Annotated in this window: 45 protein-coding genes and 1 pseudogene (2 of these 46 only partly in view); 22 read left to right on the plus strand and 24 right to left on the minus strand. The window is 53.1% G+C overall.

The features are described from left to right. Positions 1-86: the 5' portion of a catalase/peroxidase HPI gene (gene katG, locus LC093_RS07310; RefSeq protein WP_226663680.1), read on the minus strand. Its footprint begins 2,131 nt before the window's first position; 86 of the gene's 2,217 nt are visible here — the first part of the coding sequence; the start codon lies at positions 84-86; the stop codon falls past the left edge of the window. Positions 87-263: 177 nt separating this feature from the next. After that, positions 264-1,409, minus strand: a complete 1,146-nt coding sequence (locus tag LC093_RS07315; protein ID WP_226663682.1) for a sialidase family protein — start codon at positions 1,407-1,409, stop codon at positions 264-266. Positions 1,410-1,607: 198 nt separating this feature from the next. Here LC093_RS07315 and LC093_RS07320 point away from each other — a divergent pair, with 198 nt between their 5' ends. Next, on the plus strand, positions 1,608-2,117 hold the full coding sequence (locus LC093_RS07320; protein WP_226663684.1) for an NYN domain-containing protein: 510 nt from the start codon (positions 1,608-1,610) through the stop codon (positions 2,115-2,117). A gap of 72 nt (positions 2,118-2,189) precedes the next feature. Here LC093_RS07320 and LC093_RS07325 read toward each other — a convergent pair whose 3' ends face one another. Continuing rightward, entirely contained in the window at positions 2,190-2,741 is a 552-nt protein-coding gene (locus LC093_RS07325; protein ID WP_226663686.1) for a DsrE family protein, read from the minus strand. Positions 2,742-3,210: 469 nt separating this feature from the next. Here LC093_RS07325 and LC093_RS07330 point away from each other — a divergent pair, with 469 nt between their 5' ends. After that, on the plus strand, positions 3,211-5,838 hold the full coding sequence (locus LC093_RS07330; protein WP_226663688.1) for an autotransporter outer membrane beta-barrel domain-containing protein: 2,628 nt from the start codon (positions 3,211-3,213) through the stop codon (positions 5,836-5,838). An 81-nt stretch (positions 5,839-5,919) separates the two neighbouring features. Here LC093_RS07330 and LC093_RS07335 read toward each other — a convergent pair whose 3' ends face one another. Then, positions 5,920-6,840 carry an SMP-30/gluconolactonase/LRE family protein gene (locus LC093_RS07335; RefSeq protein WP_226663689.1) on the minus strand — a complete coding sequence of 307 codons (921 nt, stop codon included), beginning with the start codon at positions 6,838-6,840 and terminating at the stop codon, positions 5,920-5,922. Positions 6,841-7,220: 380 nt separating this feature from the next. On the opposite strand from LC093_RS07335, the gene LC093_RS07340 reads away from it, so the two are divergent. From LC093_RS07340 to LC093_RS07350, 3 genes are all read left to right on the plus strand, one after another. After that, the gene (locus LC093_RS07340) at positions 7,221-8,033 is read left to right on the plus strand and encodes an MOSC domain-containing protein (RefSeq protein ID WP_226663697.1); all 813 of its coding nucleotides are present in this window, start codon (positions 7,221-7,223) and stop codon (positions 8,031-8,033) included. 27 nt (positions 8,034-8,060) lie between these two features. Next, positions 8,061-9,029, plus strand: a complete 969-nt coding sequence (locus LC093_RS07345) for a questin oxidase family protein (RefSeq protein WP_226663699.1) — start codon at positions 8,061-8,063, stop codon at positions 9,027-9,029. A 61-nt stretch (positions 9,030-9,090) separates the two neighbouring features. Continuing rightward, positions 9,091-9,639, plus strand: coding sequence for a thioredoxin family protein (locus LC093_RS07350; RefSeq protein WP_226663701.1), 549 nt, complete (start codon positions 9,091-9,093; stop codon positions 9,637-9,639). Positions 9,640-9,722: 83 nt separating this feature from the next. Here LC093_RS07350 and LC093_RS07355 read toward each other — a convergent pair whose 3' ends face one another. Then, on the minus strand, positions 9,723-10,430 hold the full coding sequence (locus tag LC093_RS07355) for a glutamine amidotransferase-related protein (protein WP_226663703.1): 708 nt from the start codon (positions 10,428-10,430) through the stop codon (positions 9,723-9,725). A 173-nt stretch (positions 10,431-10,603) separates the two neighbouring features. Here LC093_RS07355 and LC093_RS07360 point away from each other — a divergent pair, with 173 nt between their 5' ends. Both LC093_RS07360 and LC093_RS07365 read left to right on the plus strand, forming a co-directional pair. Further along, a complete protein-coding gene (locus tag LC093_RS07360) occupies positions 10,604-11,353 on the plus strand; it encodes an OmpW/AlkL family protein (protein ID WP_226663705.1) in 750 nt (249 codons plus the stop codon). Positions 11,354-11,601: 248 nt separating this feature from the next. Continuing rightward, on the plus strand, positions 11,602-13,200 hold the full coding sequence (locus LC093_RS07365; protein ID WP_226663708.1) for an AbgT family transporter: 1,599 nt from the start codon (positions 11,602-11,604) through the stop codon (positions 13,198-13,200). Between the two features lie 121 nt (positions 13,201-13,321). Here the strand turns inward: LC093_RS07365 and LC093_RS07370 are convergent, their stop codons facing one another. The 7 genes from LC093_RS07370 to LC093_RS07400 form a co-directional block, all read right to left on the minus strand. After that, positions 13,322-14,059 carry a thioesterase II family protein gene (locus LC093_RS07370; RefSeq protein ID WP_226663710.1) on the minus strand — a complete coding sequence of 246 codons (738 nt, stop codon included), beginning with the start codon at positions 14,057-14,059 and terminating at the stop codon, positions 13,322-13,324. A 137-nt stretch (positions 14,060-14,196) separates the two neighbouring features. Further along, positions 14,197-15,795 (minus strand): hypothetical protein, encoded by a 1,599-nt coding sequence (locus tag LC093_RS07375; protein WP_226663712.1) that lies wholly within the window; start codon positions 15,793-15,795, stop codon positions 14,197-14,199. 17 nt (positions 15,796-15,812) lie between these two features. Beyond that, positions 15,813-17,474, minus strand: coding sequence for a hypothetical protein (locus LC093_RS07380; protein WP_226663714.1), 1,662 nt, complete (start codon positions 17,472-17,474; stop codon positions 15,813-15,815). A gap of 16 nt (positions 17,475-17,490) precedes the next feature. Beyond that, positions 17,491-18,738 carry an MFS transporter gene (locus LC093_RS07385; protein ID WP_226663728.1) on the minus strand — a complete coding sequence of 416 codons (1,248 nt, stop codon included), beginning with the start codon at positions 18,736-18,738 and terminating at the stop codon, positions 17,491-17,493. 4 nt (positions 18,739-18,742) lie between these two features. Continuing rightward, on the minus strand, positions 18,743-19,636 hold the full coding sequence (locus LC093_RS07390; protein WP_226663731.1) for a polysaccharide deacetylase family protein: 894 nt from the start codon (positions 19,634-19,636) through the stop codon (positions 18,743-18,745). A 2-nt stretch (positions 19,637-19,638) separates the two neighbouring features. Then, positions 19,639-27,234 carry a type I polyketide synthase gene (locus LC093_RS07395; RefSeq protein ID WP_226663733.1) on the minus strand — a complete coding sequence of 2,532 codons (7,596 nt, stop codon included), beginning with the start codon at positions 27,232-27,234 and terminating at the stop codon, positions 19,639-19,641. Positions 27,235-27,256: 22 nt separating this feature from the next. Further along, positions 27,257-28,147: a glycosyltransferase gene (locus tag LC093_RS07400; RefSeq protein ID WP_226663736.1), complete on the minus strand. Its 891-nt coding sequence runs from the start codon at positions 28,145-28,147 to the stop codon at positions 27,257-27,259. Between the two features lie 215 nt (positions 28,148-28,362). On the opposite strand from LC093_RS07400, the gene LC093_RS07405 reads away from it, so the two are divergent. Beyond that, positions 28,363-29,589: a saccharopine dehydrogenase family protein gene (locus tag LC093_RS07405; protein ID WP_226663737.1), complete on the plus strand. Its 1,227-nt coding sequence runs from the start codon at positions 28,363-28,365 to the stop codon at positions 29,587-29,589. Between the two features lie 149 nt (positions 29,590-29,738). On the opposite strand, the gene LC093_RS07410 is transcribed toward LC093_RS07405, so the two are convergent. Then, positions 29,739-30,026 (minus strand): tetratricopeptide repeat protein, encoded by a 288-nt coding sequence (locus LC093_RS07410; protein WP_413231491.1) that lies wholly within the window; start codon positions 30,024-30,026, stop codon positions 29,739-29,741. Positions 30,027-30,162: 136 nt separating this feature from the next. Here LC093_RS07410 and LC093_RS07415 point away from each other — a divergent pair, with 136 nt between their 5' ends. Both LC093_RS07415 and LC093_RS07420 read left to right on the plus strand, forming a co-directional pair. Beyond that, the gene (locus LC093_RS07415; RefSeq protein WP_226663739.1) at positions 30,163-31,464 is read left to right on the plus strand and encodes a M20 family metallopeptidase; all 1,302 of its coding nucleotides are present in this window, start codon (positions 30,163-30,165) and stop codon (positions 31,462-31,464) included. 196 nt (positions 31,465-31,660) lie between these two features. After that, positions 31,661-31,858, plus strand: a complete 198-nt coding sequence (locus LC093_RS07420) for an AbgT family transporter (protein ID WP_264192921.1) — start codon at positions 31,661-31,663, stop codon at positions 31,856-31,858. A gap of 85 nt (positions 31,859-31,943) precedes the next feature. On the opposite strand, the gene LC093_RS07425 is transcribed toward LC093_RS07420, so the two are convergent. The 3 genes from LC093_RS07425 to LC093_RS07435 all read right to left on the minus strand — a co-directional run bounded on the left by LC093_RS07425 (position 31,944) and on the right by LC093_RS07435 (position 34,048). After that, positions 31,944-32,405 carry a hypothetical protein gene (locus LC093_RS07425; protein ID WP_226663741.1) on the minus strand — a complete coding sequence of 154 codons (462 nt, stop codon included), beginning with the start codon at positions 32,403-32,405 and terminating at the stop codon, positions 31,944-31,946. Positions 32,406-32,567: 162 nt separating this feature from the next. Next, positions 32,568-33,032, minus strand: coding sequence for a hypothetical protein (locus tag LC093_RS07430; RefSeq protein WP_226663742.1), 465 nt, complete (start codon positions 33,030-33,032; stop codon positions 32,568-32,570). Then, a complete protein-coding gene (locus tag LC093_RS07435) occupies positions 33,029-34,048 on the minus strand; it encodes an RHS repeat-associated core domain-containing protein (RefSeq protein ID WP_319004909.1) in 1,020 nt (339 codons plus the stop codon). Before LC093_RS07435 ends, LC093_RS07430 begins: the two co-directional genes overlap by 4 nt. Before the next feature lie 162 nt (positions 34,049-34,210). Here LC093_RS07435 and LC093_RS07440 point away from each other — a divergent pair. Continuing rightward, a pseudogene (locus LC093_RS07440) lies at positions 34,211-34,602 on the plus strand (AbgT family transporter). 118 nt (positions 34,603-34,720) lie between these two features. On the opposite strand, the gene LC093_RS07445 reads toward LC093_RS07440, so the two are convergent. From LC093_RS07445 to LC093_RS07455, 3 genes are read right to left on the minus strand one after another with little or no spacing between them, the layout of a single operon-like run. Continuing rightward, on the minus strand, positions 34,721-35,362 hold the full coding sequence (locus LC093_RS07445) for a hypothetical protein (protein ID WP_226663744.1): 642 nt from the start codon (positions 35,360-35,362) through the stop codon (positions 34,721-34,723). 17 nt (positions 35,363-35,379) lie between these two features. Beyond that, positions 35,380-36,324, minus strand: coding sequence for a hypothetical protein (locus LC093_RS07450; RefSeq protein ID WP_226663746.1), 945 nt, complete (start codon positions 36,322-36,324; stop codon positions 35,380-35,382). Continuing rightward, a complete protein-coding gene (locus tag LC093_RS07455; protein ID WP_226663748.1) occupies positions 36,282-36,536 on the minus strand; it encodes a hypothetical protein in 255 nt (84 codons plus the stop codon). Before LC093_RS07455 ends, LC093_RS07450 begins: the two co-directional genes overlap by 43 nt. A 259-nt stretch (positions 36,537-36,795) precedes the next feature. Between LC093_RS07455 and LC093_RS07460 the strand changes: the two genes are divergently transcribed. Together LC093_RS07460 and LC093_RS07465 are read left to right on the plus strand one after the other, a co-directional pair. Beyond that, complete coding sequence (locus LC093_RS07460; RefSeq protein WP_226663749.1) at positions 36,796-37,842, plus strand: NADP-dependent oxidoreductase; 1,047 nt, start codon at positions 36,796-36,798, stop codon at positions 37,840-37,842. A 49-nt stretch (positions 37,843-37,891) separates the two neighbouring features. Next, positions 37,892-38,572, plus strand: a complete 681-nt coding sequence (locus LC093_RS07465; RefSeq protein ID WP_226663751.1) for a type 1 glutamine amidotransferase domain-containing protein — start codon at positions 37,892-37,894, stop codon at positions 38,570-38,572. A 118-nt stretch (positions 38,573-38,690) separates the two neighbouring features. Here LC093_RS07465 and LC093_RS07470 read toward each other — a convergent pair whose 3' ends face one another. Both LC093_RS07470 and LC093_RS07475 read right to left on the minus strand, forming a co-directional pair. Beyond that, positions 38,691-40,274 (minus strand): hypothetical protein, encoded by a 1,584-nt coding sequence (locus LC093_RS07470; protein WP_226663752.1) that lies wholly within the window; start codon positions 40,272-40,274, stop codon positions 38,691-38,693. A gap of 343 nt (positions 40,275-40,617) precedes the next feature. Next, on the minus strand, positions 40,618-42,078 hold the full coding sequence (locus tag LC093_RS07475) for a DEAD/DEAH box helicase (RefSeq protein ID WP_226663755.1): 1,461 nt from the start codon (positions 42,076-42,078) through the stop codon (positions 40,618-40,620). Between the two features lie 550 nt (positions 42,079-42,628). On the opposite strand from LC093_RS07475, the gene LC093_RS07480 reads away from it, so the two are divergent. Further along, positions 42,629-43,177, plus strand: coding sequence for a GNAT family N-acetyltransferase (locus LC093_RS07480; protein WP_226663756.1), 549 nt, complete (start codon positions 42,629-42,631; stop codon positions 43,175-43,177). A 232-nt stretch (positions 43,178-43,409) separates the two neighbouring features. Then, on the plus strand, positions 43,410-44,324 hold the full coding sequence (locus LC093_RS07485; protein WP_226663758.1) for a bile acid:sodium symporter family protein: 915 nt from the start codon (positions 43,410-43,412) through the stop codon (positions 44,322-44,324). A 28-nt stretch (positions 44,325-44,352) separates the two neighbouring features. On the opposite strand, the gene LC093_RS07490 is transcribed toward LC093_RS07485, so the two are convergent. After that, the gene (locus LC093_RS07490) at positions 44,353-45,042 is read right to left on the minus strand and encodes a Crp/Fnr family transcriptional regulator (RefSeq protein WP_226663760.1); all 690 of its coding nucleotides are present in this window, start codon (positions 45,040-45,042) and stop codon (positions 44,353-44,355) included. Between the two features lie 127 nt (positions 45,043-45,169). Between LC093_RS07490 and LC093_RS07495 the strand changes: the two genes are divergently transcribed. Next, positions 45,170-45,943, plus strand: a complete 774-nt coding sequence (locus LC093_RS07495; protein ID WP_226663762.1) for a class II aldolase/adducin family protein — start codon at positions 45,170-45,172, stop codon at positions 45,941-45,943. Between the two features lie 40 nt (positions 45,944-45,983). Further along, on the plus strand, positions 45,984-46,595 hold the full coding sequence (locus LC093_RS07500) for an HD domain-containing protein (protein ID WP_226663764.1): 612 nt from the start codon (positions 45,984-45,986) through the stop codon (positions 46,593-46,595). Positions 46,596-46,753: 158 nt separating this feature from the next. On the opposite strand, the gene LC093_RS07505 is transcribed toward LC093_RS07500, so the two are convergent. Both LC093_RS07505 and LC093_RS07510 read right to left on the minus strand, forming a co-directional pair. Continuing rightward, positions 46,754-49,333 carry a TonB-dependent receptor gene (locus LC093_RS07505; RefSeq protein ID WP_226663766.1) on the minus strand — a complete coding sequence of 860 codons (2,580 nt, stop codon included), beginning with the start codon at positions 49,331-49,333 and terminating at the stop codon, positions 46,754-46,756. Positions 49,334-49,650: 317 nt separating this feature from the next. Beyond that, the gene (locus LC093_RS07510) at positions 49,651-50,883 is read right to left on the minus strand and encodes an ROK family transcriptional regulator (protein WP_226663769.1); all 1,233 of its coding nucleotides are present in this window, start codon (positions 50,881-50,883) and stop codon (positions 49,651-49,653) included. Positions 50,884-51,119: 236 nt separating this feature from the next. Here LC093_RS07510 and LC093_RS07515 point away from each other — a divergent pair, with 236 nt between their 5' ends. The 5 genes from LC093_RS07515 to LC093_RS07535 form a co-directional block, all read left to right on the plus strand. After that, positions 51,120-52,208 (plus strand): substrate-binding domain-containing protein, encoded by a 1,089-nt coding sequence (locus LC093_RS07515; RefSeq protein ID WP_226663771.1) that lies wholly within the window; start codon positions 51,120-51,122, stop codon positions 52,206-52,208. 99 nt (positions 52,209-52,307) lie between these two features. Then, the gene (locus LC093_RS07520) at positions 52,308-53,276 is read left to right on the plus strand and encodes an ABC transporter permease (RefSeq protein WP_226663773.1); all 969 of its coding nucleotides are present in this window, start codon (positions 52,308-52,310) and stop codon (positions 53,274-53,276) included. Continuing rightward, positions 53,273-54,049 (plus strand): ATP-binding cassette domain-containing protein, encoded by a 777-nt coding sequence (locus LC093_RS07525; protein ID WP_226663775.1) that lies wholly within the window; start codon positions 53,273-53,275, stop codon positions 54,047-54,049. The genes LC093_RS07520 and LC093_RS07525 overlap by 4 nt, the downstream gene beginning before the upstream one ends. Before the next feature lie 26 nt (positions 54,050-54,075). Then, positions 54,076-55,737 carry a glycoside hydrolase family 3 protein gene (locus tag LC093_RS07530; protein WP_226663776.1) on the plus strand — a complete coding sequence of 554 codons (1,662 nt, stop codon included), beginning with the start codon at positions 54,076-54,078 and terminating at the stop codon, positions 55,735-55,737. 385 nt (positions 55,738-56,122) lie between these two features. Next, positions 56,123-57,671, plus strand: the 5' portion of a protein-coding gene (locus LC093_RS07535) for a carbohydrate-binding protein (RefSeq protein WP_226663778.1). It continues 635 nt past the right edge of the window; 1,549 of the gene's 2,184 nt are visible here — the first part of the coding sequence; its start codon is at positions 56,123-56,125; its stop codon lies off the right edge, out of view.

Raw genomic sequence — 57,671 nt, forward strand, 5'->3', positions numbered from 1 at the left:
ATGGCTTCGTTCGCCGGAGCGGCGTTTACATTGACGGAGATGGCTGTCGCCAGCGCCACCGCCAAAGGGAGGGCTTTCTTGAGCATGGGATTGTGTTCCTTATGGTCTCATCAATCGGACAAGAGAATCCTATAGGGTCACGCAATCACGTTGAAATTAGACGTTATTATCAGCCTTATTAATATCTACTATCTGATAGAAAAGTTCTATAGCCTGGCAGTATCAGCCTTATAGCGAGCGGCAATCCGTTGGATAGAAAACAATCAATTTACGTTCAGACTGGCGAGGGGTACACGAGTGACGACGATGTCTTCCTTGTTTTCCCCATAGGCCACATACAGATGGCCTCTCCACACCAGGGACTTCGGGTAGCTGAACCCCCTTCTTTTATACAATCCCTCGTACCGCGGCCCCACACTGTGCCTGCCGCCGGCGCGCAGCAGGAAAGCGCGATCGAAAGTCAGTCCATCCTGACTGAGTGTGATGGCAAGCGGTTCCCGCGATTTGGAACCACTGGGGTTGTTGACGATATAGGCAGTGCCGTCCGGTAAATTACCTGCGCTCTGCTTGGCGCGGGAATCCGGCAAATTGGTTTCCTCCGCAGGGGACCAGGATGCACCGCAATCTTTACTCTCCGAAGCCAGCACCCGAAAGCTGCTCTGTTGATCCCGGAACACCATCACCAGGGTACCGTCCTCACGCTGGTAACTGCTCGGCTCCAGCTCCCGGCTGACATGGTTCTTAACCGATAAATTTTCAAACTGCCCCAGTTGCCAACCTTTTAACCCGGCTGGGTCACCGGTAAAAACCGGGGTTACCTGCAAGCCCGGCTGGCGGTGCAGAGCCGTCACCAGACGGCCACAATACTCGTGGAAATCCTGCTCAATAACCCCGTCTAAAGGCTCTCCGGACGCAAAGCGCGGGCGCACCGGCTCACCCCAGGTTTCGCCGTCATCGCTGGAAATAACTTCGGCATAGCCGCCGCGGGGCTCCAGCTTACGTGGCCATACATTAATGAATGCATGTAATTTTTTACCCTGCGCCCACCAGCCACCGCTGGTTACGACGGCATTGTCACGCGCCGCAGCCAGCACCTTGGGCGCACTCCAGTTCAGACCATCACGACTGGTGGCATACAGTACACGGGTTTCCGTAGCATCTTCATCCCTGACAGAGCTCTGCCACTGCACCAGGAGAGTACCATCGTAGGCGAACAGCACGGCTCCGTGGTTGTATTGGCTCTCTCCCTGCTGTCCTCGATACACGGTGGCACTCCCGGTACCTTTTGCCACAACCAGCCCCAGAGTTTCCGGTTTACCCGTGTCGAATACTCCGGGAGCCACATGAAATGGCTGGGCACCGGCTGCAACCGAATAACATATCAGCAATGTGGAAAATATTTTTTTCATGTAAAAACCAAAAACAACCGAAGCAGAAAATAGCCGTAAAAATAGGAACACTAAACAGGCGAATACTACCTGACCTTAATCCCTCAACCTAACCAGAAGCCTGAAAATATATAAGCTACCGGAACCAGGACCTTTGGATGCTATAGTAGCCAGGTGCTCTATTCCGCCGCCCCGCCCGTAGCCAAGGTTCACACTCGAATGCCAGTAACTTTCACCTCCGCCAAAGCCACCTCGGCCAAAGTCGCGATTTTTGTCGATGTCCAGAATGTGTATTACACATCGAGGCAAGCGTTCAATCGCAACTTTGACTACAACGTATTCTGGGCCCAGGCCACCAAAGGCAGAGAAGTCTCCAAGGCCATTGCCTATGCAATCGACCGTGGCGACAGAAAGCAGCAGGAATTCCAGAACATTCTCAGAGCCATCGGTTTCGAGGTTAAACTGAAGCCATACATCCAGCGCTCCGACGGTTCTGCCAAAGGAGACTGGGATGTTGGGATCACCATAGATGCCCTGGAAAACAGTGAAGACGCCGACACCATCATTCTGGTGTCCGGCGATGGTGATTTCGACCTGTTGGTGGAAAAACTGAAAATAGGTAAGGGCAAAAACGTGGAGGTTTATGGGGTTGCCGCGCTGACCGCGGACTCACTAGTTAACGCAGCCAGCAAGTTTATTCCGATTGAAAATGAACTACTGCTGCGCTAAACGTAAAAAATAGGGTAATTGGCAGACCGAAATCGCTTATTTCTAAGCTTTACTGATATCAGCCCGGCCATTTTAGAACGGGTTCAATGTGTATCCCTGCTGCTGCAACAGCGCATGTGCCGTCATTGCGGAAAGTGCCATTTCAACACCCGGCAATAATTGCACGGGCTCAATACCACTAAACCCTGCCGACTGACCACACAGGATTACCCGGACATTGTGCTTCTGTAATTGCGCCAGCAGCGGAGCGTTGGGATTCTGCTGACCGTATTTTTCCTCGAAGTGCGTATTGTTGAGTAAGTCAAAGCCCGCCTTGCCGTGCACGACCAACGCCAACTCCACCTGCTTCGCAGGAACCCCCGCCCGGGCCTGCATGTTCAGAAAACGCGCCAGGCTTTCGAACCGGCGATTGGCTTTATCCGGCTCACCCTGCTCAGCCACGTCAAAAACCACCCTGAAGTGTTCTTTACCGCTCAGGGGGGTGGTCTGTTCGACAGGCATCACCGGACCGAAGCCTTCAATCACTGGCCCGCTCTCCGAAATTTTGTCTGCAGTATCCTGCGCACTATGCACTACGCCAGGCAGAAGCAGAAAAGCCATCAGCATCCAATTATTTGTTTTCATTCTACGTTCTCACCGTTATTTACTGCAGACGCCAATAAAACCGCTCGATAGTCCGCGATCAATAGGAGGCTATCACGCCACAAGTGGATATTGCCACACACCCCCATTCACAGATTGCACGGCCGTGAACATCTGACATCGCCCACCACTACCGTCGCCTGGTTTTACTTTTTTGACACCTGATCTTTAAGCTTGTCACGCTGCTCAACTTAATCCTCGCGAGACTTGCCTAGACTGTCCGGGTCAACTTTTGGTAACCGCTAGCGCCACTTCTCCCACATCCCATAAGGGCAGCCCGGCGCTAATGACAATGGATAAACGAGAGCGTGCAATGGATTGCAGAAATAAAATAAGCCGCGGCAGCGTAATCAGGCGATTAGCATCAGTGTGTATTGCACTCACTGCCAGTTTTCAAGCGCCAATTTCCTACGCTGATTGCCAGCCAGACCCACCTGCTTCCGGTGATACGGTGACCTGCAATGGTGCCGTGGACGGCGGTTTCAGTACCGGCAATCTTGGCGAGATTACGGTCGATGTTCAGCAAAACACCAGTTTCAATGGCGGATTTTCCATCTCTGACTCCGGTACCGTCAGCGTCGACAACAAGGGCAATATGCAAAGCGCGACGCTGCAAGACAACACCACCGTCGATTTCACCAATTCAGGCAATATCAACAGTGGTATTTCCTTTATCGGCGACGGCGACCACACCGTGACCAACCTGTTGGGCGGCAACATTGACGCCAACCTATCGTTCACCGGCGATGGTAACAACGCACTGGTTAACGAAAGCAACCTCAATCCCGGCGTTGTCGTATCCGGCAACGGCACTATGGATATTCTCAACCAGACCGGCGCTTTTATTAACCAGCGGATCCAGGTTACCGGCTCTACCGATACCACGGTGGACAACTACGGTACGATTCAGGGCACTTTCACCCTGGATACCGGCAACGACCAGGTCACCAACCGTGCCGGTGCAACCATCAACGCGCAGGTGATGCAAGGTGGCGGTAATGACAATTTCCTGATGGGAGGCGGAACCGTTAACGGCTCAATCAATCAGGAAAGCGGGCTGGACAGCGCAACCATTCTCGATGGGCAAATTTCCGGCTTCCTGAACGCGGGTAGCGGAGCCGACGACCTGCTGTGGAGCGGCGGACTGGTCGGCGGCATCAATATGCAGGAAGACGACGATACCGCGACGTTCGTCGGCCTTACCGATACCGAGTTGCGCACCATTGAAATTAACGGTGGCCTTGGTGATGACTTCCTGTTGTGGGATGGCGTAACCGGCAGTCGCCCCGACCGCATCATCAACTGGGAGGATTTCAGCCTTACCAACGGGTCAGTGCTCAATATGGGGGGGGATCTGGTACTGGGCGATAGCGAAACCATCATTGGAACGCTGCGGATCGACAGCACCAGCCAGATCAATGCAACCAATGGCCAGTATGTGATTCAGCCGGAGGGCGGCGCGGGTGTAGTTGCTGTAATTAATTCGGGCACCATCAATATGATGGACGGAGTATCCACAACTGACACTCTAACCATCATCGGCACATACAGTGGTAATGGCGGTACTCTGCTACTGGATACCTATCTGGCCGGTGATGGCGCCCCATCCGATCGGCTTATTGCCGATGGCATCGAATTGGGTGGTACCACGATAATCGTCAACAACGTCGGCGGCCCCGGCGCCCTGACTACCGGTGACGGGATTCTGGTAGACGAGGATATTGACGGATTCAGTACCGCACGATCATTCAGCCAGGGCAACGTGGTAGCCGCCGGCCCCTACGAGTATTTTCTGTTCCGTGGCGGTGTATCGGCGGGCACTGAAGACAACTGGTATCTGCGCTCGAGCATTGTCAGCAGTAGTTCAAGTAGTAGCTCAAGCAGTTCTTCCAGTAGCTCCTCAAGCTCCGGAGGCAGCAGTAGTTCCGGTAGCTCTTCCAGCTCCGGCGGCAGCAGTAGTTCTTCCAGCTCTGGAGGCAGCACCTCAAGTAGTTCTTCCAGCTCAGGTTCATCCAGCAGTTCTGGCGGCAGCGGTTCATCATCCAGTAGTAGCTCTAGCGGAGGCACCTCCAGCAGCGGCTCCAGTTCCGGAGGGGGAACCTCTTCAGGTCGTGACGTAATTCCACTTTACCGGCCGGAAGTTTCCGTACATGTTTCTGCGCCATCAATCAGCCGCGCCCTGGGCCTGGCCACTCTGGGCACCTTCCACGAGCGCGAGGGCGAGCAGTCCTGGTCCCGTCGCAGTGCGGCAACCGATGCAATCTGGGTACGAGCATTCGGCAATCACCTGAATCAAAATCTCAGCGGGACCGTAAATCCGAACTTTAGTGGTGACATCTGGGGGTTCCAGGTCGGCGTACCGATCTACGACTGGGGGCACCCCAACAGCGAGCGGGATATTTTCGGCGTAATGGTCGGGCGCGGCGGCGCCACCGGTGATGTGAATGGCTTTGCCCTGGCAGTGGAAAATATGCAGACAGGTCGTCTCGACTTGAAAAACTATAACCTGGGTGGATATTGGACTCACCACTGGCCTGGAGGGGCTTACTTCGACACGGTACTTTTATATTCCGCATTCGACAGCGAGACTCGCTCATACCGCGGGTATCGATCCGATATCAATGGCAGGGAGTTCAGCGCGTCCATGGAGGGCGGAATTAACATCCCCCTGGATGGCACCTGGAACCTGGAGCCCCAGGCCCAACTGATCTGGCAACATCAGCGTATGGACCGGGCTCGCGACCAGTTTTCGAACCTGAAATTCGATAGCGTCAACGCCTTGACCGCACGCATTGGCGGCCGCTTTATTGCGGATATATTGCGCGGCGACAGGCTCTGGCGCCCCTATTTCAAAGCCAATATCTGGTATGAAGACGACGCTACCGACAAGGTCATGTTCAATATCACCCCCATCTATACAAAGCGCGGGCAGGCTTCTATCGAAACCGGTATCGGGTTAACGGTGGATTGGGACAATATGACGAGTGTATTCGGTATTATCGACTACACCACTGATCTCGGAGATTCCGATGAGCTGGATGCCTTTGAAGCCAGGATCGGATTCAACCGGCACTGGTGATTAGGCAAAATACCCCCTTCAAGCAAAAAGCAAACCGGGTTACCCGGTTTGCTTTTTTTGGGGGTAAAGCCAGGGGTTTGATCAGGCGGGTTCCGCACTACCCGATTTTTCCAGCAGTTGCGTGGTGCTGAAGCGGAACCCGAGCGCCCCCTTAAAAGGCGTTTCGAACACGAACAGGCTCCCCGCCTGCCACTCGCGCGCCAGATTCCACTCGTTGAGTCCTTGCTTCGCCGAAGTCACAAACATCAGATTCATCTCCGGCCCACCAAATGTGACACTGGTGGGCTGACTGACCGGCACCGGAATCGCGCCAGCCAGGTGGCCATCTGGCGAATAGCGCTGGATACGGGCGCCACCCCACTGGGCTGACCAGAGATGGCCTTCGCTATCTACCGTGGCACCATCCGGATAGCGACCTATCATGGTCCGCGCAAAAACTTCACGATGACTGATATCTCCGCGGCGTGCATCGAACTTATAGCGATAGATAGTACGACGTTTGGAGTCAGCAAAATAAAAGTGACTGGAATTCAAGTCCCAGCAACACCCGTTGGAAACAAAGATATCCCTGGCATGCTCGCTGACAATGCCATTGGGTTCAAGACAGTAGAGCGTCCCCGCTGGGTCTTCTGCGCCACCCACCACCATAGTGCCAACCCAGAAACGCCCCTGGCGGTCGACCTTGCCATCATTGAAGCGAAGCCCAGATCCTTTCTCCAACAATGTGTGTCGCCACAGAACTTTTCCCTGGCGGTAATCGAACAGGGCGAAGCCGGTTTCGAAAGCCGCCACAATGCAGTCGTCCCGATCGGTAAACGCAAAAGCACACAGCCGTTCAGGTGTCGTGAAAACTTCCAGTTCGCGCTCCGGCCAACTCAGTCGGTACAGCTTGCACGCTTCGATATCGGTCCACCAGACACTGTGTTCTTTGGAGTTCCACAGCACACTTGCACCGAGGGTATTGCCAACTTCGATCCCGTCGATTCGCTTTACTTCCAGCATGAGCGCCCTCTCTTTAACGTCCTGTCCATATCCCCAAGCAATTTATATGCCGCCTGACCAGCCTGAATCTCGCCGTATGGCTGGCTGGACCAAGTCCTGAAAATGAGCCACAGAGTAACACCAACAGCCTCTCTGACAACGGGTTTCCCCACGACATCTACTAAAGTCGTAACGGATTCCTTCAGCGTATGGCTATGCAAATGTCACAATTCCACTTGCATTAAGGTCCGCATCAAGACGGTGCACAGGCCTGCAAAAACAGTTTTGTTGGCCAGGGCAGGCACTTCATACCTTGGTAGCTGGTGCACCTTCCGGGTCTTTTTTGTTTTAGCGGTAAGCATTACCCTAGCGCGACTCTTTTTCTGTATCTGGAGCAGGCCGTGCAAATCTCTGCGCTCTATCACTTCCCGGTAAAATCCCTGCAGGGGCACAAGTGCAAATCACTTGCGATGGATAAATTTGGGGCGGTGCATGATCGCCGCTGGATGCTGGTGGATGAGAATAACCAGTTCCTCAGCCAGCGTCGCCTGCGCGCCATGGCCCAGCTCAAGGCGACGGTCACGACCGCTGGATTGAAACTGGAAAATCCCGAAGGTACCTCTATCCAGGTTGGCCAGCCCGGTGCAGAAGCCTCACGCAGATCCGTGCGCGTATGGGACGACAAGGTTACCGCACGCGATGCTGGCGATGAGGCCGCCAGTTGGCTCAGCGAGCAGCTTCAGTCACCTGTGCGGCTGGTGGCGATGGGTGACGAGTTCCAGCGTCCCCTGCAGGCCCCACGGTCCGAATTGCAGGTAGGCTTTGCCGATGCGGCGCCGCTGCTGGTGATCAGCCAGGCCTCGCTCGACGACCTGAACAGTCGCCTGCAGGATCCCGTATCCATGCTGCGTTTCCGGCCCAACCTGGTCATCAGCGGCTGCGAACCTTTCGCCGAAGACCAGTGGAAAACGCTGACCATTTTCACCAGTGACGGCCCTCTGGAACTGGAGTGCACACACCTCTGCGCGCGCTGCGCCATTCCAAGCCTGCATCCTTTTACCGGTCGCGCACAAAAAGAACCGCTGCGCACACTTGCCCAATACCGTCGCAACGAAAACGACGGCGAGATTTACTTTGGCGTGAACCTGGCGCCGGCTTTTGGCATCGATAAGCCCATGAGCATACACTTGGGAGATAAAGTGCGAGCAGAATAGCTTCGTACGGCGACAAACGGAGGCCAAATGAGCATAACCCGGGATTGTGCGCAACTACTGGAGGCCGGGAACCGTTACCATGTGCATTACGGTGACCGCCTCGCCAACCACCTGCCCATGGTGCTGATTGCCCTCGACAAGCTGGAGGCGAGCCCTGAGCAGCTCAGGCACGCTTTTGACCGCTCCACGCCACACCTGCAGCTGCGCCCCGGCAGCCCGGTTGAAGACATTACCGATATCCGTGTTTGCCGCCACCGTGACGACTACTTCCCAAGCGCACTGCACTATTACGAGCAACAGCTGAAGCAACACGGTATCGATCACTGCCTACAACAGGAATTGCCAGCACTGCTGCCATCCATTGCGACGGCCGCATTTCACGGCTTAATTCGCACCGCCTATGGTATTGATGCCGGCCATCTGGAAGAGATTGCCATGGGTTTGGCGTACTGGAACCTGGAGTACCACCCTCTGGCAAGCAGCAACGCGCAAATATCGGAAACCGCGGAAGATGTCATCACACAGGTTGCGCAAAAGTTTCCCGACGTACCGTTGGCACCGGGCAATATCGCCGACCACATGACGTCTGTCACCGGCCAACCCGGCTGGATGGATACCCCGATTCAACCAAAACACCTGAGCCTGGAAGATATTGCCCGTGTTGCACTCAACGCGTATCTGGGAACAAAGGATTTTACCCTTCTGCACGGTGTGACCGGTTGCCATGCGCTGCGGCTACTGTTGCCGTACTGTGCAGATAAAGAAACTGCGCTGCGCTTTTTCTGGCAGGGTATGGTGATTGCTTATTTGAGTACCGGGCCAAAAGCAATTCAACCGGCGACACCGGACGCGATTCCCGACAACCCACAGCGGCAGGCCGAGATGTTAACTCGCGCCCTGAACAGTGATGACGACCACGTTATCAAGCTCACCTACAGTGCGCTGGAAGAGTTTCACTATTACGACAACAAAAACTATCTGCAAATCTTCAACTAGCTTTGCTGCGCAACCAGTATAAAAATCTGTTTGGAATTCCAAAGAACCAAGGAGCTCAGGAATGGCCCTAACACCCTCGAACATGATTCCGCTCGGCACCCCCATTCCCAACTTCAACCTCCCCGACCCGTCCGGGACCCGGGTCAGCAGTGACGATTACGCGGGCTCCCCGGTGCTGGTCATGTTTATCTGTAATCACTGCCCATTTGTAAAACACATCGCCGCGGCTTTGGCAGAGTTTGCCGAGCACTATATGCCTGCCGGCCTCGGAGTGGTCGCCATCAACAGCAACGACTTTGCCAGCTATCCGGAAGACAGCCCGGAGCGGATGCTGGAAGAAATCACGGCAAGGGGTTATCGCTTCGCTTACCTGGTCGATGAGGATCAGTCTGTCGCCAAAACCTATGATGCGGCGTGCACACCGGACTTTTTTCTGTTTGATAAGGACGGAAAGCTCGCCTATCGCGGCCAGTTTGACGACAGCCGTCCCGGAAACAATGCACCGATCAACGGTAAGGATTTACGAGCCGCTGTGGAAGCCGTGCTGGCGGGAGCAAAACCGACGGAAGAACAAACGCCCTCCATCGGTTGTAACATCAAGTGGAAGTGAGTACTTCCCAGCCCCAGATGATGAAAGCGAGGGCCCGCCTGGGGGCGGCCTCACCATCGGGCACAATTTGAATACCTGGCCGGCTACGAAGCACTCTTGAGAAAAGCCAGCATCCAGCGCGCCACCGCGCTGGTGTGGATATCATTCTGTAGCGATTCTTTGCCCTTCTCGACCATATCAGCGCCAAAGACTTCCTGACGCAGTTCCATCAGGCCTTTTGAATAGGGCTTGGTAAATTCCGGGTGCGCCTGCATGGTAAGCATATGCTCACCAACCTGCAGCAGCGCATAGGGGCAGAAATCGCTCGACGCAATGACCTGCGTCCCCGGCGCCGGCATTACTACCTGGTCCTGGTGACTGACCAGCAATCTGAACGAGCCTTGGGGCTCCCCCATCCACGCCGGAGTCTCCTGGATTTCGTAGCTGTGAACCCCCACGCCCCAGCCTTTCTCGGACTTCCGGGTTTCACCACCCAGAGCATGGGCAATCAATTGGTGACCGAAGCATATTCCCAGTGTGGGCTTCTTGCGCTTGTGCAGTTCCTGTACAAAGGCCATCAGCGGTGGGATCCAGGGCTTATCGTCATAGACACCTGATTTACTGCCGGTAATCAGATAGGCATCGACTTCATCAATGTCCTGTGGATACAGGCCCAGCTGAACTTCATAGGTTTCAAATTCCAGCGATGGATCCTCCCGGCGCAGCAAATCAGCAAACATCTCCGGATATTCGCCGAATTCCCCTACCAACTCCGCCCGTACATCATCTGTTTTGAGTACACCAATCTTCATTATTCGTACCACCGATCTCTCGATACCGTTAATTTGTGATCACATTAATTATGGCACAGCTTTCTTCCTATTTGTGTCATGCAAACAAACGCAAAAAGATTTCGTCCGTCTCTACACATCTAGACTGAAAGCATTGCATTTGACCCTTTCCGTAGTTCAAGGAGCGATCTCACATGAAAGTGTTCAGCCTGGTTACCATATTACTCGCCACCTCTCTGGGTGCCAGCCAATGCCTGGCCGACTATGAGCAGGGCGATTTTATCGTCCGCATCGGCTGGGGCACCGTGCAGCCGGACGACGATTCCGACTGGCTGCTGATCGATGACGCCGTAGATCTCCCGGGAACCCGCGTCTACGTGGATGACGGCGATGCCGCGACCTTTACCGGTACCTGGCTGTTTGCGGATCACTTCGGACTCGGCCTGCTGTTGGCCACCCCCTTCGAGCACGATCTGGACATCAGTGGCCTGCCCGACCCCGTCGATCCAATCGGTGCGCTGCCCCTGGGCAAGGTACCTTTGGGCAGCATCGAGCATTTGCCGCCGACCCTAACCGTGCAATGGTTCCCGGTGTGCAAGGAGTCCTGGGTGCAACCCTACGTGGGTTTCGGGGTGAACTTCACCACCTTTATGGATGAGGATATCGACCGGGTCGCGCAAGGCTATTTCGAAGACGTGCTCGGCGCAGTCAGTAATGCCGGGTTGAGGCTGGACGACTCCTGGGGGCTCGCTGGTGAGCTCGGTGTAGATATCGCGTTCGGGCGCGACAGCAGCTGGCTGTTCAATGCCGCGGTGTGGTACCTGGACATCGACACCGATGCGCGAGTTGATTTCCGCGACCGCGACAACAACTGGGTACGCATTACAACCGATGTCGACATCGACCCCTGGGTGTACTCCGTAGGGCTTGGCTACAAGTTCTAAGCTCTACTCCACAGCTGGCGCCTGTCTGGACGCCAGCACTGCATACGCTATTCTCCCGCCAAAAATGCCGCCACAGGCGGACCTGACTACGACACACCATCTATTCTCGTTTATCAACCCGGTCGAAGCCCCTGAATTACTCCGTCAACGTTGCGGCTGCCGGTACGGGAGCGGATGCTGTATTTTTCCTGTATGATCCCGCGCCGCTGATCACTTTTCGATCGTATTAGAACAATATGGGGAAGACGATGACGACGTCCGCACAGAGCGAACTAGCCACCGCCACCAACGGCAAAAAAACCAACTTCACCCGCTTCCTCGACACGGTCGAGTGGCTGGGTAACCTGCTCCCTCACCCAATCACCCTGTTCGCGATGTTCGCCGTGGGTGTAGTGATCCTGAGTGGTATTGCCTCCTACTTCGGCCTTTCTGTCGTCGATCCACGCCCGGAAGGCGCCGCCGGGCGCTCCGCGGATGGCGTTATTCACGTGGTCAACCTGCTCTCCGGCGAGGGGCTCCGAACCGTCGTCACCACTCTGGTGACCAACTTCACCAGCTTTGCCCCCCTCGGTACAGTACTGGTGGCGCTGCTGGGCGTGGGCATTGCCGAGCACTCCGGTCTGTTGAGCGCCGCCGTGCGCGGCATGGTGTTGCAGGCCTCCAAGCGCACGGTCACCGTTATCGTCGTGTTCGCCGGCATCATCTCCAATACTGCCTCGGAACTCGGCTATGTGGTACTGATCCCCATGGCCGCGATGATCTTCCACTCCCTCGGCCGCCATCCGCTGGCGGGCCTCGCTGCGGCCTTCGCCGGGGTATCCGGCGGCTACAGCGCGAATCTGTTTCTCGGCACCGTAGACCCGCTGCTCTCCGGTATCACCGAATCCGCCGCCCATATGATCGACCCCAATTATGTGGTCGGCCCGGAAGTGAACTGGTTCTTTATGATCGTCAGTACCTTCCTGATCACCATCGTGGGCAGCTGGGTGACCCTCGCCATCGTTGAACCGAAACTGGGTAAATACGACAGCAGCGAAGCCTCTGTAGACCTGTCCCAGGACAAGATGACCACTCTGACCGAAACCGAGAAACGCGGCCTGAGATTCGCAGGCCTGGCAGTACTTGGTGTGTGCAGTTTGCTGGCACTTACCATCGTGCCTGAGTGGGGTGTCCTGAGAAACCAGGCTACCGGCGAAGTGGCCGGCTCCCCCTTCCTGAAAGGCATCGTTGCCCTGATTGTGGTGTTCTTCGCGGTACCGGGCTTTGTCTACGGCAAGGTCGTGGGCACCATGAACAACGACCGCGACGTGATCGATGCCATGTCCAAAAGCATGAGCACTATGGGTATGTATATCGTACTGGTGTTCTTTGCAGCGCAGTTCGTAGCCTTCTTCAAAATGACCAACCTGGGCACCATTTTCGCGGTACTGGGAGCGGAAGCATTGCAGAGTATCGGCCTTACCGGACCGCTGCTGTTTTTCTTCTTTATCCTGATGTGCGGGGTGGTCAACCTGAGCCTGGGCAGTGCCTCCGCACAGTGGGCGGTAACCGCACCGATTTTCGTGCCGATGCTGATGCTGCTGGGCTACGCACCGGAAGTCATCCAGGCCGCCTACCGGATTGGCGACTCGGTGACCAATATCATCACCCCGATGATGAGCTATTTCGGTCTGATCGTTTCCTTCGCCACCCGCTACAAGAAAGACCTGGGAATCGGCACACTGATTGCGACCATGATCCCTTATTCGATCTTCTTCTTTATCGGCTGGACTGCGCTCTTCTTCCTGTGGGTATTCGTCGCCGGCCTGCCAGTGGGGCCGGGCGCAGCTACTTACTTCACCATGTAAGCGAGCCCCATCCTACTTTCCTCGAAACCGCGCCATTAGGCGCGGTTTCTTTTTCCCGCGAATACTTCTGGAAGGCGCGTGCAAGCTAGTCAGAGAGTGCACACGGCAAGGCCTGAATCTCTCAATTATGGCGATCCAGGGTACTTGCGAATCCGTCCCAGAAATCTGAACGGTCATTGATATAAAAATGCCCGCCGGCTACTTCCTGGCTCGCGAAGCCCTTTCCGGAGTAGGCAGCCCATGCCAATGCATCATCCGGGTCAATGTGCTCATCTTCACGACTGTATATGCAGTGAATAGGCACAGGCACCTGAGTAACTCTGGTTCGATACGTATCCACAATCCTGAAGTCCGCTCTGAGAGAGGGCAGGTATAGTGCAACCTGCTCAGGATCCGCCAGGATCGACTCGGGCATACCTCCCATCTGCCGCATTTTTTCCAGGAACATTTCATCCGGGAGTGTACTGGTGGGATTTCGCAGAGTAGCCAGATGCGGCGCCCGACTCGCCGAGACATACAGTCGCCGGGGCAGAGCCTCGCCACTACGTTGCAGACGCTTCACCAGTTCGAACGCCACTCTGGCGCCAAGACTGTGCCCCAAAATCGAAAACGGTTTTCCATCCAGGTAAGGCTGAAGAGCCTTGTGAATACCTCTTACCATCTGGTTCATGTTCTGGCATGGCGGAACATGGATATGACTGGAGCGACCAGGTGGCTGCACAGCGATCAACTCGACGTCAGCCGGTAACCGATCAGCCCAGCGAATATAAGTTGCCGCCGTCCCACCTGCATAAGGTAGACACACCAGGCGAACGGAAGAATCGGGGTTGGGTTTAGGGGTCAACAACCAATCAGTCATTTTTTACCAAAATAGCGCCTACAGGCACCAAATAATAATTCGCCACGATCCGCAAAAGGAAAACAGGAACATGACTGTCCCCATTTTCCTTCTTTCAGCGAATAGATTTATCAACAAACGGCGCAAGCGTTGCCGGGTTATTCACATCGTCCGATCAAGCTCCATTCATCCCATTGCTCAGGTTCCGCCTGCGGCTTTTCTTGCGTCCACCATTTTGCGCGATACAGCAAGTTTTCAAGGACGACTTCACTGTCCTTCTTATAAGTTTGCTCGCCTGACCAGTCTGCATTCTCCGTGCAACTAACCAGGGGCGCCTGCATACGACCTTGCCAGTCAACCTGGAAATCCGGCCAGTGCTCAACATAAAGTTGATCGTGAGGAAGACTCTTGACCTCTGCTTTCTCAGCATCAGTCCAACTTGCCCCTTGTACCTGGTGACAAAGCTGACAGGTCGACGTTTCAGGTCCCCATTTATGCCGCTTCAGAAAACCATTGACGGGGTCGTTATCTACATCGCCGTCATTGTACAGCGCGTAAATATCGCTGGCATTATCTTCGCGATGGCGCCACATATCGTGACCCATATTCCATTTTTCATAGTTAAAAAATGGAACGTATTTATAGGTCAGATAACCCATTGCACTATCCAGGTCCCCGGCCTTTATCATGTAGTCAAAGCCAAGAGTGGCAAACGAAATGATGTTATACGTTGCTCTCGGATGATCCTCACAGAAAATATTATTATTTTCGAAGCAGGCAGCCTGCCCATCCAGAAAATATTGATAACCGCGTTCGAAGTTCTCCGGCTCGTTAAAGGCGAAGATACTCGCCGGGAAGAGGTAAAACTGCGGATACATCGCAAACCATTCACCAACTTCACGATCCAGTGAAGCTACCGCGTCCATATCCCCGTGGAACTTCGCTATCCAGCGACGGGTCGGCACACTGAAGCCACCCACGGCAGGTGCCAGACGATACAATGAGGTACTCTGAGGATTGGCTTCCCAGTTGGCCTCATGTTGCTGCGCCATCAGAGTTGTACGCTTGGCAAAATAGCTCGCTTTCAGAAAAGCATAGAGCGTACCAGGGTCATGGTAGTCAGACTCTCCACCTATCCACTGGTTAATCGCGGCAAGATACAGGTTTGAAGTGATGTTATCCGGCTTCGCCAGTACATCCAGAGTCAGCAACCGTTCGGACTTGTAACGATCACTCTCTTTGTAGTTAAACGCCTCAAAAAAACTGCCGTGTGCGTCTCGGCCTTCCTCAGTATCAATCACCGAGGAAGACGGCAACCATGTATCCAACTGGTGCTGTATACGATCTCGCGCTTCCCGTATCCAAATATCCTCTGCACCCAGTGACCGACTCCTGGAAAGGAAATACAGCGCGTAAATAGAGTGGTCCAGGCTATCCACCAGCGCCTCACCGGATAACCCCGGATCAGCCGTATATAGATTGGACTTCTGAATATGTAACAGTGCATTCGCCCTGGCTATGCTTACGCTATCTGGATTTTCCAGATAGCTGATCAGTAGCTCTCTCTCACGCCGAGGAATAAAGTTCCAGGCCGTATCCGGAAGCTGAGTCTCGTAGGCCGACATTTCGGTCAGATGTTCATCTGGAAACTGAAGCCAAAGGTCATCCGTCGGTATCGCTGGCACAGCGGCTACCACTGAGCTCAAACCGGCAACAATCAGTGCGGCCGCGATATTGCTTACTTTAGAAATCTTCATTTTTTACAATCCCGCGTTTAGTGAATACCGGAGTAACAGGCACTGTCAAAAGTCCAAACATCCCAGAAGCTTGGGCTGCCAGGCTTTTGATTGATGTTCCACCACTTCGCGGTGTACTTCGCGCCTTCCCAGACCACCGTCATATCTGCGTTATAAACTGTCTGCTCAGACCAGCTGGCAATTTCTGAACAGTTGCCGGCATCTGCTTCTGACGCCCCAAACCAGCTGGTGGTAATCTCCGGCCACTCATACAGGGTGGCGACACTTTCGTCAGGCAGGTATACCGTATTGATCTCTTCTTCCGGCCACACCCGGGATTGGGCCTGGTGGCAGTACTGGCAGGTAATCGTATCGGGGCCCCATTGATGTTTCTTCAGCAAAAAGTTGGTCGGGTCATCGCTGGGATCATCGTTTTGGTATAAAGCGAAGATCTGTTGGAGATTTGCCTGACGATAGTCCCAGGCCGCGCGCCCGTAGTCCCAACTACTCCAGCCAAAGGCCGGGTTCTGGTTGAAGGTGAGAAATTGTGCGGCCATATCAAGCTCGCCAAGCTTGATCATGTAATCGACCGCACCGAGGAAGTAGGACAGGTTATTAAATGAAAAGCGTGGCCGGTCCAGACAGGATCGGATCGTAGGAACCTCAATGCAGTGACCAAATCCAGTCCACCACGCATTCCACCCCTGCATCAAATGTTCAGGCTCATTGAAGTACATAAGCCCGATGCTCGCAGCGTGGAACGCTGGATAATGCTCGAACCACTGATCATGCTCTCTATCGAGCGTTTCAACTGCGGCGGAATCACCGTGTAACAATGCCAGCCAACGTCTGGCAGGTACTGTCCAACCACCCAGAATCGGCGCCAATCGTACTCTGTCGTAGTTGTCTGGATCCTGCAGCCAAAGCTTCTCAAGTGTCTCCGACATCGCTACGCTGCGAACGGAGAAATAGCTACTCAATACGAAGCTGTACAGAATCGATGGATCCGAGAAGCCGGCTTCACCTCCGACCCAGATATTGGCGGCGGTCAGATAGGCACTGGTAAGCGCATTTCCCGGGTGACGGCTATAGTCCGCAAGCAGGTTATCAACAACCTGGATACGCTGGCCTTCCTGGTAATTGAACGCGTTAGTAAAACCATTGTGGGAAGGCAGTTCTTGCTGATATACCGGTTCCGAAATACTGTGCTTATGGAGCGCCTGATCAACCCTTTTATAAGCGAATTCCACCCACGCCTGCGGAGATGCACCCAGGTTAATCGTACGTTCCAGGAAATATTGCGCATATATCGCATATTTTAATGAATCACCGCTTTCCGGTTCTTTTAGTATCGATTTATTCAAACAATATATAGCTAAAATCTTACTCAACTGGCTATCAGATGGGTTATCCAGATATGCCTTGAGAGCCTTCGCTTCAAACTCTCCAATTTCAGTCACCGCCGTAACCGGAAATCCGATATACGCATCCTCTGAATAGCTGTTAGCGATTCCAATATATCCATCAAATACAGGGTGGCGAGCGAGCGCTTTTATTTCACCGAGCGGAATATTCAAATCATCATAAATAAATGGAAAATTGTAGTAATTCCCCTCTGAAGGAAAACCTTCCACACGCTCTGCATTCGCCCCGGCCGAGAAAGCCAGCATAGCGAATATAAAAAATACATTTTTTTTCATATTATTCTCCTTTCAATTAAATGGTTTGCGCAGGCAAAGCACCCACACGCCGAAACCCGGGTATACACAACCCCGCCAGAGCAACAACGATTAATAGCATCCCCGACCATTGCAATAGGTATTGTGTCGAATAAGCCTCAATAAACATCCCGGACAAGGCAGCAGATAAAGGAGTCAATCCAAAAACTGCAAACAGCAGAAGACTCATAATCCGCCCCATATATTCACTGGGTGTGCGTTTCTGGAACCAGGTAATACCCGACACAGATATAACCCCCAGTGAGAGTCCAATAAACAAAATATAAAAAGAAGCACCGATTAGTGTCTGAACATGAGCGACACCGAACAACATACTTCCTGAAACAAGATCTCCGACAATGACGGCAATGCTCAATAAATGAGCCGGGATCTTGACTTTGATCGCAATGAGAGAGCCGATTAAGGCACCGACACCTAAACACGAATACAACTGCCCGAAATCGGTGACGCTACTAGAGAACTTCGCCTTGGCTATCAAAGGAAGTACGACTGCCAGCGGTCCGTGAATCAACAGCGACGCGAGAGCGATGTAGCAGAGCACAATACACATTGCCCGATCCTTAACGCACCAGCTCAAACCGCGCTTAAATGATTTCAGAAAGTTATCCGATTGTTCCCCGCCCCTTGCTTCGAAGCGCAGCGTGACGATTAACGCTATCGACAAGACAATCCCAGCGAGATCCACCAGCAATGCAAACCCGACAGAGAGTGCAACCGCATTTTCCGCACCATGACTCCAGTTTTTCTGTGCAAAATAGATCAGCCAGGCTGCCAGAACAGGACCAACTACCTGAGACGCCTGGTTTGTCCCCATAAGAATTCCATTACAAACCTGAAGCTTGCTTTCAGGAACGAGAAAAGGAGGGATTGACTGCGCCGAAGTGACCGCCAATGATCCGGAACAGCCCAATAGCAGTGCAATTGGGTATAAATGCCAGAACACCAGTAAACCACTAAAGATAAGTGCGCACAGACAGCTCAACGTTAATAAAAAAAGAATCCTGGAAAATAACAGAACCCGTATTGGCCTGTAGATATCCGATAAGGTACCTCCGAATAAAATAAATACACTGTGAGGTAAAGAAATACAGGCCATGACACTACTTAATGCCAAGGCACTGTCAGTCAGCTCCAGTGTCAACCAGGGAATCGCTACCAGCGTAAAAAAGCTGCCTATTGAAGCAACCGCGGTAGAAATCCAAAAAATGACAAATGACTTGGGCATTGCTTCACTCAACAGGGTTTAGACTGGAATCCAACCAGTAACGGTTTACGGTAAACCGATCACCACCATCATAGTGGCCACTTTTCACCGTCGTAGCCGTGAGATAACCGGCTTCCATAACGAGCTCGACAACGTCCCGACTGTAATCGCCATATGGATAGGAGAAGTGGTTAATCCTGCTCCCCAACTTCTCTTCCAGGCGGAACTTGGACTGATTGATTTCCCGTCTTGCCTCATCGAGCGTTAATTGACTCAGCCGGGGGTGAGAAAGCGTGTGAGATCCGATAGTTACCAGGGGATGGCGATGCAGCTCGGATGCTTTTTCCCAATCTAAGGCTCTGACTCTAAAAATGTCATCTGCGCTCACTCCCATACTCTCGAAGAGCTCACGGACATCCGCAACACCATTTATCTGGCTCTCAATGAAAGCATCAAGGGCCAATAGCGTTGCCTTTTTTTGTTCGCGGGTATGACATTCGTATTGATGTTGTCGCGCTCTCCATGAGAACTTTATGAAATCCGTTTTCGCGACGAAATCTTCCAGGATTCCAAAACAGTGATAACAGGTTTGATCGGGGTAACCCGTAACCAGATACAGACACGCAGGGACGTTCAGATCCTCAAGTAGCGGTAAAATCACCTCATAAAAATCGATATATCCATCGTCAAATGTCAGCGCAATTCGCTTGGCCCCTTTCGGGGCCTCGCTCAACAGTGCTTCATCAAGGCTTATGAACTGGTAGCCAGCATGCCGCAGGTCGAGAATATACTTCCTCAACTTGCTTACCTGCAGCTCCATGCAAGCCACTTCTACCAGCTTTTGCTCATGAACTGCATCGGGAAGAACACGATGCAAAGCCACAATATTGGTACTTCCGGAAAGATAGGTGTAATCCATACTTACACCTTTTCTTTGTGAGCCGGGCGATTGGCTTCGACGGCAGTTCCACCCAAATTTTCGGATATAGCGGCCTTGAGATGATCGATAGAATCCGGTTTGTAGACCTCACTGTTGTAGTTCATGTATACATCATAGGTATCTTCCCTGATGTAGACTTCAAAATAGAAGAGGACCTGCCTGTTAAGGGCTTCACTGGCCCAGTACCTTCCCGAAACTTCACTGTCAAACCACTGTCCGAACGCCCATTCGTCATTTCTTACATCGAACAGTTTCCCATCCTGACGCAAGTGGTCCTCGCTAGTAGAAGGAACGATATTAATCGCCACCTGGGACGGAGAAATCGCTTTCATCTGCTCACGAACATGTTCATCACCACACATGAACTTAAGAACACCATATTCGCTATTCGCGTTCATACTCCGCGCCAACTGCTCGGCACAGTCATCCCGCGATGTATCCAGTAAGACTGGATAATCCTCGGTAAAGTAGCCAATAGTGTTGGAGGCATCTGGAAGAACTGCATCCTGGCGGCGGCCGTGGTGTTGCAAGTCAAACTGGAGCTTTCGAACTCCGGACCAGCTACTTATTGCCCGGGCAATTTCAAGGATTGCGCTGCGACTTTCGTCGACATTGGCCTTCCTTTGCCGCGTGATCTTGAGCACTTCAGTGCGACCGTTACCATAGCGATTATTGCCTGAGTTCAGTGGCGAATCTGTAGACAGCGGTTCAACGTCCTGCCACCCGGAAGCCAATATACCCTTGACCTTATCTATACAATTTTCAGTATTTGCGTATTCCGCGAGCTTGTGACTGTACTCAAACAGCGATCCGCCAAACAGTCGCGCGCTTTCTCCTTTCACTTGCGCATCGTAACTTTCAACTATCTGAGACAAGAACTGCATAGCACTCATTCCATCCATCAATAATTGATGGAACATGAGCAATAAAACCTTATCCCCGGAGTCCTCGGACTCTATGATTTTTATCTTCATCGGCGACGTATGCAGGTTAACGTCTCTAATCCACTCTGCGTACAGTGCCTCCTCCTTCAGGTTAACCAGAGTAACCGCTTCAACGATGTCTTTTGCAGTGATCTCGACTATCGTGGCGGAACCATATTGTTGGTCGATATCATTCACCACTCGCAGGCCATCATTAACAGCCAGAACGTCGTCCAGTGCACGCATAAATACTTGCAGATCGAAATCGCGGCTCAAAGCCCGGACAAAGCTCTTGGTCCAGTGATTAAGCTCCTTGTTATCGCAACCATCCAATAAGTTGTGATACACGCTGTAGCGGCTCGGGAGCCAGGGTATTTCGCCGGTCTGGCTCTGATCTGCTGCTTTAAATTCGGTAGCATCCGTTAAAAATTCTTCCACCAAATGGCCGGCGAGAGCCTTTGCAGAAGAGTACTTGGCCACCAGCGTACCGGGCAGTTTCATACCCAGTGCAGTTTGCATACGATTCTTGAACTCCATCGCCATCAGGGAGTTCAACCCGTACTCGAATACATTGCCGGTTGGTTCGATGGCCTCGGGAGAATCCAGGCCAAGCACATCAGCAAAGATTTCCCGACTCAACTGAATCAACAGCTGAGTTTTTTCTTCCGCACCAAGCTTGGTGAGAACGGATCGGTAATCAATGGCGGTCTGGGCTTCTTCCGGGTTGAAAAACTCGGAAAACACAGTCTTTTTCGCGGGTTCAGGGAATTGCTTGAGGATCCGGCCCCAGTCAAGATTGAATACGCCGCCCTGCGGCAGACGGTACCGAAGCAGTTGCTCCATTGCGCCCATGCCCTGATCGGTGGTGAGCGCCGCCATACCGGCATCTTCCATTCGCTGGATATCCCTGGCGTCCAGATTGGCTGCCATACCCGCATTGGCCCAGGGGCCCCAGTTTACGCTGAGCGCCGCAAAGCCCTGGCGCTGGCGCCAGTGGCAGAAGCTGTCCATAAAGGCGTTCGCGGCCGCGTAGTTACACTGGCCAGCCCAGCCAACAATTGCCGCAATCGAAGAAAAGCAGACAAACATGTCGAGGGTCAGATGCGCTGTGGCCTGATGCAGGTTGTACGTGCCAAGTACCTTCGGCTGCAGTACACGGTCGAATTGCTCGTCCGACTGCTGGGGAATTGTGCCATCGGCGAGTACACCTGCTGAGTGAATAACACCAGCAAGGGGAGGCAGATCGCGGCGGATACTGGCTACGACCTGCTCGATATCGTCGAGCCTGCATACATCCGCCTGCATAACAGAAATGGCTACACCGGCACTTCTTACCTGTTCGATTTCGACCAAGGCTTCAGGTTTGGGTGCGCTGCGGCCGATAAGAACGACCGAGGTTGCGCCTCCGGCAGCCAGCCAATGCATTATTTCGAGCCCCAAGCCACCAAGGCCGCCAGTTACCAGATATGTGACATCCGGGCGAATCACTTCCGAATTGATTCGACTAATGGCGGTCTCTGGCCTGTCGCTGAAGGTGACAAGGCTGTCTGGCAAGTAGCCATGCTCCAGGGCACCGAGCACCGAGATCTCGTTTGTAACGGGAACAAGGCCCGCCCGGGCGGTTAGGCTGTCATCCAGTTGTTTCCTGAAAGTTTCGACGGGTTTCTGGACAAGAGCTCGCAATGAAATAGGGTGGTAGATCGCAGACTTGTCACACAGTATTGCGAAAAGGTCTTCCGGCAGCTGTTCAGGCTTGGCGGCGACATCCAGCCAGCGACCGCCCTCTTCCAGTAATTCCAGTGCTTTGTCACGCGCATCGAAGTCGCCGCGGAAGACTACCGCTTGATACCCGTTGCCGCCGTTACTTTGCCGTGCCTCCCTCACCAGATCCGGATCATCGGCCGATACCGCGAATACATTTTCAGCACGTGCCTGCGCCAGGTGCTCCGCATGGTGGCTGCAGAAGCAAATATTAATTCCGGACTCTTCTGCAAACCGTGACAGCCCGCGGGTAAATGCATCCCAGTCGCCAGTCACAAAAATACTTGCGCGATTCGAGTCTGTTCGCAACAGCTCTATAACATGAGCCGCGAGAAGGCTGGAGGTCAAACCCACACTTTGAATGGCATCTCCCTGCCAGGGTACAGTCCGTTCCGCATCGACGAGGAGCTGCGAACGGGGCGCCTGTTCTGTCAGGGCATATACCCGCTCTCCGAGAAACTGGGGATCCAGCGAGCCGGTGACCTGTCCAATAACCCCATAAACCGGACGGCCGCTAGTGCCAGCATCGATAGCAAAGGTTTCTACACGGATTACCAGCTCGCCATCGCCTGGTGTCAACTGTGGTTCCCGAACGGCCAATAAGCCGTTATTACCGTCTCTGGTATCGAGGCTGAATTGCTCATCCTCGCGAAGTTCTGTTAACGAATCACAGTTCGACTGCATCACCGCCGGAGTCAGCTGTCGCAAGCGGTTTGCGTACAGGTCACCATTTCGGCAAGCCACTTCCTGCTCGTAGCCCGGGCCGGCCAGCCACTCAGCTAAAGCAGCAAGCGAGTTATCAATTGGGGCTCGGTCGAGATCAGCCAGCGTCACCTTGAAGTCAGGGAACTCGGAGCCAAATACTCGGGCAAATCCCCACACAGCAGCCTGCGCAGGTGCCATATTCCGGTCAGCGGCAATAACCCCCTGAGCATTTTCGGTAGCAAATATCAGTGCGGTCTGGTGCGCCCACTCAATTTCTGAAATCGCCTGAGCAAGCTTCAGGGTAACCTGGCTTTGCGAGAGGACCTGCTGGTAGTCGAGGGAATCACCAACAAAATCGAGAGCCAGCAGGTTGAAGATATGACTCGTGCGCTTTGCGTACTGCGGCAACTGCGTCAGACCGTCCTGTAAATTATCCGGGTCGAATACGATGGTTTCGACGTTATCCCAACGTGTCCGAAGATAATCCTCGATCTCAACCGCTCGTGTAGAACTTCCGCGTAAAACCAGCCAGTTAGCCGTACTAGTATCAGCGCCTTCATCTACCTCAAGTGCTTGCCATAAATAGTCATAACAAAGGTCATTACTCCCCTGAAGGCGCTCTTGCATATTACTCGCCTTCAAAGTAATGCCGGATATTTTGACGAGCAGATCCCCGCTTTCATCAAGCAGCGCAACATCACCCACAATTTCCGACTCACTTCGACTGCGCGAGGTCAGATAGCCATAACATCGACCGGAGGGCGCTTTCAGGTAATTCAAGCGCTCGATAGCAACCGGCAGATAGCCCGATTCAATAGTTGGGAAAAGCCCCTGGAATGCGCTATCCAGAATACACGGATGCAACAGGTAATCTTCGGAAGATTTCAGAACGGAATCGCTCGGCATAATTTCGACAAGAGACGAATCCTTGTCAAACCAGCAACGCTGCACGGCCTGAAACTCCTCCTCATAGTGCAGGCCAAGTGCTCGACAATGCTGGTAAAAATCGTCCTTGTTGTACTCGCTTTCCATACTGGCGATGAGCTTCGGCAGGTCTATCGGTGCCTCGTCTGCTACCGAGTCCGGCGCATCATGTACCTGACCGTCACTGAAGATCCGCCACTGGCGATCATCGTTATCCTGAACACGAATCGCGTAGCGCCCGGAATTCTGGTCCAGGTGTGTCTCAACAAGAGTGGCAGCGCTGTCATTCAGGAACAGCGCTCGCTTGAATTCCACTTGTTTCAAACTGACCGCGTCAGAGGAAACCAGATCCTTCCCTGCGCGCAGGGCCATCTCGATATACGCCGCGCCGGGAAAAACTGGCTCGCCTTCGACCTTGTGTCCACGGAGGTATGTTTGCTGCTGAAGGTCGATTGAGCTGTGCCAGATTAACGCGGTTGAATTGAGGGGTGCTCCGAGTAGTTCGTGCACCGGAGCATCAAAACCGCCCTGTTTACGGACATTTTTCAGTCGAGAGGCTGCGACGTCCTCTGTCTCATGCCAGTAGCGTGCGTGCTGCCACGCATAGTTCGGGATGGGAACAACCTTCGCAGAAGCCTGTGGATACAGCACTTCCCAATCGATGTCGTAACCCACAGATTGCAGCCCTGCGATCGCCATTACCGCCATCAAAGCGTCATCCTGATCGCGCTTGAGGGTAGTGACCACACCGCCGCTATTCATATTTCGTTCGATATTCTTGGAAATGGAGCTAGCCAAGGCAGCGTGGGGCGCTATTTCCAGAAAGGTCCCGTAACCATCTTTGGCAATACGCTCAATCGCTCTTTTGAACAGTACGGGCTCTCGCACATTTTCCGGCCAGTACTCACAGCCGAAATCTCCCTCCTTCGCCAGCTCGCCGGTTACGGTCGAATAAAGCGGCGTGTGCGGCTTCTGCGGCTTGATATCTTTCAGCGCATCAATGAGCGGTGTCTTGAGGCGATCCATCACCGGGCTGTGATAGGGAACCGCTACTTTCAAAAAGCGCGCAAAGATCCCTTCCTGATCCAGTTTTTCGGAAATTTTCTCGAGTTCGGCTTCATCACCTGCCAGCGTCAACGCTTCCTCGCTGTTGATCGCGGCGATGGAAACCTTGTCTTCAATTCCAGACAGATATGGCTTCAGCTCTTCTTCTGTAAGAGCGACGGCCAGCATCTTGCCGAGTCCCTCTGTAGTGTGCTGCAGTGAGCTACGGTGATAGATGACTTTAATAGCATCATCAAAGCTGAGCGCGCCCGCCACGTACGCAGCTGCCACTTCTCCAGCGCTATGTCCAACAACGGCATCGGGTTTTACACCCCAGCTTGCCATCAACTCTGCAAGAGCATACTGGGAAGCAAAAATCGCCGGCTGTGCAATAAATGTGGTATGGATACGGTCAGGATCTTCACTGTTGTAAAGTTCATCTACGAGACTCCAGCCGGAGTACTGTTTTAGCGCTTCACTACAGCGATCAATAGCCGTTTTGTAAACCGGTTCCTGTCGATAAAGTTCCAGTCCCATCTTTGCCCACGTCGTTCCCATTCCCGAGAACGTAAAGCAAACCCGTTTTCCATCGTCAGTGTTGACGGAGCCGGACGCATAGTTGGCACTCGCCGATCCCGCCAGGAAATCCTCCAGAGCCATGACCAGTTCTTGCTTGCTCTTCCCGCTAGCAATAAGACGATATTTGAAGTGCTCGCGCTTGTTCGCCGCGGTGTAGCAGATATCCTGCAGGTCAGCAGCATCTTCCCGGTCTTCGCTATCAAGAAGGTAGTCAATCCACTTCTCTGCCTGGTCTTTTAGCCCCTTCTCTGTTTTCGCACTGACAGGCAAAAGATGAAAGTCGCCATTGGCAAGTGACGATTGGCAGCAATGCTCATCGGCTTTTACTGGAGCCTGTTCAATAACCACATTCGCGTTAGTACCGCCAAAACCGAACGAGTTCACAATGGCGCGACGCTTCTCTCCCGCGATATCCGGCCACGGAGTATTCTTCGCGAGAATGTCGATATTGAGGGTTTCGGGGTTTATTTCCGGATTGACCTGATTGAAATGAATGTTTCCAGGGATAACCCCGTGCTTCATTGACATTACCGTTTTAATCAAGCCAGCGACACCGGCGGCAGCCTCTGTGTGGCCAATATTGCTTTTAACAGAGCCAATCGCACAGCGGCTTACGCGCGCCGTATCCTGCCCCAGCAAACTACCCAATGCATTGACTTCGATCGGGTCTCCTACCGCAGTGCCGGTTCCATGTGCTTCCGCATACTGGATAGCATGGGCAGGGATTTCTGCAAACGACAATGTCTTGGTGAGCAGTTTCTTCTGGGACTCACCGTTCGGCACTGTTATGCCGACGGTGTGGCCATCCTGATTTGCACCGCTCGCTTTAATGACCGCCAGGATATTATCGTTATCCGAGATCGCATCGGATAACCGCTTGACCATAACCAGCCCGGCTCCCTCACTGCGCACATAACCATTTGCAGAAGCATCAAAGCTCTTGCAACGGCAATCGGGAGACAACATTGAAGCTTTGCAGATAGAAACTGTGAGTTCGGGTCTCAACAGAATATTTACCCCTCCGGCGATGGCATAGCGACTATCACCATTGAGCACAGCCTTACAGGCCAAATCCAGAGCAACCAGGGATGAAGAGCACGCAGTATCCAGTGTGATACTCGGCCCGGTAAAATCGTACGCGTAAGAAATACGATTCGACGTCAATGTCATGGATGGCCCGGTGGCCGAGTGGCTGCTGATATTTTCGTGGGCCATGGGGTCGAGCTGAATTTGCTCATAGTCATGCATGAATTGACCGATATAGACCGCGGTGTCACTACCTTTCAGGTCACTAGACTTTAAGCCCGAGTTCTCAATCAGCTCCTGCGTGAGCTCAAGCAACCAGCGGTGCTGTGGATCAATGTGGGGGGCCTCTTTAGGAGAAATTCCGAAAAATTGTGGATCGAACTGATCAAGTCCTGTTATGAATCCCCCCTGGTTCACAAACATTTTTCCGACCTTTTCTCGATCGGTATCGTAGTAAGCTTCCGAATCCCAACGGTCAGCAGGAACATCGACAATCCCATCCCCACCGTTCAATAGAAATTCATAAAATTCTTCCGGACTGTTGTTACCGCCTGGCAAGCGGCAGGACAAACCGATAATTGCGATATCTGTACTTTTGACAGCGCTGTCTTTCATAACCAGATCCAAATCCATTTATTTAAGCTAAAGAGGGTTCCGCACATGCTTTCGGGTATTGCCTTTCAATACCGAGTATCTCCTGCCACGTCAGGGACTTCAGGGTCTGATACTCGCTCTCGGAATGCTTCCTGCAGATGTATTGAATATTATTTCTTGAGTCGCGTACTTTTTGTTCCGCGTCCTTTTCATGTGGCGCATGTACGGCTTCCATGCCTGGAAGAACACGAAATTTACAGCCGCTTTTCTGCAGGCGAATACCAAGTTCGACGTCCTCTCCGCCCCAGGAATTGAACCATTCATCAAAGCCGTTTATTTTTATCAATTCACCGCGCTTTACCGATGCATTGCCGGTCCAGAACGCCACCCATGCCCCGTACCTATTGAGGTCCTTTCCCATCAACTTGCTAAACATCTCAAAACGGCAATCATATAGTTCCGGAGAAATACTAAGCATGGGGAATACTTTGTCGGCAGGGTACGACAAGATCTCACTTAACTTATTAAAATTGCTCGAACAGAACTCATTCACACCATAAGACAACCCGATAACAACCTCTCTACCGAACTGTGAGTGCGACTTCAGGTGTTCATCCAGGAGGTTCCTGGAAGCAATCATTCCAGAGTCAAAAAACAAAACGATTTCATACTTAGCCTGAATGACCCCCAGGTTTCTGGCTGACGCTACGCGAAACCCAAAGTCCGGCTGATAGAGATACAGAATGTTTATTCTGTCTTTATACTTAGGTATTACTTCAAATGTGTTATCAGAGGAACCATCATCAACAACAATTACTTCATACAACGATTTATCAAGACTCTGGTCACAGAGTGAATCAAGAGTTTTTTCAAGTAAATCCCTGTAATTGTAGGTTGGAATAACAACACTAATCCCTTCAAAATCCTTTTTCATTCGACACAGACCTTAGTAAAACTTAAACCCAGCCAACTCAAAAACGCCATTATTAAAATATTTTCTATCACAGAAAATGTGACAGGATTCTTTAAGTAACCCAAAGCGATTTATTCACATACAAAGTAAAACCAACGTACCAAAATCAACAAAACTTATGTTGTTGATAGATGCGCCACAAGGTTACCGATCCAAGAAAAACGTGATTTAATGAATTGAACGTCACCCAAGTAAAGCGCGTTTTTCTTCTTGGCGCGTTCATCATCCAAGTTTTGTGCTGCACTTCTCTGGCAGGTTTTATGAATCAACATGACATTGTTCTTCTAGGCGCCACAGGCGTTACCGGAAGCTTAATTTTCGACAACATTTCCAGCAAAAAAAACGGTAGCATCTCACTCGCAATCGCAGGCAGGGATGAGCATAAATTAAGGAAAACGATAGAAACTGGCAAAAACAAAGACTCCATTTCCTACCATATTGCGGACGCAGGAAACCCCTCGTCACTAAGAAAACTGGCAAAGTCTTCTAAACTTATAATTAACGCGGTTGGACCTTATAGCGATTTTGGCAGCTACGTTATGTCTGCCTGTATACGTGAAGGAATCGATTACATCGACCTTTGTGGAGAACCTGGCTGGATGTACAAAATGATATCCAGCCACTCCGAGTCAGCGAAAAAAAATGGATCCAGAATCATATTTAGCTGTGGATTTGATTCAATTCCATTCGACCTCGGTGTACATCACATACAAAATGTAGCGAAAAAACACCTGGGAAAACCGGTTTCCAAAGTGAGAGCAAGAATTGAAAAGATGGTCGGGAATTTTTCAGATGGGACGACGCAAAGTCTCGCGGCAACTGTCAGATCTGGCCACGAAGATCCTCAACTACTGAAACAGCTACTAAACCCATTTGCGCTCTGCGAAGGTAACGATGGACCGAGGCAACCATCAGGTGTTGTACCCACTTATGAGGAGGATATCGACTCCTGGGTGGCCCCTTTTATGATGGCGGTAATCAATACCAAAAACGTACATCGTTCCAACCACCTTCTAAATTACCCATACGGAAAATCATTTATTTACGACGAAATGTGGATGACGGGCCCTGGAAGTCGCGGGGAAAAAACGGCCAAGGCAATAGCCTCAGACAGAGAAATGGCAAAAAACAACAATATTAATGATGATACAGCGGATGGGTACTATAAAATTCAGTTTATAGGGGAAGAAAACAACAAGCGTATCATCACTTCGGTAGAAAGTGATTTTGACCCCGGTTATCACTCCACAGCAAAAATGGTCACTGAGTCTGTATTCTGCTTTCTGGAAAACCGGGATTCCATTCCAGCAGGTATTCACACTCCCGCCTCAGCATTCGGCGATAAGCTTATTGATCGCCTGCAAGAAAATGCTGGCATGAGGTTTAATGTGAGACGCGTGTAATCTTTAAAAGGCGCATCAACAGGTGACCGGACCCGGCCATCTATGATGCGGGCGCCTTCAATAGCGTTTCCACTTCGATTTCATTGCGTAATGAACAGGCATGACTACTACTCGGCCACTGCCAACGGCACACTTGGGATGAATAGGAATCAGTCGGATTTACGCGCAAGCTTATTAAGAAAGACCGATATCTCTCGTTCAACCTGTATATCGCTTTTCTTTTTCGCCACTTCCAGTCCACGCTGGAATACATCCACCGCCGCCTGGTCGTTGCCTGACGCCATTTGACAGCGTCCCAGTAACTTCCACGCGGCGGAATGGTCCGGCATTTGCTTGAGACATTCCTGCAGATGCGGAATCGCCTCATCGTATTCCTTTAAATTGAATAGTGCGCTACCAAGCCCAAAGCGCAACAGTGGTGAATCCTTACCTGCCACTAATTGGGCCTGAAGCCGCTCAATAATTGGATTGGCTATGGGGCTACTCCTCTATTTCGCGTTAGACTCATGAATCGTTACAATTGTGACCTTCCGCCACCATAACAACAACCGACCGGAAATACAGGAAATCGTTGTGAAAAAGACACTGCTTTCTCTTTCAATGGCCATTGCCACCGCTTCCACAACATCCATGATACACGCCGCCGATGCCAGCAAGTACCTGGCACAGGCAGAAGACAATGTTATCGAATGGCGCCGCCACTTGCACCAGAATCCGGAGCTGGGTAACCGCGAATTCGAGACAGCCAAGTACATCACCGCACACCTGAAGTCCCTGGGTATTGAGGTGGAGACCGGTATCGCTCACACCGGCGTTGTGGGCCTGCTCAAAGGCGGCAAGCCCGGCCCCACTGTCGCCCTGCGCGCAGATATGGATGCGTTGCCAGTAACCGAGCAAGTGGATGTACCGTTCGCCTCCAAAGCGAAAACCCAGTACAACGGTGAAGAAGTCGGGGTCATGCACGCCTGCGGCCACGATACCCATGTGGCCATGCTGATGGGGGCCGCACAGGTGCTGTCGGCAATGCGCGATGATCTTGCCGGCAACGTGCTGTTTATCTTTCAGCCCGCCGAGGAAGGCGCGCCGGATGGTGAGGAAGGCGGCGCGGAGCTGATGCTGAAAGAAGGCCTGTTCAAGAAGTACAAGCCGGAGGTGGCCTTTGGCCAGCACGTCTCCTCCAGCCTGCCCAGCGGTGTGATCGGTTACCGTTCCGGCCCACTGATGGCGAGTTCTGACGAATTCCGTATTAACGTCAAAGGGCGTCAGACCCACGGCTCGCGTCCCTGGGGCGGGGTCGACCCGATTACCGCGGCAGCGCAGATCGTGATGGGTACCCAGACCATCGTCAGCCGCCAGATCGACATCACCAAGGAGCCCGCGGTAGTGTCTTTCGGCAAAATTGATGGCGGTGTACGCAACAACATCATTCCTGACAGCGTGTTCCTGAACGGCACCATCCGTAATTTCGATATAGACAACCGCCAGGAAATTTTCAAACGACTCAAAGTGACCGCAGAGAAACTCGCCGAAAGCACTGGTGCTGTAGCCGAAGTGGAAATTCTCGAAGGCTACCCGGTAACCAGCAACAATCCGCAACTGACGGAAATGGCCGTACCGGTGCTCGAGGAAGCCGCGGGTGAAAACAAGGTAATCGTGGTACCGAAGGTGACCGGTGCGGAAGACTTTTCGTTCTTTGCCAACGAAATCCCCGGCTTCTATTACTTCCTTGGTGTCACCCCCAAAGGCACAGATCCGGCGACCGCAGCCAGCAACCATTCACCGCGTTTTTATGTGGATGAAAGTGCACTCAGCGTTGGTACCAAAGCGCTGACGCAACTCACGCTGGACTATATGGCGAGTAAAGCGACCAACTAATCGCCGGCGGCGGGGCAACCCGCCGTCCCTTTTATCCTGAAGTGCGGGCTGGTCAATCCGAGCCTGGGCAGTGTCTCTGCACAGTGGGCGGTAGCCACACCGAATTTTGCGGCGATGCTGATGTGCTGGACTAAGCCTCGGAATTCATCCAGGCCGCCTACCGTATCAGTGATTCGGTAACCAATGCATCACCGTGATGATGAGCTATTTCGGCCTGATCGTTTCCTTCGTCACCGGCTACAAGAAAGACCTGAGAATCGGCACACCTATTGCGACCATGATTCCGCACTCAATCTTCTTCTTTATCGGCTGGAGTGCGCACTTCTTCCTGTGGGTGTTCGTCGCTGGACTGCCAGTGGCGCCGGGTGCAGCTACTTACTTCTCTAGTAAATAAAGCAACTTGTTTACATACGAAAACCGCGCCATCTGGCGCGACCTTCCATTAAGGAGTCGATTAAAAACAGTAGTCATTAAATAGCTTACTTTAAAAAAACCAACTCAAAATTATCCGTTAATATCAATTTATCGCCTTCAAGAATAAAATATCTAATTTCCACACACGCCTCAGATGTAATCGAGAAGTGCTGAGGAAGCACTGAGCCGACGTTACTGGATCGACCAATTTCGAAAACCATAAACGGCTTCCCAGTGCAAGCTCTGTTATACACATCCACCTGCAAAAAATCGACACTTATATCTGCCCCGTATATATTATCCAGCCTCACTACGGCTGAAACATACCCGTCATCCGACTTACTCGGTCTATCAAATGAGACTATCCAGCTCCCGCCATTTCCGTTCACAAAGGAGGCCATGGATTCACTGCTGGAAAGTGAAAAGACGTTATTCGGATAATACTCGCCTTTTCCTATCGTCCCACAAGAGCTAAGCAGAAAAGAACAGCAGAAAAATATGTTTAATAAAGCTACTTTTCTCTTCATTTTTTGCTTCTCCTGTATACACCAACCACAGATTCTTCCGGGCTTCCGTATGCGAATCGATAGATCACATAATAACACTTCAATCAGGAACAGTTTTGTTCGATTTCAATATATCTCTTCCAATCCACCAGCCCAATACCATCCAAACCTTTAAATCACAAACTAGCCACCCGATAAAACATTTATCGTTAAACTATAGCCTTCACCAAAAAAACAGGAATCAGGAAAGACCAAGGTAAAACCTATTTCCTCACTATTTTTTTTCGCACTAAAACTCATGTTTTTCAGCAGTTTTTCCAAGTCAAAATAATCCACTTTATTAACGGAAAAAACCGACCTAACATCCTCGACCATCCTTGAATACGTGTAAATTGAAAACCCCACATCACACGACCTTTTAAGAGATATAAATTTACGCTGAACCTCCAAAGACTCAGCGATAAACATTTCATCATCTCTAAAAATTTTGGACTTCATAAACCCCTTTTCTTCGGCTTCTTCAAAGGAGTTAAACCTGATAATTTTCCCAAACCTCTCATCTGACACAATTTGATCTGAGCACACAGACTGTGAGACAAGAAAAACAAAAAATAGATTGAATAACCTATGTATAAATAACTGAATCATTTGTTTTCTCTGTAATACTCAATCGGCCTTCTTTCGCGATAATATAGGGTATTCCCATGTCCATAGTTCATTTTATGGGAACCTTCATGAGACAATGTTCCTATCACTGATTCAATACCGGTTAACTGACTACACGCACAGCTTATCCCTAACTGCCTTTTCTTTTCCGACATATCATCTTTAAAGTACTCCATTCTTGGAGCAGTTGCACTTCTATAAACAAAGATACTACCTGTACTTTTAACATGCTCTCCTTCTATCAAGCTCCAGCCAGGATTTTCTTTTGAAAAATTAATAGCCTCCTGAGTACTTGAAAAATATCTCGTAGATGAACAAGAATGAATAGTTTTACAAAAACCCATTTTTATTTCGTCTACAAATGTAGCTCTATCCAAATAGGAGACATATCTATTATTTCTCGAAGCCTTGACAGCATCGTTGTAGACGTTTCGAGGGTCATTCGGAATATTACTTAGTATCCCTCTTATCCTACTGCTTTCGGTGTCATAATCGACATCGGAGTCATTATAAATCTGCCCAAATATGTACGATATTGTAGAATATGAAGCATACAAGGCAGCTCCTCCACCATTTAGCGTACCAAGCCCCCGAGACATAATCGAATAACTGCCATTACCACTTCCAGTCTGAAACGCCCCAACGGCAACACCTTCAGGCACCATGCCTTCCATTGGAGCCCAAAAGCCGTTGTGGTCCGGATTATACTGTCCGGTTTGAATGCCAAACCCATCGGTTCCAAAGCTCACGGTCACTCCGCCGCCTTCGCCAAACAGTCGGTTCTTGGCGGATTCCCAGCCTTCAGAAAGATCCTCCCTGAAATCACTCCAGCTGTAGTAACCCGTCGGGTCTGTAAGCGTCAGAGGGTTACCTTTTACGTAGCTATAGCGGTTGTAGCCCTGGGTATCAGTAACGCCGTCAATCATTGGATCCGCCTGCAAGAACCTGCCCAGATCCGCGTCATAGATACGCCCATTCATAGCGCGGCGAGCAATCATTCGCCACGTTTTTATGTGGATGAAAGTGAACTCAGCGTTGGTACCGAAGCGCTGACTCAACTCACACTGGGCTATATGGCGAGTAAAGCGACCAACTAATCGCCGGCGGCGGGGCAACCCGCCGTCCCTTTTATCCTGAAGTGCGGGCTGGTCAATCTGAGCCTGGGCAGCGTCTCTGCACCGTGGGCGGTAGCCACACCGAATTTTGTACCGATGCTGATGCTGCTGGGTTACGCCTCGGAATTCATCCTGGCCGCCTGCCGTATCAGCGATTCGGTAACCAATGCATCACCGTGATGATGAGCTATTTCGGCCTGATCGTTTCCTTCGTCACCCTCTACAAGAAAGACCTGAGAATCGGCACACCGATTGCGACCATAATTCCGCACTCAATCTACCTCTTTATCGGCTGGACTGCGCTCTTCTTCCTGTGGGTGTTTGTTGCCGGCTTGCCGGTGGGGCCGGGTGCGGCGACTTACTTCACTATGTCAGCTGAGCCACCTCGCACGCACACAGAAACCGCGCCAGAGGGCGCGGTTTCTTATTGTAGCTAAACCAACCATCTGGTAGCGCAACATCGAAGAATCACATCGAACTCTTTTAGGCATTATTAGGTATTAGAATGAAATCAACCCGCCACGAAAGATCACAGTTATACCCATAAACCTAAATTCACTTACTCAATTCTACACATTGAGAAATCTCGCCTAAACGCTCGTCCATAGACAATCTAATTTCTTTTAGATCATTAGCTTCAAGATGATTTAGCAGCTTTTCTTCCAAAGAGATAGCCATTTCATATCCGATCGTACCCTTATTCACCATTTTCGAATAAACCATAAGCCAAAAATAGGAATCACTGTATCTCTCACTCTTGAAATAGTAATCCATCAAAACTCGTGCTGCCTGCCTTACACCTAGAGATGCGGAAATTTTCAAGCCATTGAGCGCGGAAGGCGAGAACTCATTTTTAGAAAATCCATCTGTTTCCTCTTCCGCAAGATAGAAAAAAGCAATTTGCCTAAAATGGCAGTAGTCGCTAGCCGAAATGTCTCTCAAATATTGTAACGCCAACTCTTTATCTACAGCTTTATGCGTTCTATAAAATAAATAGGTGTGAACTTTTGCCTCTCCAGAAACCAGCTCATCCTTAGATCCTATAGCAGTATCCAACAACTCAACAACGCGACTTGTATTACCACCTTCAATCGCTTCTCTATATAACGCCAAAAACTCAGATCGCGTTTCCTGAGACAGACATACGGGAGAAAAAAACAAGCAAGCCATCAAAAATAGACTGGAAAATCTATACATAAACTAAATCCCTGAAATTATTTATTCCCGTAAAAATCCAGCATCTTACCAATATGCTCTCTAACTTTCCCAGACTCATCGCCATCCCCTACCCACCATTCAATTGTACCCGCAACTGGACCATGATCATTGCGGCCTGTCAGGTCCCCAACCTTATCCCACGTATCTGCCCTGGCGAGCAGGGTGCTGTTCAGGCTGTTTTTGGCCAATTGGGTATCGAGCCGGCCCGTTGCGCTGTCATAGCCATGGTCAACGCGAACCAGGCCATTCACAACGTCAAAAGCGGCGACCTGACCACGGGTATTGACATCGACAATACGGTACAACTCATTGCCGGATGCGATATCTTTTACATAGCGAAGATGACCCGTACTTGTGTAGTAGCTCTGAACACCACTGGTTATCGCTTTCCCTGCATTGACAAGCGTTTTATCCAGCGCATCATACTGGCGGTACGGTCGCCCAAGGCCATCGTAACTTGTAGTGCTTACATACTCGCCTTCCGCCCCGCTCTTACCAACAACACTGGCAACGGCGCTCGAACGGCCATAGGAGTCATAGGAGTAGAGCTCACAGTACTCGGCAGACCCAAGATAGCACTGCTCATCTGAGCTGCTTTGGGAGTGAACTACTGCGGTGATCTTACCCAGGGCATTCGCAACCGTTTCACCAGCAGCCCCTTTTTCGTCATAGTACCAGCGCGTATGGAACTCTTCTTTTGCCCCACCCGCTTTAAAATCCGTACGGCGAATCGGGCGACCATACTGGTCGGAGTCTGTAGCCGTTTTTTGATTATCGGCATTGGTCTGGACGATAACATCGCCATAAGCATTGTATTCATGCTGCCATGTCCCTTTATCAGGATCTGTCATTGCAGCCTTTCTGCCACGCTTATCGTATTCGGTCGAAATCGTAATATTCAGCGCTTCGCCAGTCCGGCCATGGTTGATGATTTTATCCACCAGACCCGCCGCCGCGTATTGGTACTCGATTTTCCCCGACTGTGATCGAGAACATACATGGTTTCACCGAGGTTTTTTTCATTATTTGCATATGTGTTTTTAATTTCTAAGAAAATCTCTCCCACCAAAATTAAATACCGATCTCCGGCTTCTTTTACTTCCTCGGCATCACCCCCAAGGGCACCGGCGCGGCGACCGCGGCCAGCAATCATTCACCACGTTTTATGTAGATAAAAGTGCACTCTGCGTTAGTGTCAACACGCTTACTCAACTCACACTGGACTACATGGCGAGTAAAGTGTCCAACTGGTGGCCGACGGTGGGCAACCCGCCGTCCCTGCCCCAAACTCACCCGAAGCACTCCTTCTAATGAAGCCGCCTGACATAGCAAACGGTTACTAGCCGAACCGTCTTATTGAACGAATCCCACCGGAAACCGACTACAACTTAACGAGTAACGGAGACCGCCCCATGAGCCTGAACCAGTCCAAAGATCACAATCGCCGCCTGGTCCTCGCGTCTCGCCCCGTAGGCGCGCCGAGCCCGGATAATTTTCGCCTCGAGCAGGCTGATATTCCCCGCCCAGCAGATGGGCAGGTGTTGTTGCGTACCGTATTTCTTTCCCTCGATCCCTATATGCGCGGCCGTATGAGTGACGCACCGTCCTATGCCGAACCAGTGGCCATTGGCGATGTAATGGTGGGCGGTACCGTGAATCGAGTGGTAGAGTCGCGCCTCGATGGGTTTGAGACCGGCGACTGGGTACTGTCCTATACCTGTGGCTGGCAGGACTACGCACTCTCGGACGGCGAGATGCTGGTCAACCTCGGTAAAAATCCCCCACAACCGTCGCTGGCACTGGGGATACTCGGTATGCCGGGTTTCACCGCCTACATGGGCCTACTGGATATTGGCGCCCCGAAAGAAGGCGAAACTCTTGTGGTCGCATCCGCGACCGGACCGGTGGGCGCAACCGTAGGCCAGATCGGCAAACTTAAAGGCTGTCGTACCGTCGGGGTTGCCGGTGGTGCAGAGAAATGTCGCTTCGCGGTGGAGGAACTGGGCTTCGATGCGTGCATCGACCACTACGCAGATGATTTCGCTGAACAACTGGCTGCCGCATGCCCGAGCGGGATCGATGTGTACTACGAGAATGTCGGAGGCAAGGTTTTAGACGGCGTGTTGCCGCTGTTGAACACCGGTGCACGCGTTCCGGTATGCGGGCTGATCTCCCAATACAACGCCACCAACCTGCCCGAAGGGCCGGATCGGCTGGGGATGCTGATGGGATTGATTCTGGTCAAACGTCTGAAAGTCCAGGGGTTCATCATTTTTGATGATTACGGGCACCGCTACGACGAGTTTTACCAGGAAATGTCCCGCTGGTACGCCGAGGGTAAAATCAAATACCGCGAACAGATCGTCGACAACCTTGAGCAGGCCCCTGAAGCATTTATCGGTATGCTGGAAGGCAAGAACTTCGGCAAGCTGGTGATCCGGGTCGGCAGCGACGACTGAATTACCCGAAATCTATTCCAACCTGAAATGCAGTAACGCAGGTAAGCCTATGAAAATTCTGATGGTGCTCACTTCCCACGACCAGCTCGGAGACACCGGCCACAAAACCGGCTTCTGGCTGGAGGAGTTTGCCGCCCCCTATTACGTCTTTAAGGATGCGGGTGCCGATATCACGCTGGCGTCCCCCAAAGGTGGCCAACCGCCGCTGGATCCCAAAAGTGACGACCCGGATGCACAGACCGACGCCACCCGACGATTCGCCACAGACACAGAAAGCAAGGCGCAGTTGGCCAACACGCTTCCCCTGGCGGAGGTCAATGCCGACGCATTCGACGCCGTGTTTTATCCCGGGGGACATGGACCTCTTTGGGACCTTGCGGAAAACGAACACTCGATCGAGCTGATCGAGCAGTTCTTCACCGCGAAAAAGCCGGTAGCCGCGGTGTGCCACGCCCCGGGCGTATTCCGTCATGTACGGGCAGAAAACGGTATTTCACTGGTTGCGGGCAAGGAAGTGACCGGATTCAGCAACAGTGAAGAGGAGGCGGTGGGGCTCACCGATGTGGTGCCTTTTCTGGTCGAAGACATGCTGCAGAAAAATGGCGGCCACTACAGTAAAGCAAATGACTGGGAGGGCCACGTCGTACGTGACGGTCTGCTGATCACAGGCCAGAACCCCGCCTCCTCCGAAGGTACGGCGAGAGTATTATTGGATGCGCTGTCTGGCTGATGCATCTGGTACTCACTAAAACTAAAAAAATGGCCGGTATCCATACCGGCCATTTTTTATTTTCGCCATCGCGGCAAACGAATTTTACTCAACCCAGTTTGCCGTGAATGGTCACCACTCAGTGCGCGCGAGCGCGGCGTGATTTCATCAGTTCTTTATACCGCGCAGCACTACTGCTGGTTACGGTGCTGGTAGTGGTGGCAGACAGGGTGCGCAACATCACCGGCTGTACTTCAGCAGTACTCGCACAGTCTTCCAACAGGCAGCTCAGAATAAACTGACGGTCGTCCAGCTCCTGGAAACGACGCAGTTCACCGGTTACCGGGTCTTCGACAAAGAAGGGCTCATCCTCTCCCGTGCTCAGGTTGCGTTCAACGCCGGTCAGGAATGGGGAAAGCACAGCTACTTCTCCAGCAGCACGCTGTTCCACATGATTGAATTCCGTATCGGTTTCCGTACCGTGGCAACCGCTACAGGTGTTCAGGCTGACAATATGGCGGGCTTCATTGTTCTCGATGCCCGGGCCATCCCAAGCGGAGATAGGCATTGCGAACGCGCCGATTTCCACGTCGGAAGCGCCACCCAGCAGCGGCTCACCGGCAAACGTCAGCGGCACTTCATAGCTGCCGTCGAGGATTTCGGCTTCCGCACTGTTCACATAATCGGCAAACAGTTGAGTACCGTTCACAGAATCGGCCGGGGTCTGGGCCACAGTGGCCGGTTCCAGCAGGCCGGTTTCTGCGCTCAGTTTGAACTCGCGCAACTGCCAGGGATCATCAAACGGCAATTCATTGGTACGCAGCTGGTTCAGAGCGCTGCCATTGGGCTTATGGGGAACCACATTTTTGCCAGTGAAACGGCTGGTGAGTTCGATCAGTTGCTGGTTGTACTGTTCGCCAAACTCGAGAGCACCGAGGGCATGGAAAGCCTCCGCCCACTCCAGCAACTCCTCTTCTGAGTTGGCTTCCAGGCCGTACTCAAAGATCACCTTGGCCGGCAGCGTGCCGCCATTCGAAGGCTGATTGAAGCTGAAGACAAAGCGCGCCTCACCACCGCTGATTACATTCCCTGCGGCGTCACGCTTGTGCAGGTCCGGGCGGTAGGCGATGGCGAGCAGGCGGAACACCTCGATGTCGAAGTTGAGCGCATCGCTGGTGCCCTGGCTCATGCTAAAGCTCCGGCCACGCCAAGGTTCGATAATCAACGAATTGATCCCAGGGCGTACGCCAACCACATCCTCGTTGATCACCTGCTGGTTGAGGAAGCTGTTGAGCCAGTGCATGACAAACACTTCTTTCTCAGCATCGGTCGGGTTTTCCTGCGGCATCATCTGTTCAATCAGATGGTTCCAGGACAGGGCACCGCTGATCGCGTGCTCGGAGTCCACGACGGAGAGGTCGCGGATCATCAGTTCTTTTTCGATCACCACTTCGTGAAATTCCGGCAGGCACTCGCCGTCGAGCGTCCATTCGCCCCACTCGCTGCTGTGAGTGGAAGGCTGGGAATTCTGGTTCCACCATTTTGCGGTGTAGCGCTGCGTGCCCTCCACCACCTGGGCGCCTGCGGCATACGCGTTGGCGGGCACCCACTCGGATACGCCGGAGCAGCTGACTTGTACAGTCTGCGCCGACGCGGAAAAAGAACATGTGGCGGCAACCGCCAGGGCCAACGCGGACGCGCCGGCGCGGAAAGATTGGTACATAACTCTGTCCCTACTGCAGGATCGCGTGCGACCCCTGGTACTACACATGTGCGCCCACTCCGGACGCACTTGAAAAGCCTGGACTACACACAGGCGAACCACTTCACACCAAAACCTCAAATGACAACGCTGTCATTGGCGTGAAAAATACTAATACCAGTGGGTCACCGAAGTCATACGATATAAAGTCAGGTAAGACAGGATGAGAGAAGAAGGAGTTTGGAATAGGAAGCTGTGGCAGCCACAAGTCGCGAGCTGGCACAGCTTTCCACGTAAGTAGCAGCTCACAAAAAAAGCGGACTAAAAGTCCGCTTTTCAGAAAAATGCCGCCTGTTCTGTTCGATCAGGCCGTTTCGCTCCGACGTGGGCGACGCGGGCGACTGCGTTGCTCAGAGCCTCCGGCGCGGTTGCCGTCCTGACGATTACCGTTGCGGTTACCGTTGCTGGAGGAACGCGTATTTTTGTCCGAGCGTTCGCCACGCGCCTGCTGGTTGCCACGACCTTCAGAGCGCTCAGAGCGGTTGCCTTGACGACCTTCGCCACTACCGGACCGGTTGCCAGCGTTATTCCCACCAGAACCGTTACGACGGCTCGATGGCTTCTTGCGCGGGGCGCCATCGCGGCGAACCTGCGCTCCGCGCCCTGCTTTACCACCGGACTCTGGCAGCTGGTGATCGGGTTCGAAACCTTCGATCTCTTCGCGCTCGATCTGCTTATTGATCAGCTTCTCAATATCGCGCAGCTGCTTGATTTCATCCGCAGAAACCAGGGATACCGCCTGGCCACGTGCGCCTGCGCGGCCGGTACGGCCAATACGGTGCACGTAATCTTCCGGAACATTCGGCAGGTCGAAGTTCACTACCTGCGGCAGCTGGTCGATGTCGATGCCGCGGGCTGCAATATCGGTGGCCACAAGAATCTGTACTTTACCGGACTTGAAGTCCGCCAGGGCTTTGGTACGCGCATTCTGGCTCTTGTTGCCGTGAATCGCCGCCGCACTGATTTTGCCACTCTCCAGCTGCTTCACCAGTCGGTTAGCACCGTGCTTGGTGCGGCTGAATACCAGCGCCTGGTGCCAGTTGTTTTCGCGAATCAGATGGCTCAGCAGAGCCGGCTTGCGCGCCTTGTCCACCGGGTGCAATTTCTGGCGCACGGTTTCGGTGGTGGTATTGCGCGGGCTTACATCAATTTCTACCGGATCGTTCACCAGCCCTTTGGCCAGTGCGCGAATTTCCGGAGAGAAAGTCGCGGAGAACAGCAGGTTCTGACGCTTTGCCGGCAGGATGCGCAGAATTTTTTTGATGTCGTGGATAAAGCCCATATCGAGCATACGATCCGCTTCATCCAGCACCAGAGCTTCCAGGCGATCAAACTTGATCGCGCGCTGGTTGAACAGGTCGAGCAAACGGCCCGGGGTGGCTACAAGAATGTCCGCTCCGCCGCGCAGGCGCATCATTTGCGGATTGATTTTCACACCGCCAAATACCACAGAGTGGCGCATGGGAAGGTGTTGGCTGTAGCTCTGTACATTGTCGAACACCTGCGCCGCCAGCTCGCGGGTTGGAGTCAACACCAGAGCCCGCACCTGGTTGCTGCGCGCACGCTCGCCAGCGCTGAGCCGGTGCAGCAGAGGCAGGGTAAAGCCCGCCGTTTTACCGGTGCCAGTCTGTGCGGCCGCCATTACATCGCCGCCGCGCATGACCACCGGGATGGCCTGGGACTGAATCGGGGTAGGTTGGGTATAGCCCTGCTCCGCTACGGCGCGGGCCAATTCCGGCGCAAGGCCGAGGTCTTCAAATAACATAAAACTACTTGATATAGATTGTGGGGCCTCGCAGTGCACTGATCCCTAAAGGGGAGGAGCCGACTGCACAGGCAGAATAATTCACAGGAGGTGCGAGGCAGGTGTCTTTACGCTTGCGCGTTGCGCATTTCGCAGGACTTTCACCGGGCACGCCGCCGCGGGCATTAGCCAGAAATTCCTCTCTGGCACTTTGCGGCATTCAGTAGAAGAGGGTCGGATACGATAAATGAAATATTGTTCCGAAACAGAGCCGGGAAACAGTCCGGCCTACAGATGACGCAGCTGGCGATATGGCCAGCCGCGGCACTATAACACAAGGCTGCAGACTACCTAGTTTTATTTTGGCGCAGGCAATCGCAACGCTAATTACTGGCAGCATCGGATAAAAAACAGGGAAGACCTTGGGAGCCATATACGGTCACCGTACCCTTCAGTCAGGATCGGCCAATATTGGTCGCAACAATCGGTAACCGGAAAAATAGTGAGCCACCGATTGAGCACGCTTAGATTGACGGTGTTCCAACCGTGGTAAACGGGGAGGTATTTCGCGATGACCGGCTCGAAGAACAAACATGCCAACGGGGACCTTTACAGCACGCGCTATACACTGAGAGATGGTCGGCAGGTGCTCATTCGTCCTGTGTGCAGCTCTGACGGCGATTTGGAGCGCGACCTGATCAGTGGGCTCTCTGCTGACTCCAGTCGTATGCGCTTTCTCGGTGGCATCGGTCAGGTCAGTAAGCAGCTGATGAAAATTCTCACCGACAATGACCCGCAACACGAAGCCTATATTGCCCTTGCCGAAGACGAGACCGGTAACGAGCGCGCGGTCGGTGTTGCCAACTTCGCCTGTGACCCTGACGGCCACTCCTGCGAATGTGCCGTGGTGGTTGCCGACGAATGGCAAAATGCCGGACTGGGCAAACACCTGCTGCACGAATTAATTGAAGCCGCACGCGACGACGGCCTCGACGAAATCTACTCTATCGAATCCGCCGGTAACAACGCCATCGACCACGTGGCCAGAGAGCTCGGCTTCGACTGCCATGCGGACCCCCGTGATTACACGATGGTGCGATACAGTCTCCACCTGCGCTGACAGCAGGCACCCTGGCGACGCGAACAATCAGACGCGAACTATCAAAAGCATCCCTAAAAGCTGAAAACAGGCAAGGCGGCAGCAGCAACTGCCGCTTTTTTACCGTCCGCTGAACTGTAAAAAAATTTACATTCTGAAACTCTGAATGGCGCCTACAATGCCGGGAGCGATGCAAACCAGTACAGCTGGTCTATAACAACTACACCCAATAATAAAAACGGAGGTTCCCCCAATGGAATCCGGCCCCCTGATCTCTATCGGCCTGCCGATCTCCCTGTTCATCATCATGATCGGTATCGGCATGACCCTGACCGCGCGCGACTTTCATCAGGTCACGGTAAAACCCACCGGATTGATTATCGGTACCCTCACCCAGATTCTGATCATGCCACTGGCCGCTTTCGCGCTTGCATGGGCTCTGCAGCTGTCACCCGCCATGGCCGTAGGCCTGGTCATCATTGCCGCCTGTCCCGGCGGAACCACCTCGAACCTGTTTACCCTGCTGGCACGGGGCAACGTGGCGCTGTCCATTGTCCTGACGGTTTCCGCGAGTCTGATTACCATCATGTCGCTGCCGTTCTTCGCCAACTATGCCCTGCGAACCTATTACGACACGCAGCAGGAAATCGTGCTGCCATTTTTGAAAACGGTTGTGATGCTGTCGGTCATTGTATTGCTGCCGGTTGCTACCGGTATGGCGATCAAAGCCATGAAACCGGCGCTTGCGGCACGTGCGGAGAGTATTGTGAGTATCTTCGGCGCAGTGGTGATGGGTGTACTGATCGTTGCCGTTATCTACGGTATTCGCGACCGCTTCGTCGACCTTCTGATCCAGTCCGGTCCGGCGGCTATCGCGCTGAATGTACTGGGTATCGGTCTGGGACTGCTGTGCGCCAGGCTGGCCGGATTAACCAAGCGCGAAGGGCTGGCCGTGGCCACCGAACTGGGCATCAAGAACGGCACCCTCGGGTTGATGGTTACCCTGACCCTGATGCAATCCAGCGAGATGTCCGTGCCATCGGCTATCTATGGCGTGATCATGTTCCCTATCGGCTTCCTGTTGGCCGCCTACGGGCGCCGCATTGTAGGCAAGGATAACGCAGAGGAAAGCGTTACAGACAAGGCACAAACCGTAAACGGGATTTAACTGCGACGGAGACGACGGACCGGATTTATCACTCCAGTCCGTCGACATATTTTTCCAGTTGTGCAGGATCCGTAATGGTCACCCGCCCGTACTCGAATTCGATAAGTCCCTGTGCTTCGATATTTTTCAGCACTCGGTGCACCCCCTGGCGGGTCATTCCCATCATATTGGCCAGCAATTCCCTGGTCAGCGCAAAGCTGACGCCACTACTGTCATCGCTGCGATTGTGCATATGTGCCAGGAACAGCAGCCGGCGACCGATCCGCGCTTCGGTCCCCCGCAGCACATCGTCCTGAATCACCGACATCGCAGACCACAGGCGGCGACTCACCTGGTCGAGCACCACGGGGTAGGCTTCCGGGAAACACTTCAGCAGATCCCGCAACCCTTCTCCAGACACCTCGACGACCCGGCAATCCTCATGGGCAGTGGCGCCAAATACCCGTGGCATTCCAGGGGAAAATACCGTGTCCCCAAACCAGGCGCCAACATCCAGAATCGCCAGCATGGCTTCGCGCCCCTTGGCATTACTGGAGCAGATACGCACCCGGCCCTCAGCAATGATGCACAGGTTGCTCTGCATGGAGCCCGGCGGGTAAATGATCTCACCCGCGGAGTAGGCACGGCTGCGGCACAGCGGCAGTAGCGAGGCCTTTGCCTCCTCACTCAACCCCGCCAAAAGCGGACAGGTACCAATGATCGTCAGCAGGTCACTCATGGAATCCAACTAAACACCGGACAGAGAATCGGAAGCAAAGTGTAAACGAATTGACAGTCATAGGCCCGGTGGCATTTCTAGAATGCCACTGCAGAGCAATAAAACCCTAAGAACCAGAGAGAAAACCATGCACCCGAATTTTGACTCCATTCCGTCTCTCGAAGGCAAGGTCAGTGCGGAAGAGTGGCAGCTGCGCGTCGACCTCGCTGCAGCCTATCGCCTGATTGCCCACTACGGCTGGGACGAAATTGTATTCACCCACCTGTCGGTACGTATTCCCGGCCCCGAGCACCACTTTCTGATCAACCCGTTCGGCGCGCTGTTCGAAGAAATTACCGCCTCCAGTCTGGTAAAAATTGACGTCAACGGCGAGAAGGTCGACGACAGCCCCTTCCCGGTCAACCCGGCAGGCTTCACCATCCACAGCGCCATCCACGAAGCCCGTGAAGATGCCCAGTGCGTGATGCACACCCATACCACTGCGGGCGTGGCCGTGGCGGCCCAGTGCGAAGGGCTGCTGCCGCTGTCACAGCAATCCCTGTTTCCACTGTCGAACCTCGCCTACCACGATTACGAGGGGATCGCCGTGCGGGAAGACGAGAAAGCGCGTCTGGTACGGGATCTCGGCACGGCCAATTACATGATACTGCGCAATCACGGCCTGCTGACCTGCGGTGCCAGCGTGGCCGACGCATTCCTGTTTATGTTCGTGCTGCAAAAGTCCTGTGAAATTCAGGTCGCCGCGCTCGCCGGTGACCGCCCACTGACGCCGGTGCCACAACCGATCATCGACAAGATTATTGGTGAAGGAAACAAGGTCACCAGCAACCTGGGCGGCCAAATCGCCTGGCCGGGCCTGCTGCGTAAACTCGACCGCATGGACCCCAGCTACCGTCGCTGACTTTCCACGGACGCTGTCAATAAATTACGAGAGAAAAACAATGGAACATACCAACGAAAAGCATGCGCAGTTTTCCCATATGGAAAACGGCACTCCCGAAGACTGGAAATGTATCGCCGATGCGTTCGGCCCGTTTGCGCAAAAGTTGCCTCAGCGTATTATCGCCCACCTGAAACTACTCGATGGCGACTACGGCGGCTTCCCGGTAGATCGCCTTACCCACTGCCTGCAAACCGCGACCTTTGCCTATCGCGACGGCAAGGACGAAGAGTACGTGGTGTGCGCGCTGCTGCATGACATCGGCGACACCCTGGGTAGTTACAACCACGCCGATGTAGCGGCCGTTCTATTGGAACCGTTCGTGAGTGAAGCGAACCACTGGATGATCAAGCATCACGCGATCTTCCAGGGCTATTACTTCTTCCACTACCTGGGCATGGAAAGAAACCTGCGCGACCAGTATCGGGATCACGAACATTTCGCCCGCACGCTGGAATTTATCGAGAAATACGATGCCCCGGCGTTCGATGCCGAAGGTGAAGTGTTGCCGCTGGAATTTTTCGAGCCGATGATCGAACGTGTGTTCGCTCAGCCGAAAAAGTCCCTGTACAAGAAAGCTGTCGAACAAAATATGACAGCAACCGCAGAGTAAGCGGACAAGCCCGGCCATCAATCCGATAGTCGGGCGCAGTCCGATCCAGAAACTTGTACCCCCTACAGCAAAAAGACCGGTAGGTTTCCCTACCGGCCCCACAATCGATGCAGGGAAGTACAAGGTGAATCGTTTATAAAGTTGGCTATACAGCCAGATTAAAATTTCATACTCGCGCCAACGTAATAGCGCGCACCAAACTCATCGACACTGTGGATAATGCCGTAGTTAGGCAGACGCTGTACCAGCGGCTCATTGAAGATATTGACGGCTTCGAAAGAGACATCCAGATTATCCAGTGCATGCCAGATCAGTGAGGCATCGACCTGGTCGTAATTGTCATACTCGCTGTCGGCACCACTGCTGTTGTAATTACTGTGCCATCCATCCCTTGCGTTGTAGGCAACACGCGCACTGATCAGATCATTTTCGTAATAACCAGACAGGTTGTACGAGTTGCGTGACACTTCATCTACTGCCACTTCCTGACCCGCGGAGTTGGTCACAGAACTGTCCGTGTAAGTGTAGTTCGCCTGCACCCCGAAGCCGTTGCCGAGATCGTGCTGATACTGTAACTCGATACCGGTAATGTCTGCGGTACCCACGTTGCGCGCGCGTGTCACGCGGCAGGTCTGGGAACAGCCTTCCAGCGGTTCGAGAGCCGTCGTCTGTTCGATGTAATCACTGATGTTTTTATGGAACAGAGTCGCACCTACAACGGAAGCATCGGTGAAGTACCACTCAACACCCATGTCGTAGTTGTCGGACTTATACGGGTCCAGGTCCGGGCTGCCTACGGTAGCCTCAGCAATGTTGACCACGATGGTGGAAGCCATCTGCATGTCGTCATAGTCCGGACGGGATACGGTAGAGCCTGCGGCAAAGCGGAACAGCAGGTCTTCGGTGATATCCGCTACCAGGTTGATGCTCGGCAGCAGGTTGGTGTAATCCCGCTCACCCTTCGCAGGCTCGCCATCAATGCGACCGGAAGACAAGACCGTGGTATCCACGAGTCGCAGGCCCACGTTACCGCGGAATCCATTGCCCTCGAAATTGGCCTTGGCGTAGGCCGCGGTGATTTCTTCGGTAATCGAGAAATCGCTGGTAACGGTGATGGTATCGGCGCGATTGGCATAACCGTAGTCCCAGATACCACCGTTGATCACGGCGAAGGAACCCAGGCTGCCACTACGGCCTTCCTGGTCGTGCAATCCGGATACCACACCACCATTGAAATCCGCCAGGGTCAGGCCATCCGCCATCGCCGCAGCCAGATCAACATCGCGGTTATCCACACGACCGAGATACGTCTGGTCCTGCAGTTTCAAACCGGTGTCCACGGTGGTGAAAATGCCCTTATTCATATCCACAGAGAAGTCCGCCTGGAAATACTCGATTTCGTTCTGGCGGATGTTGTCGAGGAAAGTGAATTCCTGGAACAACTGGAAGCGGCTGTGATCGGTGACATAGGTCGGATCGGTGGGAATGATTTCGTGGGCATCGGTCAGATCAAAGCTGAAACCGGTGCTCGCGCGATCATTCAGATCGCCCCACCAGGTACTGGTCTGCGGGGTGAAACTGTCTGCTTCAGAGCGACCGATCACCACGTGGGAACGCCAGCCCTGACCTTCGTAATCCATCGCCAGGTTCAGCGCATCGGTTTCCATCTGCGGTTTGCGCAGTACCGAGTTGTTGAAGAAAGGCACACCGCCTTCGGCCAGATTACCCGGCACTACCGTAGCGCTGGTCACGGCGCCCTGAGCATTGGTGACAACGGAATCCGCATCCAGGTAAGCGCCGTTAAAATCGGGAATCGCAAACAGTGCGGTGTTGATGTGTTCGTTGTCCAGACTGAACAGGTTGTAGTCCAGGGAGAAGGTCAGCGCATCGCTCGGTGAAAATTGTACGGTTAACTGACTGCTTTCCCGCTCGCGCTCTTCATCAAACAGGATTGATGCCATGCCCCAGGTCATATTGTGGGTTGCGCCATTGGAGTCCGGCACATGGTCGTAGGGGGGGGCAAAAGAACTCAGGGTTTCACGAATAACCCGCTGCTGCTCAGAAGAGTGGGCGAGCAGCACACCGAACGTGGAGTCTGCATTTTTCCAGCTCACCAGTCCTGAGTAGGCCGGCATCCAGTCCTCACCAGCTTCGCTGTAACCGTTTTCCACAGAAGCCGTCGCGGTGAACTCATCCATTTCCAGCGGTTTGCGCGTGCGCAGGTTTACGGTGCCGCCCAGAGCACCTTCGTTCAGACTGGGATCTACAGACTTGTATACATCCATGCCGGCAATCTGCTCGGCAGACAGCAGCTCGAAGTTGAAGCTGCGGTTGGTACCGCCGAGGTCGAACCAGCCAACGCTGGCCACGTTCTGGCCGTTCAGCAGAACCACACTGTGTTGTGGTGCAGTGCCGCGAACCGTTACCCCGTTCACCTCGCCGAAGCCTCGCACCACGGTTACACCCGGTACCCGCTGCAAGGCGTCACCAATGTTTTTGTCGGGGAACTTGCCGATATCCTCGGCGGAGACCGAGTCGATCACCGAATCCGCATCGCGCTTGCTGTCCAGCGCGCTACGCAGGCTGCCGCGAATACCGGTAACCTGAATTTCTTCCAATGCAGCTTCCTGTGCATAGCCTGGCACGGTGATACCGGCCAGTGCCAGTGCACTGATGGATCCATAGCGGAGCGCCATTTTATTGGCACTTTGAATGGCCGCTTTCAGTCTGACTGACATAGTGAGTCCTCTTATTTTTATGAAGAAAAGCCAAGCTCCCCCCTCTAACCCCCTGGGTCGACTGGATCTCCAGTTTTAACGAGCTGAAATTAGTCTATGCATTAGACTAATATTATGTCAATCAAATTTACTTATTATTTATTTGCCGTGAAACCGGCTTGGGGCGGGACGAAAGCGCACCGCACGAGTAGCGGCACAGGTAAGACAGGAATGGCTGAAAAATCCTTGGAAAAAGATTCGGTTATCAGCCAGCCACTCCTTTCATTCGATATTTTACGAAAAGCGAAGCACGCGTTTCGTAACAAAAGATTATCTGATCAGGCGTACACCAGCTCCTGCAGTTCGGTGACCTTCGCCACACCGTCCATCTCGATAGCACTGGTACCTTCAGAGCTGATCGCGGAATAAACGGGCAAGGTCGCCGCACCCCTGAGCGCCATGTTTTCCATTCTGGGCGCGCGGATAAAACGCGGAATTTCCCGCTCGCCATACTGGGCAACAGAGGGGATAAACGGGCGCAGGCGACGGATGTACTGATCGATAAACCAGTCAGGGATATCTCCACCGAGAATCACGGTCTGGGGGTTCACCAGGTTCTCGATCATGTTGAAGCCGATGCGCATGGGTTCGCTCATCTGCTGGAACCAGTCATCCAGTACGGCCTTATGCTTTTCCGGGTCAGCAAGGATTTCGCCCCAGTCCTGTCCGCGCTTGATCTTGCGCCCCAGCGTTTTCGCCAGCGACCCGAGTGACGCGTACAGATCGAGACACCCGTGACTGCCACACACGCACTGCTCACCACGCTGATCCACGATGATATGCCCGAGCCGGCCGGAAATGCCGTTGTACCCACCAAACAGCTGGCGATTGAAAACAATACCGGCCTCCAGACTGTCGCCGAGATGAATATAGACGAAGCTTTTCAGGTCCCGCGCGGCACCATAGAGCATCTCCGAAGCGGAAACCGCGGCAGCAACATTTTCACACGCCACCGGAAAACCGGTTTTCTCCACCAGAAGACGACGCACTTTCTGGATATGCAAATCACTCATCAACCCAGCCTGCTCCGCCTTGCGCGGATCGCGACTGAACGACTGTGGAGGCGGCAGCACCAATCCTATTCCGAGCACGCGCTCACGCGGCGCCCCTGCCCCCTGCAGGCAAGCATCGGCTATCTGGGCCAGGGTATCGGCCAGAGCTTCCGGATCCTGGTCCGGCTTGGGGAATTGCCGTACGGCAATTTCGTCACCGGCGATATTGTATAGCCCGGCTTCTACGCCATTATTTTTTACCCGCAGGCCGATGGTAAAGGCCCCCTCCGGATTGAGATCGAGCATCTTTGACGGCTTGCCCACCCCCTCGCGACGAATACCGGTCTCGTGGATCAGCCCCGCTCCGGCCAACTCCTCCGTCAGATTGGAAATAGTCTGCTTAGTAAGCTCGGTACGCCGGGCAATTTCTACACGGGAAATTGGCCGCGCCGTCGTAATCAGGTTCAGTACCAGCCGCAGATTCGACGTCTTGCTCTGCTTGGAATTGTTTCCTCTCAAACCAATCTCCGTTCCTTAAGTAGGTGGAAAACCTTTGTCATTGCCCGGGTCAATCGCCACAAGCGCCCTTAAGCCGCACTTATCGCAAATTAGCCGCAGCATAAAACCCCCAAACCATTTAGTCAATTTGTTTGACTTGAAAAACTGGCATCGCCAATAATGGCTCCACTCCATCAGGGAAAGGCCGACCAAATACCATATAGGTACCGGCCGCAGATATGGGAAAAATAACAACTATGTACAAACAAATGGTTCTCTCCGCACTGCTCGCCGGGCAACTGGCCAGCGCAATGCCCACACTGGCTGAGGCTCCCCTGCGTGGCCCGCTGGGTAATCCTGCGGTCAACGCCGAGCAGATTGCCTTACAGCCGGATGAAGTCGCCAAGGTGCGTGGAAAAAACTACAAGGCCGCGCTTGTCTGGCACGGCTCAAGCAACTGGGTAAATGCACTCTCTGAAGGTGCGCGCGACATATTCAATCAACTGGATATTGAAATCGTTGCCGAAACCGATGCCCAGTACGACCCGGCCAAACAGGCCGCCGATATCGAAAATATCATGGCGCTGAAACCCGATATCGTGTTGTCCCTGGTAATCGACAGCACCAGCGCCGCCAACAGTTACCGGGCTGCCGTCGACCAGGGCAGCAAGCTGGTACTGCTTTCAAACCCGATTCGCGGTTTCCAGCCCGGTAAGGATTATGTCGGTATCGTTACCGACGATATGCGTGGCATGGGTATCGCCGCCGCAGAAATGACCCGCGATGCGATCGGTGGCCGCGGCGCCATCGGCATGATCTACCACGATGCCGACTACTTCATTACCAATAACCGCGACCAGGCTTTTCGCGATGCCATCCAGACAGGCCAGAACAAGAAAGACCTAAAGGAAACGGGAGATATCCACATCGCAGTGGAGCGAGGCTTCACCAAGGAAAGTGAAACTTCCAATATTGCTTCCGCTATGGTGCTGCAACACCCGGAGCTCAAGGCGATCTACGTCGCCTGGGATGCTGCCGCAGAAGGTGTAATCGAAGGACTCCGCTCCATGGGGCGCGGTGATGTGAAAGTAATCACCCACGACCTGGGCGCAAACAACCTGGTAGATATGGCCATGAATGGCAGCATGTACGGCACGATCGCGGATCGCCCTTATGAAATCGGACAGGCCATGGCACAACTGGGCGCCTACGGTCTGATCGGTAAGCCGGCGCCAGCGTTTTCAGTAGTCGGATTCGACAAAGTCCAGCGGGAGAATATCCGCAGTATCTGGTCGACCGCCTATCGCACAGAACTACCCGTATTGCTCGATCGGGCGCTCCAATAAATTCATAAAACCATTTAACAACACCATTATTTAACAACAATAACGCGTAGCGAGCGGTACCAGTCTGCGCCAGAGTCACCACTTAGTCGGGGTCGAAGCATGTTAACTTCGCTGAAGTCCAGCAACTGGCTGTCTACCAGTACCCTCATTCGCAGGGAATATTTTGTCTACTATGTTTTCTTTCTGGTACTGCTGTTTTTCACCATTACATTGCAGGAATCTTCCTTTTTTTCGCTGACGAACTTCATGAATATTATTCGTCAGACAACCCCGATCACGATCATGGCCATAGGCCTCACCTTTGCCTTGGCCGGAGGGCACATTGATCTTTCCATCGGCTCAGTCGTCGCACTTTCGGCACTGGTGGCAGCTGTTCTGATGCAGCTGGTACCAATGCCAGTTGCCGTGCTGGGTGCACTCACTGTCGGGGTTGTAATCGGCCTTATCAACGGATTGTTGATCGAATGGCTGAAAGTCTCCTCACTGCTCATCACCCTCGGCACAATGGGTGTAATCACCGGTCTCTCACGGCAGATCACCAATCTTGAGTCAGTGCCCATCATCGACTCAAGCTTCAACTTCCTTTTCGGTTCCGGCAGCTTTGGCCCGGTATCCATCCTGCTGGCCTGGACCATAGTGGCATCACTACTCGGTTATGTACTACTGCGCAAACTGCGCTACGGCCGCCACCTGCTCGCCGTCGGCGGCAACGAAAGTGGCGCGCGCGCCATGGGTATCAACACCGTAAAAATACGCATTGCATCCCTGGTAATCGCCTCAACTTCCGCCGCCATTGCCGGCCTGCTGTATGCCGGACGACTACACGGCGCGCGCTATACCCTGGGGGAAGCCGACCTGCTGACGGTCATCGCAGCGGTTGCCATCGGTGGCACCAGCCTGTTCGGTGGTCGCGCCTCCATTATGGGCGCAGTGATTGGCTCCTGGCTGATGGGGCTGATTAATAACGGTTTGATCCTATCCGGTTTTTCCACCAACGAACAAATGATCGCCCGCGGACTCATCCTGATCGTTGCCGTGGCCATCGGTGTGAAGGAGCAACAAAAATGAGCAACGACCAACTGAAGCAACCCGCACTGACCGTAAAAAATATTTCCAAAAGTTTTGGCGGTATCCAGGCCCTGAAGAATGTCAGCTTCAATATCAATAAAGGGGAAGTCGTTGCACTTCTCGGTGATAACGGCGCTGGTAAATCAACACTGGTTCGCTGTGTTTCCGGTATTCATCCACCGGACAGTGGAGAAATCCTCGTCAATGGCACCAGTGCAAGAATCGACTCTCCCCAAGATGCCCGCGACCTGGGGATCGAGACTGTATTCCAGGACCTGGCCGTCATTCCCGAGTTCGATATTACCGCCAACCTGTTTTTAAACCGGGAAGTCCTGTCGAAAAACCCGTTACTGCGTTTGTTCGGGTGGCTGGATGACAAGTCGATGCAAGCCACTGCCAGCCGTTCGCTGCAACGCCTGAACTCCAGAATTCCAAATCTTGGTGAAGCCATCAACAAACTATCCGGCGGCCAGCGCCAGGCTGTCGCGATTGCGCGCGCAGTGAATAGTGGCGCAGATGTGGTAATCATGGATGAGCCGACCGCAGCGCTTGGTGTCGAGCAGAGCGCACAGGTAAATGACCTGATCAAACTGATCAGCTCACAGGGGGTGGCGGTGCTGTTAATCAGCCACAACATGCAACACGTTATGGAAACCTGTGATCGCGCGGTCGTGTTGCTGCGAGGAGAGAGTATCGCCGACGTCCGTATCAATGAAGTTTCGCCGCGCGACCTGGTGGGCTTTATTACTGGCGCGCAGCGCCTTAGCGCCTGATCGAATGGTATGGAATGGAGTACACGATGCCAAAGGAAACCAAGAAACGCGTAAGTACACTGATCCAGCATATGTCACTGGCAGAGAAAGTCGGTCAGCTGTTTGTTCTGGGATATGCCGGTAAAGACACCGAATATGCAAAAACGCTAGTGCGCGATCTACACGTTGGCGGTTTTTACCTGACCCATGACAATGCCGAGACGCCCCAGGAAGCGTTCCAGCTTACTTCCGTGCTCAATTTTGAAGCGCAACTTCGCGCCTGTGATGCGCCACTGCTACTGGCGGTGGACCAGGAAGGCGCCTGGGGGGTATTGGTTGAGCACACCACCACCGGGCCCGGCAATCTCGCACTCGGATCTGCCGACAATCCTGACCTGACGGAACAGATGCACCAGGTGCTGGCTCGTGAGATTCACACGCTCGGTTTCAATTGTATTCTCGGCCCCTGTTCCGATATCAACAGCAACCCCGACAACCCGATCATCGGCGTGCGCTCATTCGGTGAAGAAACTGGCAAGGTTGCCGCCCATGTTGGCGCCGCTGTGACCGGGTTACACAGTGGTGGCGTCGTATCATCGGCGAAGCATTTTCCCGGCCACGGCGATACCGGAGAAGACAGCCACCGCCTGCTGCCCACCGTAGAAAAAAGCTGGGATGAGTTGCGTACAACGGACCTGGTTCCCTTCCAGGCGGCGATCGACGCCGGTGTGGACCTGGTAATGACCGGACATATCCTCTACCCAAAGATCGATCCGGACAACCCGGCAACGCTGTCGAAAAAAATCCTGCGGGATATTCTGCGTAAAAAAATGGGTTTTGACGGCCTGATTATTACAGACAGCATGAACATGTGGGCCATGCGCAAAAACTACGCCCCCGATGCAGCTGCAGTACGTGCACTGGCCGCCGGCGCTGACCTGATCATGCTCAGTGAGGAACACTACGAGAATCAGCGTGGGGGCTACAAAGAGACCCAGCGTGCAACTATCCACGGTGTCATCCGTGCCGTTGAGCGCGGTGAACTCGCGGAAAAGGTGATCGACGCAGCGCTAACCCGAGTGCTCAGCATCAAATACCAGCGCGCGGCGTTTACCCCTCCGGTACAGTTGGAAGCCAGTAAACTCCAGATGCGTGAGCATCGGGAGATTGCCGAAAAATCCGCTGGCGAGGCAATAAAAGTGCTGCGTAATCGCGCGGACCTGTGGCCGCTCGGGGGTGACGAATTTACCCTGGTGGGCGCATCCAACCCGGCGATGCACCAGCGGGTAATTGACACCCGGGGAATCGGTCCCAACGAACCCCTGGCCGCCTTTGAAGTGTTCAAGCAGGAGTTGAAAAAACTCAACAGCCGTTTTGTGGAAGTCAGCTATGACCTTCTGGACACTTTACTAGCCCCCGACAGCCGGGCTCGTATCAAGCTGCCTCTGGTGATTGTCACTGAAGATTATCCACTACCCGGATTGGACTATGACGCCGAACAGCAAGCTGAAATCGTGCAACGGGCAGTGGAGAAATTTGGCGATTCCGTGGTGGTAGTTGCGCTCAGATCGGACTACGAACTACAACGGTTCACCAACCTGTCTACTTACGTATGTGCGTATTCCAGCCGCGCGTGCAGTGCTCGCGCCATCGCGAACTTATTTTCCTACAGCGTGGAACAGCACTACGAAGTATCAAGTTCAGTCTGAAGAAACCACAGATTTCATGTAACCCGTTGTGGTGGTCGGATGTGGATGTCCGGCCACTCACAACTGACACGATATTTGCACTCTGAAGATTTTCACCTTCCTCCTGGAAGTGGATAAAGGTCAGAAAAAACGCGCTGCACAAACGTCTTCTATATCACCTGAAGACAAAGTTGCCCTCCGCCTCCGGCCATTCACTTAGCTCCCCTGACCGAACCCAACGATTTACCGCCCTGGCGCCAAATACCACTCGCCCACCACTTTAGTCAATTTATTTGACTATTTATTTTGAACAGCATAACTTTGGTATCAGCCGCCTCGCTGTACCCAATCCCCGGGTAGACGGCCAACAACAACTCACAGAAAACATCTAAGAATAAGGATCACTATGAAAGCCAAACACGCACTTGTAGCGGCTGGTATATGTTTATCCGCCCACTCTGTCGGTGCTTCAGCTAATGGCGGCATGCAGGATTTTCTCGACACCCTGCGTAATTTTGAATCCGGCATCAACCCAGCTCTCGCCGATTTTTACCTGCAAAACCTGGACAACGCGGTATACACCTATGCACAGGTTACCGAGCCGGGCCATATCGTTCGTGACTGCGCCACCGGCAGCATGATTCCAGAGCCGACAACCATCAATCAGTTCTTCGCCAAGCTTGGTATTGATGATATTTACAACTCTGCGACCCCGTACGATGCCGATATGTACAAGGCCATGCAGTACAACTCTACCAATGCCTGGGGATTCGTCGGTTACCAATTGGGTGAAGCACTGCTGATTGATTCGGGTTACTACAGCCCGAAAACCGTCACTGTCGACGGAACAGAATATGACAGTTTTTATATTTTCCTTGATGACAGTGCCTGGATTGGTTGCGAGACTGAAGCTCTTGCAGAGATACCGGGCTCCGGGGGCAACTACGTTCTTTCCACCGATATCAACCGCTGGGAAGGTACATTCGTAGGCAAGAACGGCATCAACACATTTGAAGACCTGAAAATTCCCGCAAAACAGGAACTGGTTATTCGCGATGCTATGCGATTCAACTACAACGTGATGAGCCAGCTACTCGAAGACGCCAACATGACCTGGGGGCAGGCTCTGGCCAAGAGCTGGGCCGGCACCGATGAAAATGGGGATCCAGTCCAGGTACAGGCCACCATGTCCGGCCTGTTGGCTGCCGCTCACCTCCGTGGAGCCTGGGGTGCCGGCGCTCTGCTGACGAATGACTCCATCACCTGCGACGAACTGGGTACCTGTATCACGACTTACGTACACAAGTTCGGCGGGTTCAATACGCTGTTCGATACACCTGCCGATGAAACCATCCAGGGCTCCAGTTACGATGAAACCCTGTCCGCCGGCTGGGGTAATGACTCTGTTATCACCGGCGGCGGCAGCGATGTCATACTTCTGAACGAACAGGCCGGCTCGACGACGACCCTTACCGACTTCACTGTCGGTGATGACCGAATCATCCTGCGAGACTGGGTCGCACAATCTCCACTTTCAGGACTCGTTGTAAGCGATACATCGGAGGGCGCGCAGCTCCAGTTCTCCGGCCAGACTATCGTGATCAACAACACCACCGCCGCTCAGGTAAACGCCGACGTTTCAGCGGTCATCGTCAACTCCGACGTATACACCATTGCCTGGAGCGGCACGCAAGTGGCCAGCGGCTTTGATCCCTCTGTGGATAAAATTCGCGGCTCCGCGGGCATCGGTTTCAAACACCTGAAAGCCTACGAAAGCAACGGGTCTCTGTTCGTTGGCGTGCAGGCCGCAGACGGTGGCATTTACAGCTATATCGAATTGCCCGGGCTTACCCTCGGCGACCTACACGGAGGCATGTTTGACAATGTGACCGGCAGTTTCGACCGCCTCGGTTACATTGTGTCCCTCGGTTGGCAAACGTGGGGCTGGAATATGG

It is taken from the genome of Microbulbifer aggregans, assembly GCF_020524005.1.
Lineage (GTDB): Bacteria > Pseudomonadota > Gammaproteobacteria > Pseudomonadales > Cellvibrionaceae > Microbulbifer > Microbulbifer aggregans_A.

Bases quoted from the DNA above. Each gene is read 5' to 3' on its own strand.
- LC093_RS07315 (WP_226663682.1), bottom strand. From the start codon at position 1,409: ATGAAAAAAATATTTTCCACATTGCTGATATGTTATTCGGTTGCAGCC.
- LC093_RS07320 (WP_226663684.1), top strand. From the start codon at position 1,608: ATGCCAGTAACTTTCACCTCCGCCAAAGCCACCTCGGCCAAAGTCGCG.
- LC093_RS07325 (WP_226663686.1), bottom strand. From the start codon at position 2,741: ATGAAAACAAATAATTGGATGCTGATGGCTTTTCTGCTTCTGCCTGGC.
- LC093_RS07335 (WP_226663689.1), bottom strand. From the start codon at position 6,840: ATGCTGGAAGTAAAGCGAATCGACGGGATCGAAGTTGGCAATACCCTC.
- LC093_RS07345 (WP_226663699.1), top strand. From the start codon at position 8,061: ATGAGCATAACCCGGGATTGTGCGCAACTACTGGAGGCCGGGAACCGT.
- LC093_RS07350 (WP_226663701.1), top strand. From the start codon at position 9,091: ATGGCCCTAACACCCTCGAACATGATTCCGCTCGGCACCCCCATTCCC.
- LC093_RS07355 (WP_226663703.1), bottom strand. From the start codon at position 10,430: ATGAAGATTGGTGTACTCAAAACAGATGATGTACGGGCGGAGTTGGTA.
- LC093_RS07360 (WP_226663705.1), top strand. From the start codon at position 10,604: ATGAAAGTGTTCAGCCTGGTTACCATATTACTCGCCACCTCTCTGGGT.
- LC093_RS07365 (WP_226663708.1), top strand. From the start codon at position 11,602: ATGACGACGTCCGCACAGAGCGAACTAGCCACCGCCACCAACGGCAAA.
- LC093_RS07370 (WP_226663710.1), bottom strand. From the start codon at position 14,059: ATGACTGATTGGTTGTTGACCCCTAAACCCAACCCCGATTCTTCCGTT.
- LC093_RS07375 (WP_226663712.1), bottom strand. From the start codon at position 15,795: ATGAAGATTTCTAAAGTAAGCAATATCGCGGCCGCACTGATTGTTGCC.
- LC093_RS07380 (WP_226663714.1), bottom strand. From the start codon at position 17,474: ATGAAAAAAAATGTATTTTTTATATTCGCTATGCTGGCTTTCTCGGCC.
- LC093_RS07385 (WP_226663728.1), bottom strand. From the start codon at position 18,738: ATGCCCAAGTCATTTGTCATTTTTTGGATTTCTACCGCGGTTGCTTCA.
- LC093_RS07390 (WP_226663731.1), bottom strand. From the start codon at position 19,636: ATGGATTACACCTATCTTTCCGGAAGTACCAATATTGTGGCTTTGCAT.
- LC093_RS07395 (WP_226663733.1), bottom strand. From the start codon at position 27,234: ATGAAAGACAGCGCTGTCAAAAGTACAGATATCGCAATTATCGGTTTG.
- LC093_RS07400 (WP_226663736.1), bottom strand. From the start codon at position 28,147: ATGAAAAAGGATTTTGAAGGGATTAGTGTTGTTATTCCAACCTACAAT.
- LC093_RS07420 (WP_264192921.1), top strand. From the start codon at position 31,661: ATGATGAGCTATTTCGGCCTGATCGTTTCCTTCGTCACCGGCTACAAG.
- LC093_RS07425 (WP_226663741.1), bottom strand. From the start codon at position 32,405: ATGAAGAGAAAAGTAGCTTTATTAAACATATTTTTCTGCTGTTCTTTT.
- LC093_RS07430 (WP_226663742.1), bottom strand. From the start codon at position 33,032: ATGATTCAGTTATTTATACATAGGTTATTCAATCTATTTTTTGTTTTT.
- LC093_RS07435 (WP_319004909.1), bottom strand. From the start codon at position 34,048: ATGATTGCTCGCCGCGCTATGAATGGGCGTATCTATGACGCGGATCTG.
- LC093_RS07445 (WP_226663744.1), bottom strand. From the start codon at position 35,362: ATGTATAGATTTTCCAGTCTATTTTTGATGGCTTGCTTGTTTTTTTCT.
- LC093_RS07455 (WP_226663748.1), bottom strand. From the start codon at position 36,536: ATGATTGCTGGCCGCGGTCGCCGCGCCGGTGCCCTTGGGGGTGATGCC.
- LC093_RS07460 (WP_226663749.1), top strand. From the start codon at position 36,796: ATGAGCCTGAACCAGTCCAAAGATCACAATCGCCGCCTGGTCCTCGCG.
- LC093_RS07465 (WP_226663751.1), top strand. From the start codon at position 37,892: ATGAAAATTCTGATGGTGCTCACTTCCCACGACCAGCTCGGAGACACC.
- LC093_RS07470 (WP_226663752.1), bottom strand. From the start codon at position 40,274: ATGTACCAATCTTTCCGCGCCGGCGCGTCCGCGTTGGCCCTGGCGGTT.
- LC093_RS07475 (WP_226663755.1), bottom strand. From the start codon at position 42,078: ATGTTATTTGAAGACCTCGGCCTTGCGCCGGAATTGGCCCGCGCCGTA.
- LC093_RS07480 (WP_226663756.1), top strand. From the start codon at position 42,629: ATGACCGGCTCGAAGAACAAACATGCCAACGGGGACCTTTACAGCACG.
- LC093_RS07485 (WP_226663758.1), top strand. From the start codon at position 43,410: ATGGAATCCGGCCCCCTGATCTCTATCGGCCTGCCGATCTCCCTGTTC.
- LC093_RS07490 (WP_226663760.1), bottom strand. From the start codon at position 45,042: ATGAGTGACCTGCTGACGATCATTGGTACCTGTCCGCTTTTGGCGGGG.
- LC093_RS07495 (WP_226663762.1), top strand. From the start codon at position 45,170: ATGCACCCGAATTTTGACTCCATTCCGTCTCTCGAAGGCAAGGTCAGT.
- LC093_RS07500 (WP_226663764.1), top strand. From the start codon at position 45,984: ATGGAACATACCAACGAAAAGCATGCGCAGTTTTCCCATATGGAAAAC.
- LC093_RS07505 (WP_226663766.1), bottom strand. From the start codon at position 49,333: ATGTCAGTCAGACTGAAAGCGGCCATTCAAAGTGCCAATAAAATGGCG.
- LC093_RS07515 (WP_226663771.1), top strand. From the start codon at position 51,120: ATGTACAAACAAATGGTTCTCTCCGCACTGCTCGCCGGGCAACTGGCC.
- LC093_RS07520 (WP_226663773.1), top strand. From the start codon at position 52,308: ATGTTAACTTCGCTGAAGTCCAGCAACTGGCTGTCTACCAGTACCCTC.
- LC093_RS07525 (WP_226663775.1), top strand. From the start codon at position 53,273: ATGAGCAACGACCAACTGAAGCAACCCGCACTGACCGTAAAAAATATT.
- LC093_RS07530 (WP_226663776.1), top strand. From the start codon at position 54,076: ATGCCAAAGGAAACCAAGAAACGCGTAAGTACACTGATCCAGCATATG.